We start from the raw sequence: 57,671 nt of genomic DNA on the forward strand, positions 1-57,671 counted from the left end.
ACGCCGACGCGAGCAGCACCAGCCCCAGGAAGAAGTACGGCTCGGAATCGCGGACGAAGAACATCGCCACCATCAGCGCGATCGTGCACGCAGTGAGAACGGCGAGCGAACGTTTGCGCCGCCCGCGGGCGTCGGCGCGCCCGCCCATGATCGGCGCCGTCACCGCCAGGACGAACCCGGCGACGCCCAGCCCCCACCCCAGCCAGGTACTCGACGAGATGCCGCCCGGCGAGCCTTCCCCCACCTGGTCGGTGAGGTACACCGAGAACACGAAGGTGAACACCACCGCGTTGAAGGCCGCCGCGCCCGCGTCCCACGACGACCACGCCAGTACGGCGCGCCTCCCCGTCGGTGCCGCCTCGCGCGAGGTCCCCGTCATGGGTGCAGCCTAAGGCGCGGCGGCGTGCCGCCGTCGACTGTTCCCCGGACCCCCCTCGCGCCGGGTCCGCTACGCGCGACCGGCCGGGTCCACCGCCTCGGTGTCGCGCACCGGCGGCGGCGGGGTGCCGTCGCCGAACGGCCGGCCGCCCAGCTCCTCGCGGCCGTGCGGGGTGAGCCAGACGGTGGTGTCGGGCCCCAGCGGCACGATCCCGGTGGGGTTCACGTCGCGGTGGACGATGTAGTAGTGCTGCTTGATCTGCCGGAAGTCGGTGGTGTCGCCGAAGCCGGGCGTCTGGAAAAGGTCGCGCGCATACGCCCACAGCACCGGCATCTCGGTGAGCTTCGTGCGGTTGCACTTGAAGTGCCCGTGGTAGACGGCGTCGAACCGGGCGAGCGTGGTGAACAGGCGCACGTCCGCCTCGGTGATGGTGTCGCCCATCAGGAACCGGCGCGTCGACAGCCGCTCGGACAGCGCGTCGAGCCGCGCGAACAACGCCTGGAACGCCTCGTCGTACGCCTCCTGGGATCCCGCGAAGCCGGCCTTGTACACCCCGTTGTTGACGTCCACGTGGATGACCTGCATGAGCTCGTCCATCTCGTCGCGCATGCTCTCGGGGTACAGCTCCGGCGCGCCGTCGCGGTGCAGCGCCGTCCACTCGGTGGAGAAGTCCAGCGTCATCTGCTTGAAGTCGTTGGTGACCACCTTGCCGCTGGACTCCTCGACGATCGCCGGCACCGTGATGCCGCGCGGATAGTCCGGGTAGCGGGCGAAGTACGCGTCCTGCAGCCGCGGGATCTTCAGCACCGGGTCGACGCCGCCCGGATCCAGGTCGAAGGTCCAGCTGCGCTGGTCGTGGGTGGGGCCGCAGAGCCCGAGCGACAGCGCGTCCTCGAGCCCCAGCAGCCGGCGGACGATCAAAGTCCGGTTGGCCCACGGGCAGGCGCGCGCGGCGACGAGGCGGTACCGGCCGGCCTCGACGGGCCACCCGGAAGCGCCGTCCGCGGTGATGCGGTCGGAAATGTAGTTCTCGTCGCGGTTGAACGCCGCGCCGGGCTCCACGTACGAGCCCTGTTCGCCGCCCTGCTCCTGCGCCATCGGCACTCCCTTCCTCGTATGCCGCCCGCGCGGGAACCGCGCCCCGGCCCTGTCCCCCAGGCTATGCGAATCGCGCCGGAGTGTCCGCCGCCTCACCAGCCCACCGCGGCGCAGACAGCAGTAGATTCGGCTGCATGGACGCGCGAGAGTGGGATGAGCGGTACACCGACGCCGGATATGTCTGGGGAGCTGCGGCGAACGAGGTGGTCGTGGAGCTGACCACGTCCCTGCCGGCGGGGCGTGCGGTGGACATCGGCTGCGGGGAGGGCCGCAATGCGGTGTTCCTGGCGACGCGCGGCTGGCTCGTGGAGGGCATCGACTTCTCGCAGGTGGCGCTGGACAAGGCCGCGGAGCTGGCGCGGCCTTCGCCACAGTCCGTGATCGAACGGCTGACGTGGACGTGCGCGGACCTGGCCACCGCAGATTTCGGCTCCGGGCTGGACCTGGCGCTGATCGTCTACATCCACTTGCCGCCGGAGCAGCGCCGGGGGCTTCTGCGGCGGGCCCAGGACGCGCTGGCGCCGGGCGGCGCGCTGCTCATGCTCGGCCACCACAGCCGCAACATCGCCGAAGGGGTGGGCGGCCCGCAGGATCCGTCGATCCTGTTCTCCCCGAAGGATATCGAGGCGGAGCTTGATCCGTCGATGACGGTGGATCTCGCCCGGGATCTGGGCCGCGAGACCGCCGACGGCACCGCCATCGACGCGCTCGTGTTCGCGCGCAAGCGGTAGACCCGCAAGAAGGAAGGCCCGCGAGAAGGAAGGCCCGCCTGACAGATCACCCGCACCGCACCCCCGAGCGGGCCCCGGCCGGATGGCCGGGGCCCGTTCGCGCGTCCGCACCCCGCACAGGCTCATTCTGTGTACAGACCACTTCATACAGTCTCGCTCATTGACATACACCCATCATCTGTCTAACTTGGTGACCACGACCACATCAACGTCAACCGGCCCCGCAGCGTTGACGACCCACACCGATGAAGGGTGATCACGATGAAGACACTCACCTACACGCGTGAGGACGGCACCGTCGCCACGTGGCGCGACCGCAAGCGGCTGCTGTGGATCCTGGCGCTGATCCCGTCGTCGGCCACGTTCATCGCCGTCGGGCTCGTCGCCGCCACCGGCTGGAACGCCTTCTGGTGGGCCGGGCCGATGATCGCGTTCGGGCTGCTGCCGCTGCTCGACGTGCTGGCCGGCGAGGACGGGAAGAACCCGCCCGACGAGGTGATCGACGCGCTGGAGAACGACCGGTTCTACCGCTACACCACCTACGCGTACATCCCGCTGCAGTACAGCTCGTTCTTCCTGGCCTGCTACATCTGGTCGGCCTGGGATCTGAGCGTGCTGTCGAACATCGGCCTCGCCATCACCGTGGGCGTCACCGCCGGGATCGGCATCAACACCGCCCACGAGCTGGGCCATAAGAAGGAGAACCTGGAGCGCCGGCTCTCGCGCCTGGTGCTGGCCCAGTCCGCGTACGGGCACTTCTACATCGAGCACAACCGCGGCCACCACGTCCGCGTCGCCACCCCGGAGGACCCGGCCAGCTCCCGCATCGGGGAGAGTTTCTACCGGTTCTGGCCGCGCTCGGTGGCCGGCGGCGTCCGGTCGGCGTGGCAGATCGAGAGCAAGCGCCTGCAGCGCGTCGGCTCCCCGGTGTGGGGCCCCAAGAACGACGTGCTCACCGCGTGGCTGATGACGGTGGCGCTGTTCGGCGCGTCGCTGGCGATCTTCGGGCTGTCCATCTGGCCCTACCTGCTGATCCAGGCGGTGTTCGGGTTCTCGCTGCTGGAAGCTGTCAACTATCTGGAGCACTATGGACTGCTGCGCCAGCGCACCCCACGCGGGCGGTACGAGCGGTGCAGGCCGTCGCACAGCTGGAACAGCAACCACATCTGCACCAACGTGTTCCTCTACCACCTGCAGCGCCACAGCGACCACCACGCCAACCCCACCCGCCGGTACCAGACCCTGCGCACCATGGACGAGGCCCCGCAGCTGCCCGCCGGCTATTCGACGATGATCCTGCTCGCGGTGGTCCCGCCGCTGTGGTACCGGCTCATGGACCCCAAGGTGGCCCGGCACTACGACGGTGACATGCGCCTGGCCAACATCCAGCCGGGCAAGCGCGCCAGGGTGCTCGCCGCGTACGGCATCACCGATGATGCGCCCGCCGCGGAGGCCTACGGGGAGCGTGCGGCATGAGCGTCTACAGCTGCCCCGGCTGCGACTACCGGTTCGACGAGGCGGCCGGCGACCCCCGCGAGGGCTTCCCCGCCGGCACCGCCTGGGCCGAGGTCCCCGAAGACTGGCCCTGCCCCGATTGCGGCGTCCGCGAGAAGGTCGACTTCCTCCCGGCCTGAGCCCGGCGATCCCGCATCCCCGCATCCCCGACTTCGAAGGAGCATGCCATGAACGCCACCGCGACCACCTACAAGCTGTACCGCTGCCTGCAGTGCGGATTCGAGTACGACGAAGCCGAAGGCTGGCCGGAGGACGGCATCGAGCCCGGCACGCGCTGGGACGACATCCCCGACGACTGGTCCTGCCCCGACTGCGGCGCCGCGAAGGCCGATTTCGAGATGGTGGAGGTCGAGCGGTGAGGCCGGGCCGGGTGGTCATCGTCGGCACCGGGATCGCCGGGGCGGCCGCCGCACAGACACTGCGCAAGGACGGGTTCGACGGCGAGGTCGTCATGATCGGCGCGGACCGACGGCCGCCCTACCGGCGCACGATGCTGACGAAGGACCTGCTCTCCGGCCGCGTGGACGCCGACCGCATCGCGCTCCGCTCCGCCGACGCCTGGCAGACGATGCCGGTGGAGATCCGCACAGGCACACGCGCCGCACACCTCGACCCCGTCGGCCGCAGCATCACCACGGAGGACGTCGGCACCGGCGCCCGGGCGACGCTCGGCTACGACGCGCTCCTGCTGGCCACCGGCGGCCGTGCACGGCGGCTCGGCCCGCCCGGCGGGCCCGCCTGGCCGGGCGTGCTGCACGTGCGGGACGCCGAGGACGCGCTGGCACTGCGCAGCCGCATCGGCGAGGCCGCCGGCGCGCCGGGTCCTCGCGGGCGTCTCGTGATCGTCGGCGCAGGCCTGATCGGGTGCGAGGTCGCCGCCGTGGCCGCGGCGGCGGGAGTCGCGGTGACCCTCCTCGAGGCCGGACCGCGGCCGCTGGCGGGCACCGTCCCGGACGCGGTGTCGACGATGCTCGCGGACCTGCACACCGGGCACGGCGTGACGATCGAGACCGGCGTGCAGGTCGTCGGCGTCGTCGGGGATCCCGACTCCGACACTCCGGGACGGGGCGTGTCCGTCGTCCACGCCGCGGACGGCCGGCGGTGGACCGCGGGCATCGTCGTCGGCGCGGTCGGCATGAGCCCGGCGACGGAGCTTGCGCAGTCCGCCGGGCTCGCCGTCGCCGACGGGATCCTCGTCGACGAGTACTGCGCCACCTCCGCGCCGGGCGTCCACGCGGCCGGCGACGCGGCCCGCTTCCCCGACCCGCTCACTGGCGGCACCCGCCGGATCGAGCACTGGAACCACGGGCAGGCGCACGGCGCCGCCGCCGCACGGGCGATCCTCGGCGCCGGACGGCCCTACCGCGAGGTGCCCTGGTGCTGGACCCACCAGTACGGCGTGAACCTGCAGATCGCGGGAACACCGCACGCCGCCCAGGAGTGGCGCGTGCAGGGGGACCTCGGCGCGCGTGACTTCCTGTCCACCGGGTTCGCGGACGGTCGGGAGGTGGCGGCCGTGGCGGCCGGCCGGCCCACGGAGCTGCGGGCGGCGCGGGCGCGCATCGGCGAGCACCTCACCCGGGCCGGCGCGCCGGCGGCCGCCCGATGAGTCCCGCCCGCCGCCGCGCTGCGCCGCGTCCCGCCGGTCACGCCCCGCGGCACCCGCCCGGGCAGGACGCGGACGGGCTCGGCGACAATGCAGACATGGCAGCCGGCCGGAGCGCACGCATCCCCTACCACCAGGCGACCCGTCGCCTCCTGCGGCAGTCCGTCTTCGACTCGGTCCTCGAGCTCCAGGCGGACAAGGCCTGGTCGGCGATCACCATGACCGACATCGCCCGCACCGCCGGCGTGAGCCGCCAAACCCTCTACAACGAGTTCGGATCGCGGCACGACGTGGCGCAGCAGTACATCCTCAGGCTCGTCGACGGCTACCTGGACCAGGTGGAGACCGACATCGCAGAGCATCCCGGCGACGCACGGGCGGCGCTCGAGACGGCGTTCCGCTCGTTCTTGACGATGGCGGCGGCGGACCCGATGGTGCGCTCTGCCATCGAGGGCACGGCGTCCGACGACGTCCTGCGGCTGATGACCAGCGAGGCGGGCACGCTGCTGGCCTCGGCGAGCGAGCGGCTGGCCCGGATCTTCGCCGACTCGTGGGCGCGGTTGTCGCCCGACGACGCCCACCGGCTGGGCCGGCACCTGGTGCGCCATGCGCTGAGCTACGTCACGATCGCCCCCGGCACCGAGGAGGACCCGGCCGCCGACATGAGCCTGCTGCTCGCCCCGGCCGTGCAGGCCCTCGCCGACGACGCTGCGCGGTAGGCCCCGGCCCGCGCCCCCGCCTTCCCGCGCACGCGCCCCCCGCACTCGCCCCTGACCACTCTCCACCTTCACCGCGCTGCGCTGTCGGACCGGTCGGCTCCGCACTCATCACGCTCCCGTCCGATCGGCGGGCCGGTTCTTCATGCCCGGGACGCCGGTCGCGGCCGGGCGCATTCATCCCACTGTTCCCCAGCACCCCGAGGGAGAGGTGTCCCCATGTCCCAGTTGATCGGCCTGTACGTGTTCATGCTCAGCCCCGCGCTCGTGCCCGTCGCCGTGCATGTGTGCGGCGCGATCTCCGACGCGGTCGCCGGCGCGCGACGACGAAAACGCACCCGTCCTGCGCCGCAGGCCGCCCCCGCCGAGGGGCGCGCGCACGGTCCGCAGCGTGGTGCGATGCCGCCGCCCCGCGCTGCGCTCCCGGCACCTCGGCCGCAGTGCCGGCGGCCCGCCGAGGACCCGGCCGCGTAGCGGCACCCCACCGGCCCCGGAATCGGTCCCACCGCGGGCACCCAGCGGTGTTCCTTCCGTCACCGAACCGCCCGGCCGGTGCCCTAGCAACGCTGCGACACCCTGACCCACCTGCAGTTTCGTAGAGATTCCGGACCTTATACACCAGATCTTCAATCCGAGCAATCCCTCATGTTTGCGCACCGGGCAAAAGGGCGTAACCTGATCAGTAAGTTACTCGTCGGTAGAGTGGCTCTGCGCGCACGCGGCACTGCGCCGCGCACGCCGGGCAGTGCCGTCTACGGCGCCGAACCTCCGGCTCGACGTCGACGCGTAGCACCGACACCCGCGGACCGCAGGCCGCGGCCTGCACAGCAGAAGTCCACAACTCGACAACGACGAACACCACGCAGGACGCCTCGCCACCGGGCACCATCGGATGGACCACCACCCGACGGCCGGGACGCCTGCCAGCCGAGTCAAGGCTTGTCACGAGGAAGCGAAGACATGGGCCATTTCAAGAGCAACACCCGCGATATCGAGTTCAACCTCTTCGAGGACCTCAAAGTCCAAGAGCCGATGTCCCAGGGCGCCTGGGGCGATTTCGACGAGGACACCGCGCGCACGATGATCTCCGAGGTCGCCAAGCTGGCCGAGGGGCCGCTGGGCGAGGCGTACGCGGACGCCGACCGCAACCCGCCCACCTTCGACCCCGAAACCCACGAGGTCACGCTGCCCGAGGGCTTCAAGAAGTCCTTCCGCACCATGTGGGACGCGGAGTACTACCGCATGGGCCTGCCGGAGGAGATCGGCGGCGTCCCCGCCCCGCGCGTGCTCGGGTGGAGCCTCAACGAGATGATGCTCGGCGCACAGCCCGCCGCCTTCATGTACGCCGCGGGCCCGTCGTTCGCCGGCGTGCTGTTCCAGAACGGCACCGACGAGCAGAAGAAGTGGGCGGAGACCTGCGTCGAGCGCGGCTGGGGCGCCACCATGGTGCTCACCGAGCCGGACGCCGGCTCCGACGTGGGCGCCGGCCGCACCAAGGCCGTCCAGCAGGACGACGGCACCTGGCACATCGAGGGCGTCAAGCGGTTCATCACCTCCGCCGACTCCGACGACCTGTTCGAGAACATCTTCCACCTGGTTCTCGCCCGCCCCGAGGGCGCCGGGCCCGGGACCAAGGGCCTGAGCCTGTTCTTCGTGCCCAAGTTCCACTTCGACTTCGACAGCAATGAGATGGGCGAGCGCAACGGCGTCTTCGTCACCGGCGTCGAGCACAAGATGGGCCTGAAGGCGTCCGCCACCTGCGAGGTCACCTTCGGCGGGAACGGCGTCCCGGCCGTGGGCTGGCTCGTCGGCGAGGTCCACAACGGCATCGCGCAGATGTTCGACGTGATCGAGCACGCCCGCATGATGGTGGGCACCAAGGCCATCGGCACCCTCTCCACCGGGTACCTCAACGCGCTCGAGTACGCCAAGGAGCGCGTCCAGGGCGCCGACCTCACGCAGATGACCGACAAGACCGCGCCGCGCGTGACCATCACGCATCACCCGGACGTGCGCCGGGCGCTGATGATGCAGAAGGCCTACGCCGAGGGCATGCGCGCCGTGTACCTGTACACCGCCGCCCACCAGGACCAGGCGATGGCCGAGTTCACCTCCGGCGCCGACCTCGAGACCGCGCACCGCGTGAACGACCTGCTGCTGCCCATCGTCAAGGGTGTCGGCTCCGAGCGTGCCTACCAGTACCTGACCGACAGCCTGCAGACGCTCGGCGGGTCCGGGTTCCTGCAGGATTACCCCATCGAGCAGTACATCCGCGACGCCAAGATCGACTCGCTCTACGAGGGCACCACCGCGATCCAGGCGCAGGACTTCTTCTTCCGCAAGATCGCCCGCGACCGCGGCACGGCCCTCGGGCACGTGGCCGGCCAGATCAAGGCCTTCGTCGACTCCCCGGACGCGGACGGGCGCCTCAAGGGCGAGCGCGTGCACCTGGCCACCGCCATGGAGGACGTGCAGGGCATGGTCACCACCATGACCGGCTGGCTCATGGGCGCCCAGGAGCAGCCCGCCGAGCTCTACAAGGTGGGCCTGGCGTCGGTGCGGTTCCTCATGTCGTTCGGCGACCTGCTCGTGGGCTGGCGGCTGCTGCACCAGGCGGAGATCGCCCTCGCCGCCCTCGACGGCGACGCCGCCGACAAGGACCGCGCGTTCTACGAGGGCAAGGTGGGCGTCGCCCAGTTCTTCGCCCGCAACGTGCTGCCGGAGCTCACGGCCAACCGCAAGATCGTCGAGAACATCGACGGCGAGATCATGGAGCTCGACGAGGCGGCGTTCTGACCCGCTGACCCCCTCCGTACTGCGGCCCGGCGACATCGTCGCCGGGCCGCAGTAAGGTCTGCCATCGGCATGCGAATCCGGCCGGCCGGTTTCCCGGTCGCACGGTCCGCCGGACGCAGTCGACGAAAGGACTTCGCCGTGCCCCAGCAGCAGCCGGACTCCCCCTCAGCGCCGGATGACCCGCAGGTCGGGGCCGACCCTGGCACCACGGACGACCCCGCCCCGCCGTCCCCCGCGGCCGTCACCGCGACGGGGCTGCACGCGGCCGGCCCCGACGGGCCGGTGTTCGGTCCGCTGGACCTGCGCATCACGCGGGGCGGGTTGCACATCCTCCAGGGCCCCTCCGGGTCCGGCCGCACCACACTGCTGCTGGCCCTCGCGGGCCGGTTCACGGTGGACGGCGGCGCGGTCGACGTGCTCGGCCGCACCCGGCCGGCCGCCGTCCGCGGACTCTGCGCCATCGCTGGCTTCCGGGGGATCGACGAGCTCGACGGTTCCGTGCGGGTGCGCACCGTCGTGCACGAACAGCTCGCCTGGAACACCCCGTGGTACCGGCGCACGCCCCGGATGGACGACGAGGCTTACGCGGGCACGCTGCGCCCCGTCTTCGGCGACCTGCCGCTGCCGCCGTCCGCCACCCGCGTCGAGGACCTGGGCGAGCTGGACCGGATGCTGCTGCGGATCGCGCTGGCCATGGCGCCGGCGGGACACGACGAGCACTCCGCGCCGCAGGTGCTGTTCGTCGACGACATCGAACAGGTGCGGGCCCGGGACGAGCAGGAGCTTCTCGTCCGCCGGCTCGCCGATCTCGGCCGCCGCGCCACCGTGGTCGCCTCGGCCATCAACCCCCTTCCCGATACCGCGCCGCCGCACAGCCTCTACCCGCTGCAGTCGACGGAGCCGGACTCCCCCGACCCCCTGAAAGGCGCCTGACCCATGCTCGCCGGATTCTCGATCGGCTCCGAGCTCAAGCGATTCGGCAAGGGCCGCATGCCCAAGATCGCGCTGCTGGCCATCGTCTTCATGCCGCTGCTCTACGGCGCGCTGTACCTGTGGGCCTTCTGGAACCCGTTCAACGAGGTGGATCGGCTGCCGGTGGCCCTGGTCGACAGCGACCGCGGGGCCGTCGTCGAAGGGCAGCCGCTCCACGCGGGCAAGCAGGTGGCCGACGAGCTGCTGAGCCGCAACGACCTGGACTGGCACCTGGTCTCGCCGCAGGAGGCCCGGCAGGGCGTGGAGGACGGCGACTACTACTTCTCCGTGACGCTGCCGGAGAACTTCAGCGCCGCCGTGGGATCGCCGATGTCCGACGACCCGCGGCAGGCGACGATCGACGTGCTCTACAACGACACCAACAACTACCTGAGCACGGTGATCGGGCAGAACGCCATGAACCAGCTGCAGCTGGCGGTGAGTCAGACCATCAGCAGCCAGGCCGTGGACAAGGTGCTGATCGGGCTGCAATCGGCCGGCGACGGCCTGCAGCAGGCCGCCGACGGCGCGGGGCGGCTCGCCGACGGCGCCGCGACCCTCGACGACGGCGCAGGCGAGCTCGACGCGGGCGCGCACACGCTGTCCGAGGGCATCGACGCGGCGCAAGCGGGATCCGGCGAACTCGCCGACGGCGCGTCGCGGCTCTCGGACGGCATCGACACGGCCACCGGCGGCGTGCTGGCGCTCACCGACGGGCTGGGGCGCCTCAGCGCGGGCACCGACCAGCTGGGGGCCGGCGCCGCGCAGATCAGCGGCGGCGTCGCTCAGGTGGTGGGGCTGCTCGACCCCGTCGGGCAGGTCCAGTCCGACGCCGCCCGGCAGGTGGCGCAGGTGGCCGACCTGCTGCGCGGCAACCCCGACCCGCTCTCGCAGCAGGCCGTCGCCGCGTTGGACGGGCTGCAGCACACCCTTGCCACCCAGGGGCTGGCCCCCGCCGCCCTGGACCGGCTGCATCAGCTTCGGGACGGCGCGGCACGGCTGTCCACCGAGCTCAACGACCCGTCGTCGCAGTACCGCAGCGGGATCACCGCGCTGGTCGACGGCGGCGGTGCGCTGCGCTCCGGCCTGCAGCAGCTCTCCGCCGGCGGGCATGAGCTCGACAGCGGCGCGGCCGCACTGCACAGCGGGCTCGGCGAGCTCTCCGCCGGCGGGCACCGGCTCACCGACGGGACCACCACGCTCGCCGAGGGCACCGAGCAGCTGCGCAGCGGGTCGGCCGAACTCGCGCAGCGGCTGGGCGAGGGCGCCGAGCAGGTGCCGGACTGGAACGAGCAGCAGCGCAAGGACGTCTCGTCCACCATCGGGGCTCCCGTCGGCGTGGACGAGGACAGCGTCACCCATGCGCCCACGTTCGGCATCGGGTTCGCGCCGTTCTTCCTGTCGTTGGCGCTGTATGTGGGCGGCATCATCGTCTGGATGCTGCTGCGGCCCATCCAGCAGCGCCCACTCGCGGGCAGGCTCGGCGCGCTGCGGGTGGTGTTCGCATCGTTCTGGCCGGCGCTGTGGATCGTCGTCGCGCAGGCGGTGGTGATGTACCTGGTGGTGCGCTTCGCCCTGGACCTGAACCCCGCCTACCCCGCGGCGACCTTCGGGATGCTGTTGCTGATCGGGGCGACGTTCCTGGCCCTGATCCAGATGTTCAACGTGGTGCTGGGCACCTCGGTGGGCAGGGTGGTCACGCTCGCGTTCCTCATGCTCCAGCTCGTGTCCTCGGGCGGGGTCTACCCGGTGGAGACCACCTCGAGGCCGTTCCAATGGCTGCATCCCTTCGATCCGATGACCTACACCGTCGACGGCCTGCGCCAGGTGACTCTGGGCCACGTCGACAGCCGGCTGTGGATCTCGCTGGCGGTCCTCGCCGGGGTGTTCGTCGGCTCGCTGGCCCTGAGCGCCCTGGCGGCGCGGCGCGACCGGCGCTGGACCGTCGAGCGCCTGCACCCGCCGATCGAGGTGTGAGGGGCCCGCCGCGGGTAGGGTCGGCGCCGAGTGCACCGCAGCCGAGCAGAAGGGTGTGATCGACATGGCGCGCGTCGTCGTCTTCGGTGGCCACGGCAAGGTGGCGATGCTGCTGCATCCGCTGCTGGTCGAGCGCGGCGACGAGGTCACCGCCGTCGTGCGCAACCCCAACCACGCGGAGGAGGTGATGGCGGCGGGCGCCCAGCCCCTGGTGGCCGACGTGGAGCAGCTCGATGCCGACGCGATCGCGGAGGAGATCGGCGCGTTCGACGCCGTGGTGTGGTCCGCGGGCGCGGGCGGCGGCAACCCGGAACGCACCTACGCCGTGGACCGGGATGCGGCCGTCCGCTCGATGGACGCGGCGGTCCGTGCCGGGCTGCGCCGCTATGTGATGGTCTCCTACTTCGGTGCGGGCCCGGGGCACGGCGTCCCGTCGGACAACGGCTTCTTCCCCTACGCCGAGGCCAAGGCCGCCGCCGACGCCCACCTGCGGAGCACCGACCTGGACTGGACGATCCTGGGACCCAGCCGTCTCACCCTCGAGCCCGGCTCGGGCCGGATCGAGGCGGACGAGGGGCCGCAGTCGCGGATGCCCAAGGGCGAGGTCCCCCGCGCCGACGTGGCCGCGGTGATCACCGAGGCGCTGCACCGCGACGACACCATCCGGCGCACCGTCGAGTTCAACACGGGCCCCACCCCGATCGCCGAGGCGCTGAACCGGAGCTGACCGCCGGGCACCGCGCAGCCCGTGCTTCCTACGCCGTGTCGCATTCGCTCCGCCGCCGCGGGACCGCCGCGGCAGCGGCGAGGGCCACGGCTGCGATCCCCGTCGCGATGACGAACAGCAGCGTGTTCGCCGAGGCCGCGGCGTCGGCGACGGCGTGCACTGCAGCGTCCGGCAGCGTGCCGAGCGTCGCGGGGTCGACCGACGACGGATCGAGCATCTCCGTGCCGGGCGCGCCAGAGTCGACGATCCCGTCGGCCAGACGTCCGGTGAAGATCGATCCGAGCGTGCCCACGCCCACCGCGCCGACGAGCATGCGCAGGAACGACACCGCTCCGGTGGCCGCGCCCACCTCGCGCGGCGGTGCCGCGTTCTGCACCAGCACCACCGGCGTCTGGAAGAGCATGCCGATGCCGGCGCCCAGCACGATCATGTAGAGCATCGTCTGCCACATCGCGGTGCCCGGCCCCATCGTCGCGATCAGCGCGCAGCCGGCGGTGAGGATCCCGGTTCCGGTGAGCATCGCAGGACGGAAGCGGGACGGCGCATCGGTCCAGCGACCCACGAGCAGGGAGACGACGATCGCCGGCAGCAGCATCGGCAGCAGGAGCAGTCCGCTGTTCGCCGCCGAGCGGCCCTGCACGAGCTGCAGGAACACCGGCAGGAAGTTGATCGCCGCCATCATCACCGCGCCCATGCTCAGTGCCAGGACCGCGGCGCTCATGAGAACGGATCGATCCCGGAACAGCGCGCGTGGCAGAAACGGCTGTGCGGCACGATGTTCGACGGCCCAGGTGGCGGCGATGCCGACGGCCCCGATCCCACCGGCGATCAGCACGTGCGGCGAAGTCCACCCGTACCGCCCCACCCAGCTGCCGGCGAGCACCCACCCGGTGCCGGTGACGGTGATGGCGGCCAGCCCCAGGCTGTCGATCCTGCCGCCGGTGCGCTCTCGCGGTGTCCGCAGGAGCAGCGCCACGCCCACCATCGCAAGCGCGACGACGGGGATGTTGAGCGCGAAGATCCAGCGCCAGCCCAGGTGGTCGGTGATGATGCCGCCGATCCACGGCCCGATGATCATCGACAGCGGGGCGACCGCGCCGAACATGCTCTGATACCGAGCCCGCTTCTCGGGAGGCGCGATGTCCGCGACGGTGGCCATGAGGCTGGTGAGGGTGATCCCCGCACCGAGGCCCTGCACCGCGCGCGCCAGCAGCAACCCCGTCATCCCGCCAGCGAGCGCCGCCCACAGCGAGCCTGCCACGAACACCGCTTGGGCGGCGAGCAGGACGGCCCTGCGCCCGTACTGGTCGCCGAACCGCCCGCCCACCGCGGTGCCGACCGCCATCGTCAGCAGGTAGAGGGTGGCGATCCAGGCGAGCCGGCCGAACCCGCCGAGGTCGCCCGCGATGGTCGGCAGTGCGGTGGCGGTCACCAGCGCGTCGAGTTGCACCGGGACGAGCGCGCACAACAACGCCGCCATGACGGGGACGACCCGCACCGGCGGCGCGGCGGGGCGCCGTTCTGTGAGTTCCTGTGCCTGTCCCATCACATACTCCCTTACTTGCCGACCGGCTAGTGATTACCTGCCGACAGGTAAGCACACCGCTAGCCGGTCGTCAAGTAAGATCGAGGGCCACGCAGGCACGCACGGAGTGCAACGGGACGGGAACGGAGGCCGAGGTGCCAGGCAGACGCACGGGAACGCGGCAACGGATCGTCGACACATCCATGCGGATGTTCGTCGAGCAGGGCTACGACGGGACGTCGCTACGGGAGATCGCCGAGGCCCTCGAGGTCACCAAGGCCGCGCTCTACTACCATTTCCGCACCAAGGAGGAGATCGTCGAGGAGGCCTTCGGTGCGCACGAGCACCGCCTCGACGAGCTGATGCGCTGGCTGGAGACGACCGGCCCGTCCGCCGACCGCGATGCGGAACTCCTCGACCGGATCGACGCGCTCTTCTCCGGCGAATCGGGACTGGTCATGCGGTTCGGTCAGGTGAACCGTGCGGTGATGTTCCGGGAGAGCTTCGGCGCCCGGCACCTGGAGCTGATGTCCCGACTGATCGGCACGCTCACCCGCGACGCCCCGGGAGTGGAGGGGCGGCTGCGTTCGATCCTCGCCTTCGGCGCGGTGGTGCTCGCCGCGACGGGGCCGTCGGACGACGAGGCCTTCGAGCTCGGCGGCACCGCCGACGAGCGGCGGGCCGCAGGGCGCCGGGTGGCCGGCGAACTGCTCGCCGGCCTCCGCTGACCGCTTCTGCCGGCTCCGCCGACTATGTGCAGGTGACGATGGGCGACGGGTCGTACACCGTCGTCTCCGTGCTGCGCGAGATCTCCGCGCCCGTTGCCGCGCTGCGGATGATGCGGGTGTCGGAGGTGGTGAAGCCGGGAGCACCGGACGACGGGGAGCAGTCCTCCCCGCTGAGCGTGATGCGCTCGGGGTCGGTGTAGTTCCAGCGCCCGCCGTTGACCGATTCGACCTCCACCGTCTTGGTGCCCCAGATGCGCACGGTCACCGAGTCCGAGTCGCCGGATGCCTGGATGAGCACGCCGGTGGACGACGGGTTGGTGAACTTGAGGTCGATGGCCCCCTCGTACACCGTGGCCTCGCGGCCCGCGGGGTAGCGCGAGATGTAGTAGCTGTGCTCCTGGTGGCCGGCGTCCTGCATGCCCGCGAAGTAGGCCGCGTTGAACAGCGTGGTGGCGAACTGGCTGATGCCGCCGCCCACGGCCTGATCGGCGTGCCCGTTGAGGATGATGCCCGACTCGACGTACCCCTGGGCGGTGCCGCGCGTGCCGGTGTAGCCGTTGAGGGAGAAGGTCTCGCCCGGCAGCACCACGGCGCCGTCGACCTCCTGGGCCACGCGCCGGATGTTCACCCCCGAGGCATAGCTGAAGCCGCTGGTCGTGAACTCGGCGATCACCTCGTCGATGCCCAGCCCCTCGGCCTCCTCGGTGGTCAGGTCCGGATGATCGTCCACGTAGACGGCGGCCAGTGCACGATCGTCGTCGAACAGCCCGCGCCAGTCGTGCAGCGTGGCGCCCCAGTCGATGTCGCGTCCGTCCTGCGAGGGCACCACCTCCGGCCCGGACGAGCCCAGGCGCACGGTGGCGTCTTGTGCGGGGGTGACCGTGCCGGCGAGCTGCTCGCCGAACACCCGCTGCGCCGCCTCCGCGTCGAACCGGGGCACCAGTGCGCCCTCGTCGTCCAGCTCGATGCGGACGATCTCGCCGATCCGCTCGGGCGGCAACACCGCCTCGGCACCCTCCCCGGTCACCGTGACGGGTCCGGCCACGGCCGAGCGGGCGAAGCCGTCGAGCACGGCCTGCACGTCGGACCGGCCGGTTTGCGGCTGCTCCACCTGCACAGGGAGCACCACCGCGCCGCCGTCCGCCCACTGCTCGACGAGCGTGTCGGCCGCCGCCGGGGCGTCGAGCCGCTGCCCCGTCTGCGGCCACGTCGGCACCGCCTCGCCACCCTCGAAGGCCACGGTGCCCTCGACGACGGGGCGGTCGACCTGCTCTGCGATCCCGGCGACCGCCGCCGCGAGCGCGTCCTGGTCCACCTGGCCGACGACGGGCACGTCGCGGGTGGTGAACAGCGACGTCAAGCGGGTCCACGGATTCAGCGATCCGGTGCCCGCGGCGGCGACGCTGGCCTCCGCGTCGATGCCGAGCCCCGCGTCGGCGGGGACGAGCTCGATGGTGGCGTCGCCCGCCTGCACGGTCACCGGGTGGGAGCCGCCCGCCTCAGCGCGGGCGCGCACGCGCTCGGCGGCCTCGTCCGGCGCGAGCCCGCCCACCTCCACCCCGGCGATCCGCACGCCGCGCGGCACCTCGCCGGAGGTCATCGCCACGTCGATCCCGAAGGCGACCGCGGCGAGGGCGACAAGGCCGCCGACCGCGGCGAGGGCGATGCGCAGGCGACTCCGTCCGCTGCCGGCAGGCCCGCCGCCGGAGGTATCGGAGTCGCCCGCGAGGGGCCCGGTAGCCGGATCCTGCTCGCCGGTCATCGTGCTCCTTCAGTCGGTCGTCGGCACGGATGGGGGTTTCCGGCCGGGGACGCCCCTCATCATGATCGAAGGTGAATACGGATGCTTCAACCGGCCCCGCGTGCGGAGCCCGTCACGATCGGGACGCCGGGCCTGGCCGCGGCCGTCCGCGGCGCCTGCGCCCAGGGTAACGGGGAGGCACGGCCCGGGTGCGCGAGTAGGCCGCGTGAGCCCGTCGGTCGGGGTTGACGGGATCACGCGGCCGTCCTGTGTGTCGGCCATGGGGCGTACCGCGTTACACGCCCGCGCGATGCGGGTGCGCCGATCGGGCCAAGTCCGCATAGGAGGTCGATCGTCCCAGTATCATGTGCGCATGGGGATCGAGGAGGACAGCCGCGCAGCCATCCTCGACGCGATCCTGAGCGGCATGACGGACGTTCTCTCAGGCGGAACGGAAGCGGGCCGCGGCCCCTCCGCATTCCTCGTCACCGGCAGCGGCGGTTCCGGCAAGACGCACCTGCTCCACGTTCTGGCAGGGCTCGCCGAGCAGCCGGAGGTGGACCTGCGCTTCGCATCCGGCGAACCGGCCTCCACCGGCCGCCCGGGGTCGGTGCTCGCGCAGTTGTTCCCCGAGCTGGAGGCGCCCGACGACCGCGCCTACGGCGGCCAGGCCGCGCACTCGGGCGCACCGCCAGGACCGATCCGGCACGCCCTCGCACTGGTCGCCGCGCTCGCACGCGAGCGTCCGCTGGCCGTGCTGCTGGACGACGCGCACCTGGCCGACAGCCTCTCGCTGTCCGTGCTCAACAGGCTCGCGGGCGCCTACGCCGACGTGCGCCCGGCCATGGTGATCGCCCGGCGCGGCATCCCCACGCGCGGAGCATTGACCATGCTGGCCGGGGCGCCGAGCGTCCGCGAGATCACCCTGGCGCCGCTCACGGACGACGAGGTCCTCGGGCTCGCGCGGGGCCGCCTCGGCGCGCCGCCCGGCCCCACGCTCGCCGCCGCGCTGCTGCAGACCGGCGGCAACCCCGCGCACGCACACCGGATCCTCGACTGGGCGCGGTTCCGTGAGCGCCTGCACCCCGTGCCCGGCAGCGACGCCGTCGACGCGCGGCTGGACCACGGCGAGATGGTCGAGATCCTCTCACGCAGCGTCGAAACCCAGCTCAGCCTGTTGGACCCGGACGCATTGCAGACCGTCCGCCTGGTCGCGGTGTGGAACAAGGCGGTCACCGCCGCGGAGATCGGCCGGGCCCGCCGCCAGCACCCCAGCGAGTTCGTCGGCGGCATCGACGCGGCCGTGGGCGCCGGGATCCTCGTGTGGGAGGGCGAACACATCCGATTCGGATCGCGGATCGCCGCGGAGGCCGTGCGGGCGGGGCTGGAACCGCCCATCCGCGCGCTCATGCTCGCCGCGGTGGGCGCGGCCGGCGACAGCCGCCCCGCCGCGGACGAGGCTTCCCCGATCCTGCAGGTCCAGACGAGTCTGCAGATCGGCGCCCAGCTGCCGCGGCCCCCGCGCCCGCAGCCCGGCACCGTCACCACGCCGACCGACCTTCCCACGGTGCTGGCCAGAGTCACCATGCTCTCGGACTCCGGGCGGCTGTACGAGGCCTACGAGCTGGCCGAACGGGCCCTTCCGGCGCATACCGAACCGACGGAACGGTTGACGCTGCTGTTCTCGATGCTGTCCTTCGCGACGCTCGGCGCCCGCGTCGAAAGGGCCCGCACCGTGCTGCGCGCGATGCACGAGGAGCCGCTGCCCCGGGAGTCGGCGATCTGGCTGGCCGAGATCGAGACGTGGCTGGGCGCCATGACCGGCTCCCCGCCACGGGGCGGCACGCTCACGGCGCTCGCGGAGATCGACGACGCCCCGCCGGGGCTCACCGGCTACCGCACCGCCCGCGCCATCGGGCTCACCCTGGCCGGCGACTGCGTGGGCGCGTTGGAGCTGCTCGACGCGGTACTCGACTCGAACGCCTCCAATCAGAGCTGGCTGGGCGCGGACAGCCCCGAATCCGCCGCATGGCCGCTGTGGGTGACGCGCTTCGCCTACGGGCCGTCCTACACGCTCACCCGCGCGCCGGTGGACAGTGTCCGCGACAACCGCCTGGTCAATCGGTGGCTGGGCCCGTTCCGCCAGAGCGTCATCGCCGAGGCGCACATGGCGTGCGGCGAGCTCGACATCGCCTCGATGCTCCTCGACGACGCCCTGGCCGAAGCCCAACGCATCGAGTCCGGGTGGATGTCGACGGCCGTGGCCGACAGGGCCCTGATCGACGTGCACCGCGGCGCCGCCCCCGCGGCCCTCGCCCTCCTCGCCCGGTGGCGCGAGGGCGGATTTCCCGACCGGTTCGGGCTGCGCGACGTCGACGTCGCCGACGCCGAGGCGCGCCTGGCCCTGGGCGAGCGTGCCGTCGCCGCCGACCTGGCCCGGCGGACCTGGGCCGCGGCGCAGGCCGACGGCCACGGTGCATGGATGGTGCGCCAGGCCCCGCTGCTGATCCGGCAGGCCCGGCTCGCCGGAGACGACGACCTGGTCGACGTCATCGCGGCCGGCACCGCCGCGCTCATGCCCGGATTCGACGCGCCCGCCCTGCGCGGGCCCGGCACGCTCGTCGCCGCCGTTGCGGCACGCGATCCGGTCGGCGCCGAGCGGGCGGCCGCCGAGTTCCAGTCGACGGGCGACCAGCTGGGCGAGCTCGCAGCGCTCGAGGAGGCCGCGTGCCTCGCCGCCACGCACGACGACGCCGCCACCCTCGCCCGCACCGAGCGGGCCGCGGCGCTGGCCGTCCGGATCGGGTCCGTCGCCACCGGGCACAGGCTCCACATGCGTCTGCGGAAGCACGGCGTGGAGTTCGAAGGGGCCGGCGGCTCCTGGGCGGGGCGGCCGGGAACGGACGATCCTGGGCGTGCCGCGGGAGCGCCCGCAGCACCGGGGACCGGCAGCCTCACCCGCGCCGAGAACCGCGTCTCCCGGCTGGTGGCGCAGGGCATGACCAGCCCCCAGATCGCCGAACGGCTCGGCATCTCACCGCGCACCGTCCAGACGCACATCTCGCATGTGCTCACCAAGCTGGGGCTCAGTACCCGCGCCGAGATCGCCGCGCTCATCTCCAGCGAGCGGCGCTGAAGCCGGTGGCCGGCCCGCGCCGCCGCCTCACCGCCGGAGGAGCCGCCGGAAGCCAGCCCGCCCGAGCCCGTGCCGCCGGCCTTCCCTGCCCGGCACCGCGGCCGAGAGCGACGCCACCGCGGAGGCTTCCGCCGGATCGACGATCTTGCTGCGCACGCGGCCTTCGCCGGCCCCACGGGTCCGCTCGGCGGCGTCGATGGCCTGCCAGCCGTCGCGGTCGATGACGTCGGGTCGGCGGCTGCGCACCACGGCGTCGAACCGCGCCGCGTCCATCCGCGGCCGGGGCAACCGCCCGGCGTTGTAGTCGTCCACGAGGCGCCCCACGGTTTCACGGGCGCACGACTTGTTGGTGCCGATGAACCCGCTGGGCCCGCGCTTCGCCCACCCCGTCACGTAGGTGCCGGGAACCGCGTCCGGCCGCGCGCCGGGGCCGGCGCCCGCGGTGCCGCCGGCGGGCACGTCGCCCGGCGGGGAGGTGAGCACCCGCCCCTCGTCGTTGGGGATCGTCCCGGTGGCGTCGTCGAACGGCACGCCGGGCACCGGAGTGCCGCGGTAGCCGATGGACGTCAGCACCAGCCCCGCCGCCAACGTGGTCGACTCGCCTGTCGGCTCCACGCGGTCGGTGTCGTCCCGGAATCTGTTGCGCGCGAACTCGATTCCACAGACGCGCCCGCCGTCGCCCGCGAGGATGCGGTCCGGCGAGAGCAGATACCGCATCGAGATGCGCCGGCGCGCACCGGCCGCCGCCAACCCCAGATTGTCCAGCAGTGCCAGTTTGTGCCGTACCGCGTGCGACAGCGTGTCGTCGTCCAACCCGGACCTGGTGGCGGCGTCGAGCGCACGGTCGTCGTGGCCGTCGGGCTCGGCCGGGCCCACGGCCACGTCGACGCCCGGCGTGCGGATGAGGCCGGCGAACTCCGGCACGGTGAACGCCGACTGTCCCGCACCGCGTCGGCCCACGATCACGACCTCTTCGATCCCGCTGCCGCGCAAGGCCTCCAGCGCTGCATCCGAGATGTCGGTGGCCGCGAGCGCGTCGGGGTCCGCGGTGAGGATGCGTGCCACGTCGAGGGCCACGTTGCCGTTGCCGATGATGACCGCGCGTCGCCCGCTGAGGTCGTAGGCGTCGTCGGCGTGATCGGGGTCGCCGTTGTACCAGGCGACGAAGTCGGTGGCGGATGCGACGCCGGGCAGGTCCTCTCCCGGCACGCCCAACCGTCGATCCGACGACGCCCCCACCGCGTAGATCACCGCGTGGTGCGACTGCAGCAGCTCGTCGTGGGTCACGTCCTCGCCGACCGACACCCCCAGGTAGTAGCGGAACCCGTCCTGCGCGGAGATCGCGTCGAACAGGCCCGTCACCCGCTTGGTGTTCTGGTGGTCGGGGGCGACGCCGCGGCGCACCAGGCCGTGCGGCACCGGCAGCCGGTCGAACACGTCCACCTGGACGCCCGGCTGGGTGAGCAGCTCGTCGGCCGCGTACATCGCCGACGGGCCGGAGCCGACGATCGCCACCCGCAGCGGGCCGTCGCCCCGCTGCACTGCCGACGCGGCGGGCATCACCGGCGCCAGCACCGGCCGCTCCCGCTGCTCCCGGTAGAAGTCGGCGTTGATCTGCGTGAACATCCGCTCGTCGTCGCCCAGCTTCGACTCCGGAACGATCGCGTCCACGGGGCAGGCGCTGACGCAGGCCCCGCAGTCGACGCACGCCTGCGGGTCGATGTGCAGCATCTCCGCTGTGAGGAAGTCCGGCTCGTCGGGAGTCGGGTGGATGCAGTTGACCGGGCAGGCGTACACGCACGACGCGTCGCTGCAACAGGGCTGCGTGATCACATGAGGCACGGCGATCGTTCCGTTCCGGCCAGGGTCGCTACGCTGCTCCGGCCATGGGATGAGGGTGGGCGGGCCCGCTCAGCGGTGCGGCTCGCTGCGGAAACGGGAAGCGCGGCCATCGATCCGGCAGGCCTTCCACAGCAGCTTCGACGCCGGGTTCATCAGACCCGCGTTGCGGGCGAGCATGCGCACATCGCCGAAGTAGCCGGACAACTCGGCGCGCGCCGCATCGCTGTCCCAGAACAGCTCCTTGCGCACCGACTTCGGCACGTCGAAGGTATCCCAGAACTCCTTGGGCGGCACCACGATCGCATCGCACAGGATCCGCATGATCACCGGCATGGCCAGCGACGCGGCGAACCTGCGGGCGCGGGACAGGCGCGGCGCGCGGCGCTCGATGAACTCGTGCGCGAAGGAGATGTGCCGGGCCTCCTCGGCCACGTGGATCGACATCACGGACTTCATCACCGGGTGGATGTCGCCGTCCTCGCGCAGGATCCGCTTCTGCAGGTGGTCGATGGGCTCCTCGCCGGCGAGCACGCCCATGAAGAAGATCAGCGGCAGCGCCGAGCCCGCCAGCGGCAGCAGCTGGCCGACGCCGCGGAGCAGTCGGTTCATGCCCGGGACGTCCATCCCGATGCGGTTGACCATCTCCTGGAACATCAGCGTGTGATTGCACTCCTCGATGCATTCGTGGGTGCAGTACCGCGCCTCCGCCGAGCCGTTGGGCTGCACGAAAACGTACTGGACCATGCCGCGGATGAGGATGTTCTCGAACTGCAGGCCCACCTTGGCCACGTTCGCCTGCCGCCACATGCCGATGGCGATCTGCTTCTCCTTCGGCTGCGCCAGGTACCACGGGTGGCTGCCGATCGGGTCCGTCTCGCGCTGCAGGATCCAGCGCTCGTCGCCCGGGACGACGGCGAACTCCGGCGAATCCCAGTCGATGTCCCGATACGGCTGGAAGTTCTTGTTGACCGATCCCTCCGAGAGCAGACGCAGGCGCTCATCGTAGGCGGCGTCCTGGGCGGCCACCGCATCGCCGGCGGCGTGCTCGAGAAGTGCGTGCTCGGCCGCGGCGTCGGTGCGCGAATCTGCCGTGATGGTCATGGTGGTGCCTCCCGCTCCGTCATGGGTGACGATGGTGTTGCAGTGTCGTTACTGTAACCAGGAGTTCTACCAATGCGCAATGGCACGGTGGGGGCGGCCGACGCCGCCGGTGCCAGGTTTCGTCGTCGTGCCGGCCCCCACCGACTGTCGGAGCGCCCCCGCCCGCCGCGCGCCGATCGGCACGACACGCCGGGTCGGCGCGCGGCGGGCGGGGGATCGGCGCGCCGCGGGCGGAGAGCCCTCGCAGACGGGCGGGGTCAGCCCTCCAGGATCATCGTCACGCCCTGGCCGCCGGCCGCGCAGATGGAGATGAGGCCGCGGGCGGGCCGCTCGTCCTGCCGGGACTTCTCGGCGAGCATCTTCGCCAGCGTCGCGACGATGCGCGCACCGGTGGCCGCGAACGGGTGCCCCGCCGCCAGCGACGAGCCGTTGACGTTGAGCTTCGACCGGTCGAGTGCGCCGAACGCTCCCGCCAGCCCCAGCCGCTGCGTGCAGTACTCCTCGGACTCCCAGGCGGCGAGGGTGCACAGCACCTGCGACGCGAACGCCTCGTGGATCTCGAAGAAGTCGAAGTCGTCGAGGGTGAGCCCGTTGCGCTCGAGCAGCCGCGGCACCGCGTAGGTGGGCGCCATGAGCAGTCCGTCGGGCGTGCGGCCGTCGTGGCCGTGCACGAAATCGACCGCGGCGGTCTCGGAGTCGACGATGTAGGCCAGCGGCTCGAGCCCCCGCTCCGCGGCCCAGTCCTCGCTGGCCAGCAGGGCGGTGGACGCGCCGTCGGTCAGGGGCGTCGAGTTGCCGGCGGTCATCGTCGCTTCGTCGGCGTGCGGGCCCTTGGCACCGAAGACCGGCGTGAGCTTGGCCAGCTTCTCCACGCTCGAGTCGGGCCGCAGGTTGTCGTCGCGGGTCAATCCCAGGAACGGGGTGACCAGGTCGTCGAAGAATCCGCGGTCGTAGGCCGCCGCCATGCGCTGGTGGCTCTGCGCTGCCAGCTCGTCCTGCGCCTCGCGGGTGATGCCGAACTCGCGGGCGGTGATGGCCTGGTGGTCGCCCATCGACAGGCCGGTGCGCGGCTCGCCGTTGCGCGGGATCTCCAGGCTCAGCATCCCGGGACGCGCGCTGCCCAGCAGCTTGATGCGGTCGGTCATGGACTTGGCCCTGTTGAGCTCCAGCAGGAACTCGCGCAGGTCGTCGCCCACGCCGATGGGCGCGTCGGAGGTGGTGTCCGTGCCGCCGCCGACGCCGGCCTCGATGCGGCCGGCCGCAATGGCGTCGCCCACCGCGATGAGCGCCTGGAGGCCGGTGCCGCACGCCTGCTGCAGGTCGAACGCCGGGGTGTAGGGGCTCAGGTGGCTGCCCAGCACGGATTCGCGGATCAGGTTGAAGTCGCGGCTGTGCTTGAGCACCGCGCCGCCCGCGACCATGCCCAGGCGCTCGCCCTGCAGGTTGTAGCGGCTGACCAGCCCCTCGAGCGCCGCGGTGAACATGTCCTGGTTGGACGCGTGCGCATACTTGCGGTCCGAGCGGGCGAACGGGATGCGGTTGCCGCCCAGGACCGCCACCCGGCGCGGCGCGCCTCCGCCGGAACGGCCCGGTCCGGACTTCGCCGCGGACTCGGCCTTCGCGGAGGTTCCGGATGCCTGATGCTTCGGGGCCGCCCCGGCGGCAGGCTTCGCGCCGGCCGGCGCGGCAGCGGCTTTGGCGGCGGCCTTGGCGGCGGGCTTGGCCTTGGCTGGCGCAGGCTTGGCCGCTGCGGGCCTGGCGGGACCGGGCTTCCTGCCCGTGGACGGGCCGCCCTTGCCGGGGGCAGACTGGGCGGGGGTGGAGTCGGGATTCGTAGGCACGCGGTTCTCCCAGCGGTCGGAAAGATGTTGTCGTTCTCTATGACGTATTCTTACCCAAGAGTAAGATGCTGTCGACACCGAGGCTCTGCCCGCCGGGTCCGGGAACGGGGCCGAGCGGCGCGCCTCACCGCCGGGGCGGGCATGCCCTGCACGGCGTACATGAACACAGGACCACCGGGCCCGCGGCGCACCGTCCGGGCGGCCGGCCGACATAGAAGGTGACTCGTGGCAAACACTGACCTGTACTCCACTCTGGTGAACTCCGGTCCCGGATCATTCCTGGCGGACAAGGTGGGGCTCCCGCAGCCGGAGGCCCTCCGCCGCTACCAGAAGGGTAAGCCCGCGCTGCCCGGGCCGGTGAAGATCGGCGGGGCCGGGCGCCTCGCGGACCCGCTGCGCGCGCTGCTCGGCGACTACGACCTGGCGCAGGACGCGCAGAAGTACGGCGCCCTCGTCTTCGACGCCACGGGTATCACTTCCGTCACCGAGCTGTCCCAGCTGTTCGAGTTCTTCCAGCCGGAGATGCGTCGCCTGCTGCCGTGCGCCCGCGTCGTCGTCGTCGGCACCACGCCGGAGCTCACCTCGGGTGACGAGCACATCGCGCAGCGCGCCCTCGAGGGCTTCACCCGGTCGGTGGCCAAGGAGCTGCGCCGCGGCGCCACCTGCCAGCTCGTCTACACCTCCCCCCAGGCCAAGGCCGCGCACTCCGGGCTCGAGTCCACCCTGCGCTTCCTGCTGTCCGGCAAGTCCGCGTACGTCGACGGCCAGGTCATCCGCGTCAACGACACCGACGCCGCCGCCCCGGCCGACTGGGACGCTCCCCTGGCGGGCACCGTCGCCGTGGTCACCGGCGCGGCGCGCGGCATCGGGGCCACCATCGCCGAGGTGCTCGCGCGCGACGGCGCACACGTGATCTGCGCGGACATCCCCGCCGCGGGCGAGGGCCTGTCCACGACCGCCAACAAGGTCGGCGGCACGGCCCTCGCGGTCGACGTCACCGCGGACGACGCCGCCGACACGATCGCCGAGGCCGTCACGAAGCAGGGCGGAAAGCTCGACATCCTCGTCAACAATGCCGGGATCACCCGCGACAAGCTGCTGGCCAACATGGACGCCGCCCGCTGGAACGCGGTGCTGAACGTCAACCTGCTCGCCCCGCAGAAGCTCACCGAGAAGCTCGTGGACCTCGGCGTGCTGGGCACCGGCGGCCGCGTCGTGGACGTCTCGTCCATCGCGGGCATCGCGGGCAACCGCGGCCAGACCAACTACGGCACCTCCAAGGCCGGCGTCATCGGCCTGGTCGACACGCACTCCGACGCATACGCCGGGCAGGGCATCACCATCAACGCCGTGGCCCCCGGCTTCATCGAAACCGACATGACCGCGGCCATCCCGTTCGCCACCCGCGAGGTGGGCCGCCGGATGAACGCCATGCAGCAGGGCGGGCAGACCGTCGACGTCGCCGAGGCCGTCGCCTACTTCGCCAGCCCCGCCTCCGCCGCGGTGACCGGCAACGTGGTGCGCGTGTGCGGCCAGAGCCTGCTGGGGGCGTGAGCCGTGGCCACCACTGAGCGTCTGGGCGGGCAGCCCGGCATGCTGGCCTCGTACGGCAAGGCGGCGCTGGGCATGCTGCCGTTGCCCGGCGGCGGGCACGGCGCGCTGCCCCAGCGCACCTACGAGCTGGCCGGCTACCGCGTGGACCCCGACCACCTGGCCGCCTACGCGCGGGTGTGCGGACTGCGGCTGACCGACACCCTGCCGCTCACCTACGGGTTCGTGCTCACGTTCCCCTCGGTGATGAAGCTGATGACGGCGCGGGACTTCCCGCTGCCGGCGGTCGGCATGGTGCATGTGGGCAACAGAATCGAGCAGCTGCGCCCGGTGTCGGTGTCCGAGCCGCTGGACCTGCGCGTCCACGCCGAGGGACTGGGCCCGCACCGCAAGGGCACCCAGGTGCAGCTGGTCAGCGAGATTAGCGCGGGCGGCGCCCCGGCGTGGCGGCAGACCAGCACGTTCCTCAAGGTCGGCGGCGGCTCCGGCGCAGGGTCCGGCGGCGACTCGTCCCGGCGCCCCGCGCAGCATGACGCCGAGCCGGAGGCCCCGGGCACGCCCACCACCACGCTGCACGCGGACCAGAAGACCATCAGCCGCTACGCCGCCGTGTCCGGCGACCGCAACCCCATCCACGTCTCGTCGCTGGGAGCCAAGGCCTTCGGGTTCCCGCGCACCATCGCGCACGGCATGTGGAGCGCGGCCGCGGCCCTCGGCGCGCTGGAGGGCCGCATTCCGGAGCACGCGGTGTACGACGTGCGCTTCGGCAAGCCGATGGTGTTGCCGGCCCGGGCCGCGGAGTACGTGCAGCGGACCGGTGAGGGCTGGGAGCTGGCGCTGCGTCACCCGAAGAAGCAGTACCCGTTCCTCACCGCCCCCCTCGGCGAAGGCTGACGAGGCACGGCCGGCCCGCTACGCAGAGCGCCCCGCCGCCGTGCACTGCACGGGGGCGGGGCGCTCTGCGTAGCGGCGTCCTACTCCTTCTTCCTGCCCGCCAGGCCGCGCCATGCCAGCCCGGTGACGATCGCGATCGCATTCTCCACGTCGATGTCCGACTCGACCAGGCGGTTGGCCACCGCCTCGCCCGCGCCGACGAGGGCCACGGCCATGAGCTCGAACTCGGCGTCGTCGTGCTCCTCGGTGGTACCGGCCTTGAGCAGGCCCGCCGTCAGCTCCACCAGCTTGGCGCGGTTCGCGTTGATCTCGTCGGCGAAGGTCCCCGACGACGCCGCCTCGCGCACCATCACCCGCCAGGCGTTGCGGTGCTCGCCGACGAACTCCAGCACCGCGCGCAGCGTGAACTCGAGCGTCTCGCGCGGGCCCTCCGCGGGCTCGGCCCGCTCGGCGATGGCGGCGATGAACCGCTTGCTCTCGCGGTCCAGGCACGCTTCGAACAGCTCCTCCTTGGAGCCGTAGTACAGGTACAGCATCGGCTTGGAGATCTGCGCGTCCTTGGCGATCGCGTCCATGGACGTGCCGTAGTAGCCGTGCTCCGCCAGCACCGCGATGGCCGAGTCCAGCATCTGCTGCTCACGCACGGCCCGCGGCAGTCGTTTCGCTCGCGTGCCCATCCCGCTCCTCACCACATCCGTCACAAAGGCCCCGATTCAACTTACTTCACGGTAGGAATCGGCACGGCGCTTTCCCGGCCATCGGGAACCCGCGGCCGCCGTCACCCGCACGCGAGAATCCCCTTCATCTTCGCAATGCGCACCACCGAGTCGTCCACGCGGTCGATCGGCAGCGCGCCCGAATCCACCTCCTGCTCCAGCCTGTCGAGCACCGCGGGCACCTGGTCCGTGGTGAGCCACAGGGCGACGTCGGCGCCGGCCCCCAGCGCGGCGGCCACGGCGTCCGGCACCGAGTACGTGTCGCTGATGGCGCCCATACCGGACAGGTCGTCGGTGAAGATCACCCCGTCGAACGGCGGCGCACCGTATCCGGTGCCGTCGCGCAGCAGCGCCATCGCCGCGGGGCTGAGGCTGGCGGGGACGCCGTCGGTGAGCCCGGGCACGTCCAGGTGTCCCACCATGACGCCCACGTCGGGCTGCTCGGCGATGAGCTGCCGGAACGGCTCCAGGTCACTGTTCTGAAGCTGCGCCAGCGGGGGCACCGACACGGCGCCGTTGTGCGAGTCGCCGCTGGACGACCCGTGCCCGGGGAAGTGCTTGATCACCGGGTGCACCCCGGCGTCGCGCAGCCCGCGCGCCACCGCGCCCGCGTAGACGGCGACGGTCTGCGGGTCGTCGCTGTAGGAGCGGTCGCCGATGACGGCGTCGTCAGGCTGGGCGCTGACGTCCGCGTCGGGCGCGAAGTCGACGGTGATGCCGAGCGCGCGCAGCTTCCTGCCCCGCTCGAGCGCCATCCGGTACGCTTCGTCGACGCTCATCGTGCGCGCCACCTCGCGCGCCGAGGGCGCGGGCCCGATGAGGTCGGCGACCCGCGAGACGCGTCCGCCCTCCTCGTCGATCGTGATCATCGGCGGCGGCGCGGCGATGTCCGCGTCGTGCACGGCGGCGACGCCCCCGCCGGTGAGCATCGACGGGTCGGTCCAGCTGCCCACGAACACGCCGCCCACCTGCTCGGAGGTGACGACGTCGAGCGCGTCCTGCGTGCCGGTGACGCCCACCACCAGCATCTGCGCCAGCTTCTGCCGGGTGCTCAGCGAGGCGAGAAGGTCGGAACCGTCGCACGCGTACGGGGCGCCGGCGGCCGGCGTCGCGGCGCCCCCGGCGGCGGTGGTGGCGCTCTGCGGCTGCGCGGACGGGCCGGTCTGCGACGTGCCGGTCGCCGCAGAGACGGCGGCCCCGTCGCCCGCACCACCGGAGCCGCAGGCCGCCGCGGTCACCGCGAACACCGCGACGAGCGCGGCGATGCCAGATCGCCGCACTCCCCCGCGCCTGTCACCGAACACCATTACCGTGTCTCCTTCACGTACCGCCACGTACCGTCGTGCCCCACGGCTCCGAGCACCGTACCGCGAACCGGAGAAACCCCCCGTCGTCCGCGGCGCCGGTAGTAGGTTCGTCGATGAACACACCGCAACCATTTCGACCGAAAGCGCAGGTGACAGCAAATGTCCACCGAACCGGCCGATCTCATCGTAATCGCGTACGACGGCACCGAGAACGCCCGGCGCGCCATCCGGTACGCGGGCCGGTTCCTCGCCGCCGAACGCGCGATCCTGGTGACGGTGTGGGAGCCGATGGTGCGGCAGGCGGCGCGGATGTCGGGGCTGTCCGGGATGATGCAGCCGGACTGGCTGCCCGACGACGACACCGAGGACATCGCGCACGTCGAGGCGCGGGAGGTGGCCGAGGAGGGGCTGCAATTGGCCGCCGAGGCCGGCCTCACAGCGGAGGCCCGGTGCATCGAATCCGGCACCACCGTGTGGACCACCATCGTGGAGATCGCCGACGAGCTCGACGCGGACGTCATCGTCACCGGCACCCGCGGCACCACTGGCCTGCGCTCGCTCATCCACTCCAGCACGGCCGACCAGGTGCTGCGCCACAGCCACCGGCCGGTGATGATCGTCCCCCCGGGCAAGTGAGCGGGCTTGCGCAGCGCCGGCGATAGCCCCGGCGGCGGGGTGGACTCCGGCCGCTCCGGCATCGCGGCGGGCTTCCTGCTCTCCGGCCCGGGCGGGACGGTGTCGGCCGCCGGCCGCGCCCGCGCGTTCGACGACGCCCGCGCCGCTGCGGCGGCGCTCCGTTCGGGCGCCGCCGCCATGGTGGTGGGCGCGCTGCCGTTCGACCCCGAGACCCCCGCCGCGCTCACCGTCCCCGAGTCCATCACCCGGTCGTCCGGCACGTGGGTGCCGCATCCCGACGCGCCGCGGCTGATCCCCGACGCCCTCGGCGTGCGCGTGACCGGGTACGTGCCCAGCGCCGAGGAGCACCTGGCACGCATCGGACGCCTGCTGCACCGCGTCGATAACGGCGAGCTGGACAAGGTCGTCGCCGCCCGCGCAGTGCTGCTGGAGGCCGACGGCCCCATCTCGCGCACCGCGCTGCTCGCCCGCCTGGTGGCCGGCGACCCCGCGGGCAACGGGTTCACCGTCGACCTGACCCCCGCCGGAGGACGCTACGCCGGGCGGGCGCTGGTCGGCGCCAGCCCGGAGACCCTCGTGCGGCGGCGCGGGCGGCGTGTCGAGTGCCGCCCGCTGGCGGGCACGGCCGCGCGGACGCGCGGAACAGCGCTGGCAGACGGTGCGCCGCAAGCCTGCGGCCCCGACGGCGACCCGGCCGCACGCGCGCTGCTGGACTCCGGGAAGAACCTGCGCGAGCACGCCTTCGTCGTCGACTGGATCCGCGGCGCCCTGGCGCCGCTGTGCAGCGAGCTCACCGTGCCGCCCACGCCGACGCTGCACTCGACGCCGCACCTGTGGCACCTGGGCACCGAGATCTCCGGCACCCTCGCCGACCCGTCCACCAGCGCCCTGGACCTGGCGCTGGCTCTGCATCCCACCCCCGCGGTGTGCGGGACGCCCACCGACCGCGCGCTGGCCGCGATCCGCGAGACCGAGGAACCCCGCGGCTTCTACGCGGGGGCGGCGGGCTGGTGCGACTCCGACGGCGACGGTGAATGGGTGGTGGCGATCCGCTGCGCCGAACTCGCGCCGGACCGGCGCAGCGCGCTGGCGCACGCGGGCGGCGGGATCGTGACCGGGTCGCGGGCCGACGACGAACTGGCCGAGACCGACGCCAAGCTGCGCACGCTCCGCCGGGCGTTGGGAGCGTGACGCCCGTCCGGGTGATAACTTTGGGACCAACGATCCCGAGGAGCCTTCATGAAGTTCACTGTGCCCGCAGTCGTCAGCGCGGTCATCGGCGTGGCGGTCGCTCTCGCGGTGGTCATCCCCGTGACCTCGGCCATCGAGGGCACTTCGCGTCCCGACACCGCCGCATCGGCCAACCCGTCGGACGCCCAGGTCCAGTACGGCACCCGCTGACCCGGGCGTCCTGAGCATCACCTTCCCGCGCGGGCGCCGCCCGCGCCCCGGTCCCCCGTCCCCTGCCGAGGATCCACCGTGCACGGAGGACGGCGTCGTCGTCGCCCCGGTCCCCCGCCGGTGGCTGCTGATCGTATCGGCGGTTCTCCTGGTGGCGGCGCTGTGCCAGTCTCCGGGCCGCATCGTCGCGGACACCAAGCTGGACCTCACCGCGAATCCGCTCGGTTTCCTGGCGCGCGCGGCACACCAGTGGTCGTCGATCGCCCCGCTCGGCCAGGTGCAGAACCAGGCCTACGGCTATTTCTTCCCGCACGGCGCGTTCTTCGCGCTCGGCGACCTGGCGCACATCCCCCCGTGGGTGACGCAGCGCCTGTGGTGGGGGCTGCTGCTCGCCGTGGGCTTCTGGGGCGTGGTCCGGGTCGCCGAGGCGCTGGGCATCGGCAGCCGGACGTCCCGCATGGTCGCGGCCGCGGCGTTCGTGTTCGCACCCCGCGTGCTCACCACCATCGGCCCGATCTCCTCGGAAACGCTGCCGGTGATGCTGGCGCCCTGGGTGCTGCTGCCGGTGATCCGGGCGCTCGACGGCGGGGATCCGGGCGGGACGGGCGACAGGGGCGGCCTCGGCGCTGCCGGGGCGCGGCCCGCGTCGATGCGCATGCTCGCCGCCCGGTCGGCGGCGGCGGTGGCGCTGATGGGCGCCGTCAACGCCGTGGCCACGGGCTTCGCCTGCCTCATCGCCGGGCTGTGGTGGGCCGCGCACCGGCCCGACGCCCGTTGGCGCCGCTTCACCGCCTGGTGGGTGCCCATGCTGGCGCTCGCCTGCCTGTGGTGGCTCGTGCCGCTGTGGCTGCTGGGACAGGTGAGCCCGCCGTTCCTCGACTTCATCGAATCCTCCTCCACCACCACCCGGTTCGCGTCACTGCCCGAGGTGCTCCGCGGCACCAGCTCGTGGACCCCCTTCATCTCCCCGTCCACCGCCACCGGGGTGCCGCTGGTCAGCGAGCCGATACTCGTGCTGGCCACCGGCCTGCTCGCCGCCGCCGGACTCGCGGGGCTGGCGATGCGGCGCATGCCCGCGCGCGGGCGCCTGCTGCTGATCCTGCTGGTGGGCCTGGCGGGGATGACCATCGGCTACGACGGGGCGCTGGGCTCCGCGGTGGCGGACCAGGTGCGCGCGTTCCTCGACGGCGCCGGCGCGCCGCTGCGCAACGTGCACAAGCTCGAACCGCTGCTGCGCCTGCCGCTGGTGCTGGGGCTGGCGCATCTGCTGGGTCGGGTGCCACTGCCCGGGGCGGTGCCGTGGCGCCGGGCCCGCAGCGCGCTGGCGCACCCCGAACACGAGCCGATGACGGCGGTGACCGCACTGGTGGCGGCCGCACTGATGCTGGCCTCCAGCCCGGCCTGGCTGGGCGACCTGGCACCGCCGGGCGGCTACTCCGCGATCCCCGACCACTGGCAGCAGGCGGCCGACTGGCTCACCGACCACGCGGATTCCACCGACGCCACCGCCGCGGGCATGCACCGCGCACTGGTGGTGCCGGGCGCGCCGTTCGCCATCCAGGAGTGGGGCATGACGCGCGACGAGCCGCTGCAGCCGCTGGCGGAGACGCCGTGGGCGGTGCGCGACGCCATCCCGCTCACCCCGCCGGGCGCGATCCGCGCGCTCGACGCGATCCAGCGTCAACTCGCCGACGGACGGCCGTCCGACACACTCGCCCCCACGCTACGGCGCATGGGCATCGGATACCTCGTGGTGCGCAACGACCTGGACCCCGAGCTGGCGCGGGCGCCGCGGCCGCTCGTCGTGCACGCCGCGATCGACGGCTCGCCCGGGTTGACCCGGGTCGCGGCCTTCGGCGAGCCGCCGCTGCCGTCGACGCGGCAGGTCCCGGCCCGGACGGACCCCGGTGGCCTGGACGCGGGACGCGGGGACGGCGCGGTACCGGCGGACGACGAGGTCACCGAGTTCCAGGATGCGGGCCTGCGCCAGGACTATCCCGCCATCGAGATCTACCGGGTCGGCGCCGACCCGGTCACCGTCGCGCCGTACACCGTGGGGCTCGACGAGGTCCCGGTGGTGGCCGGGGGGCCGGAGGTGCTGGCGCGCCCACGCGCCTTTCCGGCGGGCACCGTCCCCACGGGCCCGGCTCCCACTGATGCTGCGGACACACGCCCCGTCCCCGTCGTGCTCTACGCCGACGCGCGTGCCGCCGGTCTCGACCCGTCCGCCGTGGCCGTCACCGACACGCCCACCGCGCGCGAGCAGGACTACGGGCGGGTCACCGGCGGCACGTCGGGCATCCGCGCCGCCACCGACCCGCGCCGCACCCCCAACGCGGCGCCCGACTATCCCGTCCCCGGCGCCGGGCTGGTCGAGGGCCGCTGGGTGGGCGCCACCGTCACCGCGTCCGGCTCGGCGGCCGACGCCACGCAGCTGGGCGGGGTGAACCCGTCGAGCGGCACGGCGGCCGCGTTCGACGGCGACCCGACGACGAGTTGGGTCAGCGGCGGGGCGGACAGCGCCGTGGGGCAGTGGCTGCGGCTGGACCTGGACGCCCCGATCCGCTCGGGGACCCTCACCGTGCGCACCGACCGGATGGCGGTGGGCCCGCCCGTCACGGGGATCGAGGTGCAGACGGCCCGCGGCACCATGGGCGCGGCGGTGCCGGAGCCGGGCGCCGAGGTGACGGTGCCGATCCCGCCGGGCACCACGCGGTGGATCCGGATCGAGGCGGTGCGCACCGCGGACGGTACGGCCGGTCGCCAGTTCGGCCTGTCCGAGGTGTCTCTGACCACGCCCGACGGCCCCCTCGACGTGCACCGCGAGGTGGTGCTGCCGCCACCGCCGCCCCGCGCCCGGGTGACGCAGTGGAGCCTGGGCCAGGAGTTCCCGGGGCGCCGCCAATGCGCCGCCGCCGGCGGGCGGGTGCTCTGCGACACCACCCTCGGCGGCGCGGCCGAATCGCCGGGCGTGTTCACCCGCACCATCGACGCCCCGGCGGACACCCCGCTGGGTGCGGAGCTCACCGTGCGGGGACGGCCAGGGCAGGACCTCGACGCGCTGCTCACCCCGCCCGGCGGCGTGCGCGCCGAGGCCGATTCGGACATCGTCGACCCGCGCGGAAACGCGCACGCCGCCGTCGACGGCGACCCCGCCACCAGCTGGTACGCCGCGGACTCCGCCGCCCGCCACGCCACCTCGTCGCCCACCATCACCCTGCGCCTTCCCCGCGAAAGCGAGGTGGCGAGCCTGCGCGTGACCCCGCCGGCGCCCGCGCCCGGCGGACGGGACGGGCAGTCGATACCGGCCCGGCCCACCACCGTCACCGTCGACCTGGGCACCGGCCCCCAGCAGCGGACGGTGCCCGCCGACGGGATCATCGCGCTCACGCCCGCCCGCACCGACACCGTGACGGTGTCGGTGACCGACTGGCAGGAGGTCCCCGTGGACGGGGCGTTCGGGCGCCGGAAGGACCAGGCCCCCGGCATCGCCGAGCTCGCCGTCTTCGCCGGCCCGCACGGCACCGACCGCATCGGCACTGTTCCCGACCCTGACGCGCCCGTCACCGTCGGCTGCGGCGACGGCCCCGTCGTCACGCTGAACGGGCACGCGATCCGCACGTCCGTCACCGCGACGACGAGGGCGCTGCGGGACGGCGCGCCGGTCACCGCGACCGTGTGCGGCGGCGCGACCCTGCAGCCCGCCGTGGGCCCGGACCGGCTGACGGTGCAGCCCGGCGGGGCGTTCACGGTGTCCACCGTGACGCTCACGCCGCAGCCCACGGGAGGACCGACGGCCTCCGGCGGGGCCGCGGCATCGGCCCCGCAGCCCGCACACGTCGCAACCTGGGGCGACGATCACCGTGTGATGCGCGTGCCCGCGTCCGACGAGGACCGACTGCTGGTGGTGCCGGAATCGACCAACCCGGGCTGGGTGGCCGAGGACGCGTCCGGCACGGAGCTGCAGCCGATCGTCGTCGACGGATGGCAGCAGGGGTGGATCGTGCCCGCGGGCGCCGCGACCAGCGTCACGCTGACCTTTCCCAGCGACCACTGGTACCGGCTGGGTCTGTTCGGCGGGCTCGCGCTGCTGCCGCTGCTCTTCCTCGCCGCCGCGGTCCCGGCCCGGCGCCGTGAACGCACGGCGTTCGGCGCGGCGACCCGCACATGGTCGTCTACCACCGCCGGGGCGGCGGGCGTGCTGGCGGCGGGGTTCGCCGTGTCCGGGGCGGCCGGGGTGGCGGTGACGGCGGCGGGCCTCGCGGCCTCCGCCGCGGGACCCCTGTGGGCACGGCGGATCCGGGCCGGCGGCGGGCGCGGTGGTGTCGCGGCCCGGTGCGCCCGGGTGTTCGCGACGGGGCGCGCGTGGCCGGTGGTCGCCGGAGCGGGCCTCATGCTCTCCGTCGGCGTGCTGGCGACGGGGCCGTGGCTCTCGGGGATGCCCTATCAGGGGCACTCGCCGTGGGCTCAGGTCTTCGCGCTGATCGGCGTGGCGGCGGCCGGGGTGTCCGCGGTGCCCGTCTCCGGGCGGGTGCGCGCAGGGGCCCGGCGCATGGTGTCCCGGCGCGCCTCCCAGCGCACCAGGGCGCGGCGCGCCGGCTCCTCCACCAAGGCGTAGGACGCCGCCGAGACGAGGATGCTGAGCACCAGCGTCGCGACCCACACGAACAGCATGTGCCCACCGAACATCGGCAGGCCGAAGGCGGGGAACACCATGGCCAGGACGGCGACGTGCCACAGGAACAGCGCGTACGACCAGCGTCCCAGGGCCAGCGCCACGGGGCTCGACAGCCACCGGTGCGCGCCGCGGTCGCGCCCGCCGCCGGGCGCCGCGAGCGTCAACGGCGCCAGCAGCGCGAATCCGATGACCGCGCCGAGCCCGATCTTGCACGCGTACTGCCAGGGCGCGGGCTCCACCAGGCCCGGCGGCCCCGCCAGGTCGGTGCACGCCAGCGCGTAGGCGGCGAGGGCCACGCCCAGCATCGGCACGGGCCGCGCGAGGAGCCGGCGCAGCCGCCCGGGTCGCTGCGCGGCCGATGCCGGCATCATCGCCGCCGCGGCCAGTTCCGCCAGCACCATCCCCGCAGCGAACCAGGCGGCATGCCCCTGCAGCCACGTGTCCGTGTTGACCCCGTCCGGGACCGGAAGATCGACGTACCCCCAGAACAGCCCCGCCACGCCCACCGCGGCGAGAAGGGGCACGCGCAGCCGGGTCCGCCCGCCCCGCAGGCGGACCATCAGCCAGGCCACCAGCGGCAGCACCAGGTAGAACGTCATCTCCACCGACAGGCTCCACAGCTGCGTGAGCCCCGCCGTCAACGCGTACGGCACGTACACCTGCGTGAGCGTGAGGTTGGCGAACCAGGTGGAGACGGACGCCGTGGCGGAACCCGTCCCGCCGCCGACAGGCAACAGCCACAGCACCGCGACGACGAGCACCAGGTAGGCGGGCATGATGCGCACCAGCCGCGACCGGTAGTAGCGGGCCGTCGGGGGCCGCGGACGCAATCCGCGTGCGGCCTGGGCGTGCGGGCGCCACAGGAGGAAGCCGGAGAGCGCGAAGAACAGCGCCACCGCCAGGTCGAGCCGCCCGAAGACACGGCCCGCCACCGAATCCACCGCGTTGCCCGTCTGGAATGCGACGTGGGTGGTCATGACACCGACCGCGGCGAGCGCGCGCATCCCCTCCAGCGCGGGGATGAACCCGCCGCGGGCGGCCCCGCCGCGCGCCGCCGTTCCCGCCGCGCCCGTCCCGGCGCCCGCCCTCGCAGTCATCGCGCTCCAGTATGCCGCTCCGCGGTTCCCCGGGCCGGTCCGGCGACCCGGGGACTTCACCGGACGGACCGGCGGACGCCGCCGTGCTGTTAGTCTCACGTCCAACGTGTACTCATCCCGCGCAGCGCGTGCGCGGCGCGCCGTGTCGGGTTGCGCGCCGCGCCCGGTGCCAGGAGACACAATGTGAGGGGCCGCAAGGTGCGGGGCCAGAGCGTGAGGACACGACACCGGGCCCGCGCGGCACCAGGCCCAACGACGACAACCCGCCCGGGCCGGGCGGGACACGAGGAGCGGGGATGGCGAAGAAAAGGCTCGGCAGTGCGGGGATCGTCGCCTGCATTCTGATCGGCCTCGGCGTGTTCCTGGTGGTGGTGGCCATCATGCTGCCCACCTACACCAAGAGCAAGGCGCTCAAGACGCCGCTCGACCTGCACGTGGAGACGGTCGCCACCGGCAAGGGCGCGGTGCTCGACGCGTCGTCCCTGGTGGCGGGCGCGCCCGAGGTGGCGCACGACGTACCGCTCAAGGCCGTCCGCAACGTCACCGTGCAGGACCCGTCCAACGCGGACATCATCACCGTGCAGGCGGGCCAGCGGCTGCTGCGCACGGACAAGCCGGCCCCCAAGTCCGACGCGCCCACCGCCCGGGACCCGCGCCTGATCAACGCGACCGTCGACAAGGTCACGCTGGACCGCGTCACCTCCATGCCCATCAACAACCCGGAGAGCCCCAACGGCGTCTGGACGGACGCGGGCGGGCAGATGGACCCGGTCCCCCGCGAGGGACTGCAGTACAAGTTCCCGTTCGACGTGGAGAAGAAGTCGTACCCGTACTTCGACCTGACCTCGCGCACCACGCACCCGATCGACTTCGCCGGCGAGGAGGAGATCGACGGGATGACGGTCTACCACTTCACCCAGGACATCGCACCGGTCGACCTCAGCAAGACCGTGGGCGGCACCTCGGACAAGCTGACGATCCCGGCGGAGGCGCTGGGCGTCACCGGCGAGGGCGACGTCGAGGTGCACCGCTTCTACACCAACCAGCGCGACCTGTGGGTGGACCCGGTGACCGGCGTCATCGTCAAGGGCCGCGAGGTGATCAACCAGTACTTCGCCCGCAGCGCCGACGACGACGCCCGCATCACGGCGCTGTCGATCAGCCCCCAGACCGGGCTGACCTTCGACCAGAACACCATCGACTACCAGCTGCAGCAGGCACGTGACGGTCAGGACAAGATCGAGCTCGTGACCTTCACGATCCCGCTGATCGCCGGCATCGTCGGCGCGCTCGTCCTGCTGGCCGGCCTGATTCTGGGATTCCTCAAGACGGGCCGGTCCGGCCGACGCGACGACGACCGGCACGAGCCGCCCACCGAGCAGATCCCGACCTACTGACGGTGCGGGCCTCGCCCTCCGGGGGCCGCAGCGACAACAGCACCGCCACCGTGACCGCCGCGGTCGTGCCCAGCGCACACGCCGCGGCAGTCACGGCCATCCGCGTCACCGACGACGCGGCCGCCAGCGCCGCGCCCTCCACCGCCAGCCCCGCCCAGGCGAGCACCGCCAGACGCGTCGCGTCACGGGCGATCGCCGACAGCAACGCCCCCTGCAGCACCGCGAACGCGGCGCCAACGAGCGCGAACAGCCACACCAGCCCCACCACCGGCCGGTACTGCTCCCCCACCAGCACCGGAACCAACGGTGCCGCCGCGGCAGCGCAAGCCACCACCGCCACTCCCAGGCCTGCGAGCACGGCCAGCGTGACGCGCACCGCCCGCAGCGAATGCTCGGGGCGCGCCATCCGCGGGTAGAGCACCACCCCCACCGCGGCGGGCAGCCAGAACGCGGCCTTGGTGGCCACCGCCCCCATCGCGTACACGCCCGCGTCGGTCTCGGACAGCACCACGCGGGCCATCATCAAGTCGATGGACGTGAGCAGCATGAGCACCAGCTGCACCTGCGACGCGCGCAGCACCGACGCCGTCGCCCCGACCGTCGGGGAAGCGTTCTCCACACCGTCCGCCCCGGCGTCCGACGCTGGCCGCCCGTTGCGGGCCGGGCCGTCGCGGGCGACGACCGCGCGTGCCAGGACCACCGCCGCGGCCGTCCCCGCAGTGCCGGCCGCCAGCGCCGCCGTGGCCCCCGCGCCCGCGAGCAGCACGACGGCCGCCGGCAGCACCTTGCCCACGCCCGCGGCGCCGAGCACCACACCCAGCGCCGGGAAACGCTCGTGCCCCTGGAGCGTGCCCTGCTCGCCGGCGAGCAGCACCAGCATCGGGGCCATCGCCATCGCCGCGGCGGCCGCCGGCACCGGCGTGTCGAGCAGCGCGGCGGGCAGTGGCGTCGCCACCGCCGCGAGCACCGTGACGACCGCGGCGGTGCGATAGGTCAGCGCGCGCCCTGCCGCCGTGCCCGCCCGTGCTGTGCCCCGCTGCCCTGTGCCCCGCTGCCCTGTGCCCCGCTGCGCTATCTGGCGCGCGATGACCGCCTGCAACGCCAGTGCCGGAACCGCGAGCACCACCTGCGCCGTCACCAGGCTGGCGAACATCCCGTAGCCCGCGGGCATCAGCAGGCGCCCCGCCACCAGATAGAGCACGTAGGTCAATCCGTTGGCGGCCATGGCGCCCGCGGTCACCCACGTCATGCCGGCGATCGCGCCGTGGCCCGCGGCGCCCTCCCCCCGCGGCCGCCTGGCGCGGAGAGGGGACAACCACCCGTCCACCAGGGTCCGCCGGTTCGCCGTCACGCTCCCATGCTCCCAGGCGGGCCCCGCGGCGTCCGCCAGTAGTCTCTCGGTCATGCGCGCGCAGGCTCCGAAGACCGGCCCCAGCACGGGCGCCGCCCGCCGCCCGCGTCGCGCTGCGCGGGCGGCGCTGTGGCCGACCGCGCTGGCCCTCTGGCCGCTCGCGCTGGCGGTGCTCGTCGCCGGGCCGCTGCTGGGCCGCGGATACCTCCTGCTGCGCGACGCCGTGAGCACCCCCCGCTCGTTCCTCACCGACGCCGCGCTGGGCGTGTCCGACGCGGCACCTCGTGCAGTGCCGCAGGACGTCGTCGTGGCCGCCCTGTCGTCGGTCGTCGACGGCGGCATCGTCGTCAAGGCCGTATTGGTGCTGGCGTTGTGGGCCGCCGGCACGGGGGCGTCGGCGATGGTCGGCGCCCTGGTGCCCGCGCGCGGGCCCGGCCTGCGCGCGGCCGGCCTGGCCGGACAATGCACCGCGTCCACCCTGGCCGTGTGGAACCCGTACGTGGCCGAGCGCCTCCTGCAGGGGCACTGGAGCCTGCTCACCGGCTACGCCGCGCTGCCGTGGCTGGTGTGGGCGGGGGTGCGGATGCGCCGCGCCCCGGCGGTGGGGATCGGCGCCACGCTGCTCGCCCTGGCGCTCGCGGGCCTCACCCCCACCGGCGCGGTGCTGGGCGTCATCGTCGCCGTGGTCGTCGCGGGCATGCCCGGCGGGTGGCGGCGGGCCGCCCGCGTCGCCGTCGCCGTCGCCGGCTTCGCCGCGGTGGCGGCACCGTGGCTCATCACGGCGGCGGTGGCCGGGCCCGGCACCACGTCCGATCCGGCCGGAGTCGGCGCATTCGCGGCACGCGCCGAGCCGTACCTGGCCACGATCGGCAGCCTCGCCGGGCTCGGCGGCATCTGGAACGCACAAGCAGTGCCGCCGTCGCGCACCGGCGCGGGCGCGTTGCTCGGCACGCTGGCGCTCCTCGCGCTGGTCGCATGCGGCGTGCGCGGAGTGTGGCGGCGGCGCGCGCACCCGGTGATCGCGGCGGTCGCAGTGCTGGCGGTGCTGGCGGTGGCGCTGCCGGCGCTCTCGGCGACCGCGCCGGGCTCGCAGTCGCACGCTGGGCGGTGGACACCGTGCCGGGCGCGGGCCTGTTCCGCGACGCGCAAAAGTGGGTGGCGCTCGCCATGCCCGGCTACGCGCTCACCGCAGCATTGGGTGTGCGCGCGCTCGCGCGGCTGCCGCGGCGCCTGCCGGGACTCCGCGCACGCGTCGCACAGAATCGGCGCGGGAGCCGGCGCGCGGACGTGCTGTCGGCGCTCGGATCTGCGGGAGCGTGTGCGGGCGCCGCAGCCGTCTCGAGCGCGGTGCTCATCGCGGCGCTGCCGTCGCTGGCGTGGGGGGTCGGCGGCGCGCTGCGGCCCGTGCACTATCCGCCAGGCTGGGACGCGGTGCGGACGATCGTCGACGCGCCGCCCGACGACGGCGCGATGATGACCCTCCCCGCCGGGTCCTTCCGCGCGTTCCCGTGGACCCACGGCCCCGTGCTGGACCCGGCACCCCGCTACTTCCGGACCGACGTGCTCGTCACGGGCGACCTGCTCGTCGGTGACACCACGGTGGGCGGCGAGGGAGCCCGGGCACGCGCCGCCGAGCAGGCCCTGCTCGGCGGCGCGGCCCCCGCGGCGCTCGCCGAGGAGGGCGTGCGGTGGGTGCTGGTGCAGCACGGCACACCCGGCGAGTCGGGGGACAGCGCCGCCACCCTCATCCGCGCCGAGCTCGTCTACGCGGACCCGGACGTGAGCCTCTACCGGATCCCGGGGCCCGTGCCGGATCGGGGTGCCACCGCCGCGCAGCGCGGATGGGCGTGGGCCGGGCACGCGCTGTGGTTGGCCGCCGCGGCCACGGGGGCCGCGTTGCTGTGGGGTGCTGAACTGCGGAGGCGCGGGCGCGGGCGGCGATCCCGACGACGAGTTTGATCGCCCCGTGACGCTGCCGACTCATCAGCGCACGAACGCGTCCTACTGTTCGGCCGCCGCTCCCACGAGTCCGCTGACCCGGCCTCCGCCCGCCGCCTCCTCGAGGACCTTCAGAAACGCCGCGCCCGACCGTTCCCAGGCGAACTCCTGCACCCGGATGCGCGCCTTCTCACCCAGGTCGACGCGCAGGTTGGCGTCCCTCAGCAGCTCGGACACCGCGACGACGAGCTCCTCGCGGTCGTCGACGAGCAGCCCTGTCGCACCGTCGAGCACCGAATCGGTGAGCCCGCGCGATCCGCGGTAACCCACTGTGGGGACCGCGTGCTGGGCCGCCTCCACGACGGCCAGCCCCCAGCCCTCCTTACGGGACGGCATCACGTGCACCCATGACTGCGCCAGCAGCCGATGCTTGTGCTCCTCGGAGACGTGTCCGTGGAAGGTGACGGCGTCGGCCACACCCAGCTCGCGGGCGTGCCGGTGCAGCGGCTCCGACCACCAGCCGTCGCCGATCACGTCGAGCCGCACGTCCGGCATCAGAGGCCGCAGACGCGCCACCGCGTACATCGCGTCCTCGATCTGCTTGTGCGGCACCAGACGTGACAACACGACCAGGCCGGGGTGCGCCGTGCGGGTCGCGGAGCCGCCCGGGGCCACTGCGGCGGGCACCTGGTCGAGGCCCGCCCGCACCACGGCCACTCTGTCGCCGTCGACGCCGAGGGACTCCAGCTCCTCCGCGGACGGCAGTGACACCGTCAGGTACTGGCTGCGCCGATACAGCCGCGGCGAGACCACCGACTCGAGCCACCAGCCCAGGCGGCCCAGGGCGCGTCCGGCCACCGGCCACTGCTCACGGTGGCAATGGTGGACGAGCACCGCCACCGGTGCGCCCGCCACGAGCGCGGCGAAGAAGGGGATCCCGTTCTGGGTGTCCACGACGACGTCGGGCCGCAGTCCGCGCAGCGGGCCGACCCCGATGCGCCCCAGCGCGATCGCCGCGAGCGCCCGCGGATACACCGTGATCCGGCCGCCGCCGCGGCTGACGCCGACACTGCCCAGCCGGCCCCGCGCGGGCGCCCCCGCGTACCCGGCGGTGCGCAGTGTCACGCGCACTCCGCGCCGCGCGAGCTGCTCGCCGATTTGTTCGAGATACCGCTCGCTGCCGCCGCCCTGCGGGTGTCCGGAATCACGCCAGCACAACAGCAGGACCTCGCGGACCCGGCCGGGCCCCTCGGGCCGCGCAGTCGGGCCGTCGGCGCCGGTCACGGCACCAACGGCCGCCGCCCCTGGCGCAGGGTTTCCACCGGTCTCTCGCACGGACACGCATGCAGGATAACGGCTGTCCCGGCGCCGGGCCACGAGGCGCGGGCGCTGCCGCCGGGACAGCCTGTCACCCGAAGAGTTCGGCCAGGCTGCCGACGCTGCCGGTGTCGAGGCTGCCGAGCAGCTGGCCGACCACGCCGAACTCGTAGTTGACGGCCCGCAGGTAGACGGTCGCGTGCACGCTCGGATCCGTGGTGCCGGCCCCGTTCTCGCCGTCGTCAGCCCCCGTGCCGCTTCCCGGCACTGTGCCGCCGCTGATGCAGGTGCCCAGGGCCGTGTAGGCGCCGTCGCCGAGCGCGTACTCGACCGTGTTCTGCGCGCCCGGATCCACACGTGTCGCCGCATCGGGATCGACCGGGGACACCTTGCTGGCTGTGTCGTCGTCGGCGAGCGGGTCGTCCTCTGCCGCCTGCGTGTTTGCGAGCGCCGCAGCGGGTGCGGCGCCGTCGCCCGCGCCCGCGTCGCCCGCGCCGGTATCGCCCGCGCCGGTATCGCCCTCGGCCTGCTGCTTGCGCTCGATGAACCCCTGGACGATCTCCTTGACCTTCGAGTCCAGCTCGCCCACGTACACGTACGGGCCGTAGCAGGTGGTGTTCACCGGGCCGGCCGGTGGTGCGAACGTCACGGCGGTGTCCGCACCGGACGCGGCCGCCGTCAGCTCCGCGGTGTCCAGACGCATCTGCACATCCGGGAGCTTCTCCGCGATCGACGCGGACGCGATGCCCGGGCCCGCCGCAAGCACCGTCGCCACCGCCGCTCCCACAGCACCGACACTGGCAGCACGTCGCAACCTCATCCGTTCGGACTCCTCACCGCGGGCGTCCGCCCGCACCACAGCTTCATCGACCTGTCGAACGCTATGAACCGGGCCGATAGGACGACAAGCCCGACTGTGACAGTTCACCTGTTCGGAGTTCAGCGGTCACGACATGGCGGCGGCCCGGCCGATGATCTCGGCCGGGCCGCCTCGGGCGCAATCGCGCCGTCACTAGCTGCCGCTGAGGCTCCCGAACACGGTTCCGAGACTCCCACCGCCGGTGGTGTCGCCGCCGCCACCACCGGGTCCAGTGCCGTCATCGCCGTCGCCCGTGTCCGCAGCGGCACTGAGGGCACCCTGATCCGCCCCGCCCGCTGCCACCGTGTACTCGATCGAGGCCACCGTTCCGGTCCCGTCCTTCACGTAGAAGTGATGCACACCGGCCTCCAGCGCCGACGGAAGCGTGCACACGAAGGTCAGTTCGCCGTCAGCGTCGGCATGCACATCGTCGAGCGTGCAGAACGGCGTAGAGCCGCTTCCCCCGTTGTATGGACCACCGGGCACCAACCCTGTGAATTGGACCATCACAGTCGCGCCGGGCTTGAATTCCGTCACCTGATTGGCCGCACCGGAATCGAAGGCCGGCGCGTTGATGTACGTCCAGTAGGCCTTCTGATCGGTGAAGGAGTCGGGGCTCTCCAGGTCGCCGGTCGCGCACGATGCCATCGCCAGATACGTATGGTCGGGATTCAGCTCGTACCCGAAGGCATTGTGGTCCGAGGTGCGCTCCATAAAGCTCGACGCCTCAGCCTCGCCGAAAGGATTTCCGCTGTCCTGGCCGAGCACCTCGCCCACCGAGAGGAGAGGCCCCAGCATCGCCGCCGCGCCGAACTGTGCGAGCTCCTCCCTCGAAGGGCCGAAGTCCTCCCGATACGCCGCATCCACGTACTGATCGATCAAGGCCTGGTTGGCTGCGACGAACCCCTTCGGGATAGCGAACATGTCCGCGTTGTCCAGCCCCCACTCGATCTGCCCGACGACGGAGTCAGGCAGACCGCCTTCACCCGCCGCCTGAGCCACGGTCGCATCGGACACCTGCGGCCCCGTGCAGTGCCGGTCGCCGCCGACGTTGTCGGGGGCGAATGTGACGGTAGTGATGCCGTCCGCCTGTGTCGCAGTCAGCTCGGGGGCATTGACCTGCACCGCAAACCCGCCGGCCCCTGCATCACCACCGCTTGCAGGCGCGTCGTCTGCTGCGGCAATCCCAGGCACGGCAAGTGCCATGGCCATCGCGCCGACGGTCGCCGTCACTCCGGCCCTCGTGATGATCCTCATCCCGGTTCCTCCTCGATCGATCCGGTCCCACAGCGCGGTGCGGCAGATCATCCGAAGCTACGGCAATTGATGGGCATTGCATATCCTGCATTCACCCGTCAGCCATGCGAATGACAGCGCTTCTGAGACCTCCGGCCATTGGCTCCTCCATCTCGCGTCGCCGCCCACTACCCTCGACCCGTGCCCCGCTTCCCCCTGCGCACACGCGCTTCCGCCGCCACCACACTTTTCGCCCGCCGTGCCACGTTGCGGCGCTCTGTACGCCTGCTCGGCGCGTTCCGCTTCGAGCAGTCCGACCCCGACAGCTTCTACGTCCCCCTCGCGCAGGACTCCGTCGAGATGATCGACGACCTGTACCGCGGCGCCACCGGACGCGGCATCGACGGCCATACGGTCGTCGACGTCGGCGGCGGGCCCGGGTACTTCGCCGACGCCTTCCGCGCAGCCGGCGCCCGCTATGTGCCCGTCGAACCCGACCCGTCGGAGATGCACGCGCGCGACATCGACCTGACAGGGGTGGCCATCCGCGGCTCGGGCACCGCCCTGCCGCTACGCGACGGCGCCGTCGACGTCTGCTTCTCCTCCAACGTCGCCGAACACGTGGCGCAGCCCTGGCGGATGGCCGACGAGATGCTCCGCGTGACCAAGCCCGGAGGCATCGTCGTGCTGTCCTACACCCTCTGGTGGGGGCCGTTCGGCGGCCACGAAACGGGGATGTGGCACTACGTGCTCGGCGGAGAGGGCGCGGCACGGCGCTACCGCCGGCGCCACGGGCACGAGCCCAAGAACCGCTTCGGCGCCTCGCTGTTCGCCGTGCACTGCCGCGACGGTCTCGCGTGGGCCCGCTCCGCGCCGTCGGGCGAACTGCTCGCCGCATTCCCCCGCTACCACCCCCGCTGGGCCTGGTGGCTCGTACGTGTACCGATTCTGCGCGAACTGCTCGTGAGCAACCTCGTACTGGTACTACGAAAGCACTGACCGGGTCCGCAGTATGTCAATCAATTGATCGACAGTACTCATTGCGGCTGGCCCAATCCGATCGAACGCATTAGTCTCCTCCTGGATTCACTCAACGGATGGAGATCGGAATGCGTTTGACCCGCGTTGCCGAGCGGGCTCTGCCGCTCGCCGCCGCTACAATGTGCGGCCTCGCGATCGCACTGCCCGCCACAGCCGCAGCGGCACCCGGAGGCGTCGAGGGCGGTGGCCCCGCTTCCGGCGGGGACGGAGTTGAGGAGCCGTCCGAGCCCGGTACCAACATCGAGGAAATACTGAGCAACCTCACCTTTGCGGCAGTGGCGGACTCGGCGATGCTGACGGTGGAGACCACAGGGACCATTACGCGGGTCCACGTCGGCGCACCGATCGACAGCGATCCGACGGACAACCTCGGCCCATTCTGCTTCACGCCTCAGGTGTACTCCGGCCTACCCACGATTGATGCGGACGATGCGATGCGGGTGGCGAACGCTTATTTCGGTCAGACCAGAAACCCCGCCGATACATTACTGGACAATGCCGATGAACTGGCGTATCCGTCCCGTATCACTCCCGATCTCGGACGGTTGATATCGTATTCTCAGAATGCCAACCTGGGCATGCTGCCCTCCGGGACCTACACCGCTGCAGTCTTCTGCATCGAGGACAGAACTGCCCCCGGAGACTACACAGCCACGGCGTATACGCGAACGTTCGACGTCGTCGACCTGTCCGCAGCCTACGTCCCCGGCACACAGGTCGTCGTGACAGTGTCCGGCCTGAAGCCCGACCGGGAATACTCGGTGGCCGGGCACTCCACCGTGTTCTGCGAGAGCACCGCGACATCGGACAGCACCGGAACCCTCAGCTTCTCGTGCACGCTCCCTGAGGATCTCGAGCCCGGAATCCACCATTTCACCGTCGACGAACTCGACGGCACCGAAGCCGCCTCGATCGAGTTCGCAGTGGACCCCGAGGGCACGAACACCTCAGGCGCGATCGACGGAATAGCCGACGCCGAATCGGCCCCACCTGCGTCGCCCGGCCCGTTCGCGTCACTGGATGTCTTCGGTAGCCTCGGAATCACCGGCAGCTGAACACCCACGGTGGCGGCCCGGATCCACATACCGGGCCGCCGCCGTTCGCCGACGTCTTCGGCACGGTCGGGGCCTGATACGTGCCCGTCGAGCCGGACCCGCCGGAGATGCACGCGCCGGACATCGACCTGGCCGGGGTGGCGATCCACGGCTCGGGCACTGCCATACCGGCACGCAACGGCGCGGCGCGGCGCTACCGCCGGATCCATAGGCACGAACCCAAGAACCGCTTCGGCACCTCACTGTTCGCCGTGCACTGCCGCGACGGGCTCGCGTGGGCCCGCTCCGCGCCGTAGGGCTAACTGCTCGCCGCATTCCCCCGCTACCACCCCCGCTGGGCCTGGCGGCTCGTACACGTACCGATTCTGCGCGAACTGCTCGTGAGCAACCTCGTACTGGTACTACGAAAGCACTGACCGGATCCGCATGGCGCCGTCCCGGGGCGGTTGCGCGGAACCGCCCCGGGACGGGCCGTCACAGCCCGCCGACGACGGCGTTGAAGTCGGCGACCGCCTGCTCCACCGGGGCGAGGAGCGCCGCGACGTCGACGACGGCATACAGGTTGAGCGCATCGGCGAAGTCGTAGAGCGACCCGATGCCGATCGTCTGCGCGCCGGCACCCGGATCGTCGATCACGCGCACCCAGCCGGTCGCAGTGCCGACGCCCGACGCCGCGTCCGACCAGCACGCCCCGACCGCCGTGTACTGCCCGCCGCCCAACGCGTAGGGGGCGTCGTGCGTGGTGCCAGGGCGCAACACGTACAGGTGCGCCGGAATGGGCCCGCCGTCGGGAGATACCACTACGCCGAGCTGCGTCAGGTCCGTCCCGCCGGACTCCAGGTACTGCTGCACCCTGGCATGGTGCACCTCGCCGGTGAACACGACCGGTCCCATGCAGACCGTGCTGGGCCGCCAGGCGGGGCGTGGAAGGCGACGGCCGTGACCGCGCCCGCCGGGGCCGCGGTGAGCGCAGGCCCATTCAGCACCGTGTTCACGCTTCTGGGCGCCGCCGATGCCGCCGCCGGCACCGCCACCGCCCATGCCGCGGCACCGACCGCGGCCACTGCCGCCGCCCTGGTGGTCCTTCTCGTGGTCATCGTTCTCCACTCCTCTCCGGCCACCCGCGCGCACCGGTGCGGGACAGTCCCCGATTCGCGCGGCAGGCGGCGCGAGCATGTGACGCGCACCGTAGGAATCGGCGCTCACAGAGCGCTCACAGATGGAGAAGTCCCTGTTCAGCACGCGCCTCTAGCCAGAGTCTGTAACACGTTCTACCCTGTGTGACAGGGCTCTCCCCGACCCGCGAGTCCGGGGCCGCATCGCACTGCAGACACAAGGAGATCGGATGACCGACTACGACACCCTGTTCATCGGCGGAAAGTGGGTGGCACCGCGCGGCCCGGAGCGCATCGACGTCACCTCGCCCGCCACGCTCGAGCACGTGGGCAGCGTGCCCGTCGCCGGCAACGCCGACATCGACGCCGCTGTCGCCGCGGCCCGCGCCGTGGTCGACAACGGCACGTGGGGCCGCACCTCGCCCACCGAGCGCGCCGCGATCCTCACCAAGGCCGCCGAGCTGATCACCGAGCGCAAGGACGCACTGATCGCTCTCACGTCGTCGGAAATGGGCGCCACGCATGCCGGCGTCGACATGATGCATATCACCCCGTCGCTGGCCACGCTCAGTGCGTATGCGGCGCTGGCGGAGTCGTTCCCCTGGGAGGAAACGCGCCACGGGATGTTCGGCGAGTCCCGCGTGATCCGCGAGCCGGTCGGCGTCGTCGCCGCCGTCACCGCGTGGAACGTGCCGATCTTCCTCGCCGTCAACAAGTTGGCGCCCGCGATCATGGCCGGCTGCGCGGTGGTGCTCAAGCCGGCGCCGGACGCGCCGCTGTCCACCAACGCCATCGCCGAGATCTTCGCCGACGCCGGCCTGCCCGAGGGCGTGCTCTCCGTCGTGCAGGGCGGCGCCACGACCGGCGAGTACCTGGTCAACCACCCGGACGTGGACAAGGTGACCTTCACCGGCTCCACCGCCGTGGGACGCAAGATCGGGCAGTCCGCCGCCGACCAGCTCAAGCGCTGCTCGCTGGAGCTCGGCGGCAAGTCGGCCGCGATCGTCCTCGAGGACGCCGACCTGGCCGCGTCGGCGCCCATGCTGGCGATGAGCGGGCTGATGAACTCCGGGCAGGCGTGTGTGGCGCAGACCCGCATCCTGGCCCCGCGCTCGCGGTACGACGAGGTGGTCGAAGCGCTCAAGGGGATCGTCGAGGCGATGATGAAGGTGGGCGACCCCACCGACCCGGCCACGCAGATCGGGCCCGTGATCAATGAGGCCCAGCGCGACAAGATCGAGGGCTACATCGCCAAGGGCAAGGAGGAGGGCGCCCGCGTGGTGCTCGGCGGGGAGCGCCCAGAGGGCCTCGGCGACGGGTACTACGTGGCGCCCACGATCTTCGCCGACGTCGACAACACGATGACGATCGCCCGCGAGGAGATCTTCGGGCCCGTCCTGTCGGTGATCCCCTACGACACCGAGGACGACGCCGTGGCCATCGCCAACGACTCCGACTACGGCCTGGCCGGCTCGGTGTGGACCGCCGACGTAGAGCACGGCCTGCAGGTGGCGCGCAAGATCCGCACCGGCACCTACGGCATCAACTGGTACGCCTTCGACCCGGGCTCGCCGTTCGGCGGGTACAAGAGCTCCGGCATCGGCCGCGAGTGCGGGCCCGAGGGCATCGACGCGTTCTGCGAGATCAAGTCGGTGCTCATGCCCGCCGGGTACACCAGCTCCTGATCCGTGCGAGCGGCGCTCTACACGCCGCTCGCACGCCGACCGTATGCGGAAACCGCCGGAGTTCTGCATGATCCGGCGGTTTCCGCATACGTACGCCCGGCCGGCGAGCGCGAGGGCGCCGGCGGGTCACCAGGCGGCACCGGCCCGCGCGAACATGCTGTCGACGTAGCCCAGCAGCGTCGCCTGCATGGCCAGCAGATGCTTGTCCACGCGCAGCACATCCCACCCGATGTCGCGGTACTCCGCATACCGCGCGATATCCGATGAGTGCTTGTCCTCAGAGCGCCGGTGCCAGTCGCCGTCGTACTCGATGCCCGCCTTCCACTGCGGCCAGGCGAGATCGATGTGGGCGTGCAGCTGGCCGTACTCGTTGAGGACCGGAAACTGCGTGCACGGCCGGGGGTATCCGCGCCTGTGGAGCAGCAGCCGCAGGCGCGTCTCGGGTGGCGAGGCCGCACCGCTATCGACCAGGGGCAGGACCGCGCGCAGCCTGTCGCCGCCCGCCGCCCGTGGATGGGCCCCTGCCACGTCCAGGATCGCGGCGGGGTCGATGCGGGTGGCGTTGCACAAGGCGTCGAGCATGATCAGCCGACGCGTGAAGTCCTCGTCGGAGCCCGGATCCCAGCGTCCGGTCGCCGAAGCCGGGTGCCGCGCCAGGTCGAACCCGGTGCGCGCCGGCGTCGTCACGCGCATGCCCCGCACAACAGCGACCTCACGCTCGGGCAGATCGGCGGTCCACACCGTGACCCCCGGTGTGCGGCGAGTGCTGCCGGAACGCGGCCGGATGAGGACCGGCGGCTCCGGATCGAAGTACTCGTAGTCTTCCCACTCGTGCTCGCGATAGCGGTAGGGCCCCGCGGTCGGCGCCGGGCGCTCCCGTCGCCGGCGATCGTCGAGGTACTTGGCACCGAGCACCGCGGCGGCCGACCGCCCGCCGAGCACGCTCCGGCCTCGGCCGTACAGCCATGCGGCCTCGGCCATGATGCGCGCTGTCTTCTGCGTGCCCGGCTCGGCGTACACCCCGCGGAGCAACCGAACCTGGTGCTCACGCAGCCGCCGATCGCTCAACCCGCTCCCGGCCCGCGTGCGGACCCTCCCCCTGCTCTCCCCCACTCGCCCCATGCTGCCGGACCGTCCGTCCGCCGCCCGCGGCCGCCCCGCCCTTTGGCATCCCGACTCCGCCACCGTATGCGGAAACCGCCGGGATCGGGCCGGATCCGGAGTTTTCCGCATACGGATCCGCACAGTAGTCCGGTCCTACGCAGAAAACTCTGCCCCGCACCTTGCGGTCGCGGGGCAGAGTTGCGGCTGAGCGACCCGGTCAGCTGCCGGTGCCGGCGCCCAGCAGCCCGGTGAGCAGGCCGTCGGAGCTCAGGGCGGAGAGGGCGTCACCGGACTTGAGCAGCAGGCTGCCGAAGTCGAGCGCCGGGGAGATGCTGCCGATTCCGTTGGGCACGATCAGCGGGCGGACGGTGATGTCGTCGGTAACGAGGCCGAGGACAGTTCCGAGAACACTTTGCCCGCTGAATACCGCCCCGAAGATGTCGCCGATCTGGGCCAGCGTCGGATTCGCGCACGCGCCGACCAGGATGTAGACGCCGTCGTTCACGTCGGTCCAGTTCGTGGTCGACGGGTTGGGAAACGCCCTGTACTCGCCGACCACGGGGATGTCGACCGCGTTGTGCGATGCGATCTCGCCGTACTGCACGTCCTGACCGCCGTTGACGAGCATGTCCGCGATGGCCCCGTAGTCACCGGCCTGATACGCGACGAGGGCCTTCAGAGCCGTCTCACCGCTGACGAGCACCGGCAGGCACACCGCCAGACCCGCATTCTCATCCGTCGTCGTCACCGTGACGTCGTTGCCGTCCTGCTCGACGGCGATCGTCGGCGCGTCCGCCATCGCCACCGCGGGCGCGGCCAGCGCGGCCCCTCCCGCCATCGTCGCGGCCGCGACCACGCCGATCCCGAGCTTCTTGACCCTTCCGAACCCCATGCCGTCCCCTTGCCGTCGGACTGCCCCGAGCCCCCGACCGGCCGCGTTGCAGTGATCCCAGTTACTTCTTCGCGGATATCATCGCCCATGAAATCCGTTTCGGCAACCGGGTCGGGCGCCCCGAACGACGCGGGTCAGCCCTGGAACTTGGGCGAGCGCTTCTCGAGGAACGCGGCGACGCCTTCGCGCCCCTCGGGGGAACCGGCGCTGACGCCGATGGCGGTCGCCTCGGCGAACAGCTGGGAGCGCAGGTCACGCTGCTCGCCGTCGCGCACCAGCTTTTTGAGCCGGCCGAACGACGCCGTCGGCCCGCCTGCCAGCTGGGCGGCGAGGCGCGACGCCTCACCGACCACCTCGTCGTCGTCCACGACCCGGCTGACCACGCCCATCGACAGCGCGTCGGTGGCGCGCAGGACGGATCCGGTCATCGCCAGGTCCATGAAGCGGACGCGGCCCATGGTGCGCGGCAGCGTCCAGCTCATACCGCCGTCCGGGGTGAGCCCCACGGCCAGGTAGGCGGGGCGGAGCTTGGCGGAACGGCCGCACACCACCACGTCGCCTATGCCCGCCAGGCTCATGCCCGCGCCGCCGACGCCTCCGTGCAGGCCGATGACGACCGGCACGTCGAGCTCTGCGAGCACGGCCACCGACTCGTGCAGCCGGGTGGCGAGCGCGTCGAGGAACGGCCCCGGCTCCTCGGCCGCCCCGAACTCCTCGAGGTCGCCGCCGACGCAGAAGTGCTTGCCCGCCCCGAGGAGCAGCACGGCGCCGGTCTCGTCGTCCACCTGGCGCACCGCCTCGGCCAGCGCGTCGGCCAGCGGGAAGTCGATGGCGTTGCCGTTGCCGGGCCGGTTGAGGGTGATGGCGAGGACTCGCCCTTCGCGCTCGACCAGCACAGGCGGCGCGGGGGTCGGCGCCTCGGACCGGTCGGCGGTGTCGGTGCTGTCTGCCATCGTCTGCGGCCTTTCACTCGGGTGTCGGGACTGTCCGTACTCGCCGCGACGCGCGCCGCGGGATGCCGTCGTCCCCAGTGCAGCATTTCATCCCCCTGACGGCGAACCGCCATCCCGGCCGGGAATAGCGCCGTCGCTCACATGTTGCACCGGACAGCAGGTAGTTGCGTAATCAACTACATTGGAGTCAGGCGCACGCGCCGGACCGCGACCCGAGGAGACCCCCATGCCCGCCATCACCGTCGACGACCCGTTGACCCTGCCCCGCATCCGCGAGATCCCCGACGGCGCGCCCGGCCCCGGCAACACCCCGCGCCCGGTACTGGGCGTGGCCACCGCGCCCCAGGGCCACGAGGGGGAAGGGTTCCCCGTGAGGCGCGCGTTCGCCGGCGTGGACCAGCGCTTCCTGGACCCGTTCATCCACATGGACCAGATGGGCGAGGTCAACTACGCGCCCGGCGAGCCCAAGGGCACCGACTGGCATCCGCACCGCGGCTTCGAGACCGTCACCTACATGATCGACGGCGTCTTCGAGCACCAGGATTCCAACGGCGGGGGCGGCACGATCACCAACGGCGACACCCAGTGGATGACCGCGGGCGGCGGCATCCTGCACATCGAGCGCCCGCCGGAGCACCTGGTGCTCTCCGGCGGCCTGTTCCACGGCGTGCAGCTGTGGGTGAACCTTCCGCGCGACAACAAGCGCGCGCACCCGCGCTACCAGGACATCGGCTCCGAGCACGTCACGCTCCTGTCCACGCCCGACGGCGGCGCGCTGCTGCGCGTGATCGCCGGCGACCTGGACGGACACGCGGGCCCCGGCAGCACCTACACGCCCATCACGCTCATCCACGCGACCGTCGCGCCGGGCGCCGAGGTGCGGCTGCCGTGGGACAAGCGCTTCAACGCGCTGGCCTACGTGCTGGCCGGCGACGGCTCGGCGGGCTCGGACCGAGCGGGCGGCGGCAGCCATCCCGTCACCACCGGGCAGCTCGCAGTGTTCGGCGAGGGCGACCACCTCACGCTGCGCGCCGACGACACGCAGGATTCGCGCACCGAGGCGCTCGAGGTGTTCATCCTGGGCGGCGCGCCCATCCGGGAGCCCATCGCGGTGTACGGGCCGTTCGTCATGAACACCAAGGCCGAGGTGCTCGAGGCGTTCGAGGACTTCCAGGCCGGCCGGCTCGGCTCGATCCCCGCCTCCTACGAGCGGCGCTGACCGGCGCGGCCCATACGACGAAGGCCGGCCCCGGGCGGATGCGATTCCGTCCGGGGCCGGCCCTCGTGGTCTGCGGGGCTCAGCCCAGCCGCTGCTTGAGCGCCTCCAGCTCGTCACGCACCGACGAGGGCACGTCGCCGAGCTTGTCGAACCACTCCTCGATCAGCGGGATCTCGCTCTTCCACTCGTCCACGTCCACCTTGAGCGACGCGTCGACGTCGCCCATGTCCGCATCGAGCCCGTCCAGGTGGAGCTGCTCGGCGGTGGGCACGTAGCCGATGGCGGTCTTCTCGGCGTCGGCCTTGCCCTCGATGCGCTCGATGATCCACTTGAGCACGCGCGAGTTCTCGCCGAACCCGGGCCACAGGAACCGCTTGTCGTCGCCGCGGCGGAACCAGTTGACGTAGAAGATCTCCGGCAGCTTGGCCGCGTCGGCCTGCTTGCCCACGTTCACCCAGTGCGCCAGGTAGTCGTTGGCGCTGTAGCCGATGAACGGCAGCATCGCCATCGGGTCGCGACGCACGTTGCCGACCTTGCCCTCGGCGGCGGCGGTCTGCTCGGACGAGAGCGTGGCGCCCATGAAGGTGCCGTGCTGCCAGTCGAACGACTGCGTCACCAGCGGCACGGTGTCCTTGCGGCGGCCGCCGAACAGGATCGCGGAGATCGGCACGCCCTGCGGGTCGTCCCACTCGGGCGCGAGGATCGGGCACTGCGACATGGGCGTGCAGTACCGCGAGTTCGGGTGGGCCGCCTTCTCGCCCGACTCCGGCGTCCAGTCGTTGCCGTGCCAGTCGGTGAGGTGCGCGGGCTTGTCGCCGCCGATGCCCTCCCACCAGATGTCGCCGTCATCCGTGCGCGCGACGTTGGTGTAGATGGTGTTGCCGCCCTCGACCGTCTTCATGGCGTTGGGGTTGGACGCCATGCTGGTGCCCGGCGCGACGCCGAAGAACCCGGCCTCCGGGTTGACCGCGTACAGCCGCCCGTCCTCGCCGAAGCGCAGCCAGGCGATGTCGTCGCCCAGGGTCTCCGCGCGCCAGCCGGGGATGGTGGGCTCGATCATCGCCAGGTTGGTCTTGCCGCAGGCGCTGGGGAACGCGGCCACCACGTAGTAGGCCTTGTTCTCCGGGGAGATGAGCTTGAGGATGAGCATGTGCTCGGCCAGCCAGCCCTCGTCGTGGGCCATGGCCGAGGCGATGCGCAGCGCGTAGCACTTCTTGCCCAGCAGCGCGTTGCCGCCGTAGCCGGAGCCGTAGCTCCAGATCTCACGGGACTCCGGGAAGTGCGTGATGTACTTGGTCTCGTTGCACGGCCAGGGCACGTCGGCCTGGCCGGACTCCAGCGGCGCACCCACCGAGTGCAGGCCCTTGACGTACTCGCCGTCGGTGCCGATCTTCTCCAGCGCGGCCGTGCCCATGCGGGTCATGATGCGCATGGACACCACCACGTACGGCGAGTCCGTGATCTCGATGCCCAGCTTCGGCTTGTCCGCGCCGAGCGGGCCCATGCAGAACGGCACGACGTACATGGTGCGCCCGCGCATGCTGCCCGCGTAGAGGCCGCGCATCAACGTGCGCATCTCCTCCGGATCCATCCAGTTGTTCGTGGGGCCGGCGCCCTCCTCCGTCTGCGTGCAGATGAAGGTGCGGGACTCCACCCGGGCGACGTCGGCGGGGTCCGACAGCGCGAGGAAGGAGTTGGGCTTCTTCTCGTCATTCAGCTTGGTGAACGTCCCGGCGTCGACCAGCTGCGCGGTGAGGCGCTCCCACTCCTCGTCGGAGCCGTCGGCGAAGACGACCCGGTCCGGCTGCGTGAGCTCGGCAACCTCGGTCACCCAGGCGAGCATCTCGGCGTGCCGGGTGGGCGGGTTGTCGTCCGCTGAGTTCAAACCTGGAATCGTCGCTGCGGTCATCAGCCTCTCCTGGAGTGGGGCCGGAGCTTCGCCCGCGCCCGCCGGGTACGCCGAGGCCGGGAGTCCCGGCCGGTCGGTGCAATTCAGGTGGCGCGAACTCGGCTGCGCCCCGTCGGTTGGGGTGCTACCCGAATGCTCGTCTGCCGCGTGCCACCGCCCCCTCCCCAGGGGCCGCCGGCACGTGGCCCGAGGGACACGGGCGCCGGGAGTCCTGACACGAGGTTAACGCCGTTCGCAAATATTCTCCGAATCGGGTCCCGCACCGAACCCCGGCCGGGCGGAACCGGCCGCCGGCGGCGCGCGTCGCCGCAGGTCGGCCGCCCCGCCTCCGCACTGCGGCTACGGGCGGTCCCAGTCGGCGAGCACGCGGGTGAGGATCTCCTCCGCGACGCCCATCCCACCCAGGTGGCTCTCGCCGTGCAGCACGGTCATGTCCGCCTGCGGCAGCATCCGCACGCAGTGCTCGCCGTGGGTCTCCGGCACGATGTGGTCGGCGTCGCCGTGGTACCAGTGCACCGGCTTGTCCACGTCGGCCAGGCGGAAGTCCCATTCCTTGGAGAACAGCATGATGTCCGAGAACGGCGCCGAGAACTGCTTGCGGCTGCCGTTGAGCAGGTCGTCGATGAACATCGCCTTGAACTCCGGGCGCGCCAGCAGGTTGCGGTCGCCCTCCGGCGAGAGGAACCCGTAGGCGTCGATGATCTGCGAGGCGAACGGCTTGACCACGCGCACCAGCGAGGTCAGCGCCATGCCGATGGGCACGCGGCCCAGCGAGACCAGCGGCGCCACCATCGCGCCGAACCCGACGAGCCCGCCGTCCACCGCGTCCTCGCCGCGCGTGGGCGCCACGCCGCCGAGCACCGCGCACGAGCGGACCCGGTCCGGCAGGTACCGCGCCGCGGCCAGCGTGTACGGCCCGCCCCCGGACAGGCCCACCACGGACATCTCTTCCAGGCCCAGGTTGTCGGCGACGACGGCCAGGTCATCGGTGAACTCGTGGAACGACTTGTACACGTGCGCCGTGGACGAGCCGATGCCCGGGCGGTCGATGCCGATGATGCGGATGTTCTCCCGCTCCGCGAACTCGCGCGCCTCCACGGGAACCTGCCGGCGGCTGCCCGGCGTGCCGTGCAGCCACACCACGGGCGGCGCATGGGGCACGCCGAACTCCGAGAAGCTCAGCACGCGGTCGCGCTCCGGCCCCACAAGGACTTTGCCCTCGATCCGGGGGCTGGTGATATCCGTCATGCATACATGATGCCGCGCGCGTGTATGCCCACGCAGCCCGGGACCCGCCGCCGCGGGCGGCCGCCCGCCGCCGGAGCCCATCCCTGTTCCGGGACGCCCGCTCACCCCGAGACGCGCCGCCAATGCCACGTCCCGTCCGGATCCTGCCGGTCCTGCCACGACACGGCGTGCCCCTCGCCGTCGAAAACGGTCTCGTAGTCGGTGTGGCCGTCACCGTCCAGGTCGTAGGAGACGGTGATCTGCTCGCCGTCGTGGACGATCATCGTCTCCAGCACGCCGTCGCCGTCCATGTCCACCGCGGTGATGGTGTCGAACGGCAGGGGCTCGTGCTCCAGCACGTCCCCTTCCGGCCCGCCCTGCGCCGCGGGCCACGTCGAGATCCCGTCGGCGTCGGAATGCGCGGCCGGGAACTCCCCGCCGCCGTCCATTCCGTCCTCGGGCAGATCATTGCCCAGCCACATCCCGTGCTCCTCTCCCCTGGATCCCTCGGTTTCCCCGGATCCCCTGGCTTCACCGGCTCCCCCGGCGCGCCGTGCCCCTCGTTTGCCCGGCTGCCACGGTACTGCCCCGGCCCGCGCCCTGCGCGGGTTCATCCACAGGCGCCGGGAGCCGGCCGCGCACCCGGGCCAGGCGGCCGTCGA

The 57,671-nt window shown here is 72.4% G+C and carries 45 protein-coding genes and 3 pseudogenes (2 of these 48 only partly in view); 26 read left to right on the top strand and 22 right to left on the bottom strand.

Annotated elements, in window-relative coordinates; genetic code table 11:
- Window positions 1-379, bottom strand: partial view of an MFS transporter gene (locus H4F70_RS17815; protein ID WP_182358181.1) — the 5' end (the start) only. It extends 980 nt beyond the left edge of the window; only the first 379 of its 1,359 coding nucleotides appear in the window; its start codon is at window positions 377-379; its stop codon lies beyond the left edge, outside the window.
- Window positions 380-448: 69 nt separating this feature from the next.
- Complete coding sequence (locus H4F70_RS17820; RefSeq protein WP_182358182.1) at window positions 449-1,477, bottom strand: glutathione S-transferase family protein; 1,029 nt, start codon at window positions 1,475-1,477, stop codon at window positions 449-451.
- A 134-nt stretch (window positions 1,478-1,611) separates the two neighbouring features.
- Here H4F70_RS17820 and H4F70_RS17825 point away from each other — a divergent pair, with 134 nt between their 5' ends.
- The 11 genes from H4F70_RS17825 to H4F70_RS17875 all read left to right on the top strand — a co-directional run bounded on the left by H4F70_RS17825 (window position 1,612) and on the right by H4F70_RS17875 (window position 12,517).
- Window positions 1,612-2,208 (top strand): class I SAM-dependent methyltransferase, encoded by a 597-nt coding sequence (locus H4F70_RS17825; RefSeq protein WP_182358183.1) that lies wholly within the window; start codon window positions 1,612-1,614, stop codon window positions 2,206-2,208.
- A 261-nt stretch (window positions 2,209-2,469) separates the two neighbouring features.
- On the top strand, window positions 2,470-3,684 hold the full coding sequence (locus H4F70_RS17830; RefSeq protein ID WP_182358184.1) for an alkane 1-monooxygenase: 1,215 nt from the start codon (window positions 2,470-2,472) through the stop codon (window positions 3,682-3,684).
- The gene (locus H4F70_RS17835; RefSeq protein WP_182358185.1) at window positions 3,681-3,842 is read left to right on the top strand and encodes a rubredoxin; all 162 of its coding nucleotides are present in this window, start codon (window positions 3,681-3,683) and stop codon (window positions 3,840-3,842) included. Before H4F70_RS17830 ends, H4F70_RS17835 begins: the two co-directional genes overlap by 4 nt.
- 48 nt (window positions 3,843-3,890) lie before the next feature.
- A complete protein-coding gene (locus H4F70_RS17840) occupies window positions 3,891-4,082 on the top strand; it encodes a rubredoxin (protein ID WP_182346461.1) in 192 nt (63 codons plus the stop codon).
- On the top strand, window positions 4,079-5,332 hold the full coding sequence (locus H4F70_RS17845; protein WP_182358186.1) for an NAD(P)/FAD-dependent oxidoreductase: 1,254 nt from the start codon (window positions 4,079-4,081) through the stop codon (window positions 5,330-5,332). Before H4F70_RS17840 ends, H4F70_RS17845 begins: the two co-directional genes overlap by 4 nt.
- Before the next feature lie 95 nt (window positions 5,333-5,427).
- Window positions 5,428-6,048 carry a TetR/AcrR family transcriptional regulator gene (locus H4F70_RS17850; protein ID WP_182358187.1) on the top strand — a complete coding sequence of 207 codons (621 nt, stop codon included), beginning with the start codon at window positions 5,428-5,430 and terminating at the stop codon, window positions 6,046-6,048.
- A 216-nt stretch (window positions 6,049-6,264) separates the two neighbouring features.
- Entirely contained in the window at window positions 6,265-6,519 is a 255-nt protein-coding gene (locus H4F70_RS17855) for a hypothetical protein (protein ID WP_182358188.1), read from the top strand.
- Between the two features lie 486 nt (window positions 6,520-7,005).
- Window positions 7,006-8,841 carry an acyl-CoA dehydrogenase family protein gene (locus tag H4F70_RS17860; protein WP_182346458.1) on the top strand — a complete coding sequence of 612 codons (1,836 nt, stop codon included), beginning with the start codon at window positions 7,006-7,008 and terminating at the stop codon, window positions 8,839-8,841.
- 138 nt (window positions 8,842-8,979) lie between these two features.
- On the top strand, window positions 8,980-9,774 hold the full coding sequence (locus tag H4F70_RS17865; RefSeq protein ID WP_182358189.1) for an ATP-binding cassette domain-containing protein: 795 nt from the start codon (window positions 8,980-8,982) through the stop codon (window positions 9,772-9,774).
- A gap of 3 nt (window positions 9,775-9,777) precedes the next feature.
- Window positions 9,778-11,790, top strand: a complete 2,013-nt coding sequence (locus H4F70_RS17870) for a YhgE/Pip domain-containing protein (protein ID WP_182358190.1) — start codon at window positions 9,778-9,780, stop codon at window positions 11,788-11,790.
- 64 nt (window positions 11,791-11,854) lie between these two features.
- The gene (locus tag H4F70_RS17875) at window positions 11,855-12,517 is read left to right on the top strand and encodes an SDR family oxidoreductase (protein WP_182360506.1); all 663 of its coding nucleotides are present in this window, start codon (window positions 11,855-11,857) and stop codon (window positions 12,515-12,517) included.
- A gap of 28 nt (window positions 12,518-12,545) precedes the next feature.
- Here the strand turns inward: H4F70_RS17875 and H4F70_RS17880 are convergent, their stop codons facing one another.
- Complete coding sequence (locus tag H4F70_RS17880) at window positions 12,546-14,063, bottom strand: MFS transporter (protein ID WP_182358191.1); 1,518 nt, start codon at window positions 14,061-14,063, stop codon at window positions 12,546-12,548.
- Between the two features lie 134 nt (window positions 14,064-14,197).
- Here H4F70_RS17880 and H4F70_RS17885 point away from each other — a divergent pair, with 134 nt between their 5' ends.
- Window positions 14,198-14,770, top strand: coding sequence for a TetR/AcrR family transcriptional regulator (locus H4F70_RS17885; protein WP_220471732.1), 573 nt, complete (start codon window positions 14,198-14,200; stop codon window positions 14,768-14,770).
- Window positions 14,771-14,792: 22 nt separating this feature from the next.
- On the opposite strand, the gene H4F70_RS17890 is transcribed toward H4F70_RS17885, so the two are convergent.
- Window positions 14,793-16,532, bottom strand: coding sequence for a VanW family protein (locus H4F70_RS17890; protein ID WP_182358192.1), 1,740 nt, complete (start codon window positions 16,530-16,532; stop codon window positions 14,793-14,795).
- 352 nt (window positions 16,533-16,884) lie between these two features.
- Here H4F70_RS17890 and H4F70_RS17895 point away from each other — a divergent pair, with 352 nt between their 5' ends.
- Window positions 16,885-19,647, top strand: a complete 2,763-nt coding sequence (locus H4F70_RS17895) for a helix-turn-helix transcriptional regulator (RefSeq protein WP_182358193.1) — start codon at window positions 16,885-16,887, stop codon at window positions 19,645-19,647.
- Between the two features lie 27 nt (window positions 19,648-19,674).
- On the opposite strand, the gene H4F70_RS17900 is transcribed toward H4F70_RS17895, so the two are convergent.
- The 3 genes from H4F70_RS17900 to H4F70_RS17910 form a co-directional block, all read right to left on the bottom strand.
- Window positions 19,675-21,489: an FAD-dependent oxidoreductase gene (locus H4F70_RS17900; RefSeq protein WP_182358194.1), complete on the bottom strand. Its 1,815-nt coding sequence runs from the start codon at window positions 21,487-21,489 to the stop codon at window positions 19,675-19,677.
- Between the two features lie 69 nt (window positions 21,490-21,558).
- A complete protein-coding gene (locus tag H4F70_RS17905) occupies window positions 21,559-22,590 on the bottom strand; it encodes an AurF N-oxygenase family protein (protein ID WP_182346451.1) in 1,032 nt (343 codons plus the stop codon).
- A 257-nt stretch (window positions 22,591-22,847) separates the two neighbouring features.
- Window positions 22,848-24,149, bottom strand: coding sequence for an acetyl-CoA C-acetyltransferase (locus H4F70_RS17910; protein WP_182360507.1), 1,302 nt, complete (start codon window positions 24,147-24,149; stop codon window positions 22,848-22,850).
- Window positions 24,150-24,656: 507 nt separating this feature from the next.
- Here H4F70_RS17910 and H4F70_RS17915 point away from each other — a divergent pair.
- Together H4F70_RS17915 and H4F70_RS17920 are read left to right on the top strand one after the other, a co-directional pair.
- Window positions 24,657-25,985 carry a 3-oxoacyl-ACP reductase gene (locus H4F70_RS17915; RefSeq protein ID WP_182358195.1) on the top strand — a complete coding sequence of 443 codons (1,329 nt, stop codon included), beginning with the start codon at window positions 24,657-24,659 and terminating at the stop codon, window positions 25,983-25,985.
- Window positions 25,986-26,024: 39 nt separating this feature from the next.
- Window positions 26,025-26,876, top strand: a complete 852-nt coding sequence (locus H4F70_RS17920; RefSeq protein WP_182360508.1) for a MaoC family dehydratase — start codon at window positions 26,025-26,027, stop codon at window positions 26,874-26,876.
- A gap of 80 nt (window positions 26,877-26,956) precedes the next feature.
- Here H4F70_RS17920 and H4F70_RS17925 read toward each other — a convergent pair whose 3' ends face one another.
- Complete coding sequence (locus H4F70_RS17925) at window positions 26,957-27,553, bottom strand: TetR/AcrR family transcriptional regulator (RefSeq protein ID WP_182346449.1); 597 nt, start codon at window positions 27,551-27,553, stop codon at window positions 26,957-26,959.
- Between the two features lie 101 nt (window positions 27,554-27,654).
- Entirely contained in the window at window positions 27,655-28,899 is a 1,245-nt protein-coding gene (locus H4F70_RS17930; protein ID WP_182358196.1) for a glycoside hydrolase family 3 N-terminal domain-containing protein, read from the bottom strand.
- A 159-nt stretch (window positions 28,900-29,058) separates the two neighbouring features.
- On the opposite strand from H4F70_RS17930, the gene H4F70_RS17935 reads away from it, so the two are divergent.
- From H4F70_RS17935 to H4F70_RS17950, 4 genes are all read left to right on the top strand, one after another.
- On the top strand, window positions 29,059-29,535 hold the full coding sequence (locus H4F70_RS17935; RefSeq protein WP_182346447.1) for a universal stress protein: 477 nt from the start codon (window positions 29,059-29,061) through the stop codon (window positions 29,533-29,535).
- Between the two features lie 60 nt (window positions 29,536-29,595).
- On the top strand, window positions 29,596-30,726 hold the full coding sequence (locus tag H4F70_RS17940) for an isochorismate synthase (protein WP_372497570.1): 1,131 nt from the start codon (window positions 29,596-29,598) through the stop codon (window positions 30,724-30,726).
- A gap of 48 nt (window positions 30,727-30,774) precedes the next feature.
- The gene (locus tag H4F70_RS17945; RefSeq protein WP_182346446.1) at window positions 30,775-30,936 is read left to right on the top strand and encodes a DUF2613 domain-containing protein; all 162 of its coding nucleotides are present in this window, start codon (window positions 30,775-30,777) and stop codon (window positions 30,934-30,936) included.
- A gap of 151 nt (window positions 30,937-31,087) precedes the next feature.
- Window positions 31,088-35,554, top strand: coding sequence for a DUF3367 domain-containing protein (locus tag H4F70_RS17950; protein WP_235681203.1), 4,467 nt, complete (start codon window positions 31,088-31,090; stop codon window positions 35,552-35,554).
- Window positions 35,555-35,568: 14 nt separating this feature from the next.
- Here the strand turns inward: H4F70_RS17950 and H4F70_RS17955 are convergent.
- A pseudogene (locus H4F70_RS17955) lies at window positions 35,569-36,711 on the bottom strand (acyltransferase family protein); the annotation flags it as partial.
- 296 nt (window positions 36,712-37,007) lie between these two features.
- Between H4F70_RS17955 and pgfA the strand changes: the two are divergent.
- Window positions 37,008-38,108 carry a cell envelope lipid trafficking protein PgfA gene (gene pgfA / locus H4F70_RS17960; protein ID WP_182358197.1) on the top strand — a complete coding sequence of 367 codons (1,101 nt, stop codon included), beginning with the start codon at window positions 37,008-37,010 and terminating at the stop codon, window positions 38,106-38,108.
- Here pgfA and H4F70_RS17965 read toward each other — a convergent pair.
- Window positions 38,035-39,357 (bottom strand): polysaccharide biosynthesis protein, encoded by a 1,323-nt coding sequence (locus H4F70_RS17965; protein WP_235681598.1) that lies wholly within the window; start codon window positions 39,355-39,357, stop codon window positions 38,035-38,037. The genes pgfA and H4F70_RS17965 overlap by 74 nt on opposite strands.
- A 229-nt stretch (window positions 39,358-39,586) precedes the next feature.
- Between H4F70_RS17965 and H4F70_RS21240 the strand changes: the two are divergent.
- Window positions 39,587-41,418, top strand: a pseudogene (locus H4F70_RS21240) (MmpA family trehalose lipid delivery protein).
- A 42-nt stretch (window positions 41,419-41,460) separates the two neighbouring features.
- On the opposite strand, the gene H4F70_RS17975 reads toward H4F70_RS21240, so the two are convergent.
- The 3 genes from H4F70_RS17975 to H4F70_RS17980 form a co-directional block, all read right to left on the bottom strand.
- Window positions 41,461-42,681: a glycosyltransferase family 4 protein gene (locus H4F70_RS17975; RefSeq protein ID WP_235681204.1), complete on the bottom strand. Its 1,221-nt coding sequence runs from the start codon at window positions 42,679-42,681 to the stop codon at window positions 41,461-41,463.
- A gap of 124 nt (window positions 42,682-42,805) precedes the next feature.
- A complete protein-coding gene (locus H4F70_RS20725) occupies window positions 42,806-43,534 on the bottom strand; it encodes a hypothetical protein (RefSeq protein ID WP_235681205.1) in 729 nt (242 codons plus the stop codon).
- A gap of 192 nt (window positions 43,535-43,726) precedes the next feature.
- Window positions 43,727-44,830 (bottom strand): hypothetical protein, encoded by a 1,104-nt coding sequence (locus H4F70_RS17980; protein ID WP_182360571.1) that lies wholly within the window; start codon window positions 44,828-44,830, stop codon window positions 43,727-43,729.
- 180 nt (window positions 44,831-45,010) lie between these two features.
- Between H4F70_RS17980 and H4F70_RS17985 the strand changes: the two genes are divergently transcribed.
- The 3 genes and pseudogenes from H4F70_RS17985 to H4F70_RS20730 form a co-directional block, all read left to right on the top strand.
- Window positions 45,011-45,808, top strand: coding sequence for a class I SAM-dependent methyltransferase (locus tag H4F70_RS17985; protein ID WP_235681206.1), 798 nt, complete (start codon window positions 45,011-45,013; stop codon window positions 45,806-45,808).
- 98 nt (window positions 45,809-45,906) lie between these two features.
- Window positions 45,907-46,905, top strand: coding sequence for a hypothetical protein (locus tag H4F70_RS17990; RefSeq protein WP_182358199.1), 999 nt, complete (start codon window positions 45,907-45,909; stop codon window positions 46,903-46,905).
- Window positions 46,906-46,937: 32 nt separating this feature from the next.
- Window positions 46,938-47,321 (top strand): annotated as a pseudogene (locus H4F70_RS20730) (SAM-dependent methyltransferase); the annotation flags it as partial.
- Between the two features lie 58 nt (window positions 47,322-47,379).
- Here the strand turns inward: H4F70_RS20730 and H4F70_RS18000 are convergent.
- Window positions 47,380-47,799 carry a hypothetical protein gene (locus tag H4F70_RS18000; protein WP_182358201.1) on the bottom strand — a complete coding sequence of 140 codons (420 nt, stop codon included), beginning with the start codon at window positions 47,797-47,799 and terminating at the stop codon, window positions 47,380-47,382.
- Window positions 47,800-48,250: 451 nt separating this feature from the next.
- Here H4F70_RS18000 and H4F70_RS18005 point away from each other — a divergent pair, with 451 nt between their 5' ends.
- Entirely contained in the window at window positions 48,251-49,705 is a 1,455-nt protein-coding gene (locus H4F70_RS18005) for an aldehyde dehydrogenase (RefSeq protein ID WP_182358202.1), read from the top strand.
- Window positions 49,706-49,831: 126 nt separating this feature from the next.
- On the opposite strand, the gene H4F70_RS18010 is transcribed toward H4F70_RS18005, so the two are convergent.
- The 3 genes from H4F70_RS18010 to H4F70_RS18020 form a co-directional block, all read right to left on the bottom strand.
- Window positions 49,832-50,773 carry a hypothetical protein gene (locus H4F70_RS18010; RefSeq protein ID WP_182358203.1) on the bottom strand — a complete coding sequence of 314 codons (942 nt, stop codon included), beginning with the start codon at window positions 50,771-50,773 and terminating at the stop codon, window positions 49,832-49,834.
- Between the two features lie 253 nt (window positions 50,774-51,026).
- The gene (locus H4F70_RS18015; RefSeq protein WP_182358204.1) at window positions 51,027-51,701 is read right to left on the bottom strand and encodes a hypothetical protein; all 675 of its coding nucleotides are present in this window, start codon (window positions 51,699-51,701) and stop codon (window positions 51,027-51,029) included.
- A 134-nt stretch (window positions 51,702-51,835) separates the two neighbouring features.
- Entirely contained in the window at window positions 51,836-52,654 is an 819-nt protein-coding gene (locus tag H4F70_RS18020; protein ID WP_182358205.1) for an enoyl-CoA hydratase/isomerase family protein, read from the bottom strand.
- Window positions 52,655-52,880: 226 nt separating this feature from the next.
- Here H4F70_RS18020 and H4F70_RS18025 point away from each other — a divergent pair, with 226 nt between their 5' ends.
- The gene (locus H4F70_RS18025) at window positions 52,881-53,873 is read left to right on the top strand and encodes a pirin family protein (protein WP_182358206.1); all 993 of its coding nucleotides are present in this window, start codon (window positions 52,881-52,883) and stop codon (window positions 53,871-53,873) included.
- Between the two features lie 79 nt (window positions 53,874-53,952).
- On the opposite strand, the gene H4F70_RS18030 is transcribed toward H4F70_RS18025, so the two are convergent.
- The 4 genes from H4F70_RS18030 to H4F70_RS18045 all read right to left on the bottom strand — a co-directional run.
- Complete coding sequence (locus tag H4F70_RS18030; protein WP_182358207.1) at window positions 53,953-55,782, bottom strand: phosphoenolpyruvate carboxykinase (GTP); 1,830 nt, start codon at window positions 55,780-55,782, stop codon at window positions 53,953-53,955.
- Between the two features lie 339 nt (window positions 55,783-56,121).
- A complete protein-coding gene (locus tag H4F70_RS18035) occupies window positions 56,122-57,030 on the bottom strand; it encodes an alpha/beta fold hydrolase (protein WP_182358208.1) in 909 nt (302 codons plus the stop codon).
- Between the two features lie 101 nt (window positions 57,031-57,131).
- Window positions 57,132-57,491, bottom strand: coding sequence for a DUF6802 family protein (locus H4F70_RS18040; protein ID WP_182358209.1), 360 nt, complete (start codon window positions 57,489-57,491; stop codon window positions 57,132-57,134).
- A 49-nt stretch (window positions 57,492-57,540) separates the two neighbouring features.
- Window positions 57,541-57,671, bottom strand: partial view of a hypothetical protein gene (locus H4F70_RS18045; protein WP_182358210.1) — the 3' end only. The gene runs 1,237 nt beyond the window's last position; 131 of the gene's 1,368 nt are visible here — the last part of the coding sequence; its start codon lies beyond the right edge, outside the window; its stop codon occupies window positions 57,541-57,543.

The sequence above is a fragment of the Tomitella gaofuii genome (genome assembly GCF_014126825.1).
Lineage (GTDB): Bacteria > Actinomycetota > Actinomycetes > Mycobacteriales > Mycobacteriaceae > Tomitella > Tomitella gaofuii.

Bases quoted from the DNA above. Each gene is read 5' to 3' on its own strand.
- H4F70_RS17925 (WP_182346449.1), bottom strand. From the start codon at position 27,553: ATGGGCACGCGAGCGAAACGACTGCCGCGGGCCGTGCGTGAGCAGCAG.
- H4F70_RS20725 (WP_235681205.1), bottom strand. From the start codon at position 43,534: ATGAGGTTGCGACGTGCTGCCAGTGTCGGTGCTGTGGGAGCGGCGGTG.
- H4F70_RS17860 (WP_182346458.1), top strand. From the start codon at position 7,006: ATGGGCCATTTCAAGAGCAACACCCGCGATATCGAGTTCAACCTCTTC.
- H4F70_RS17875 (WP_182360506.1), top strand. From the start codon at position 11,855: ATGGCGCGCGTCGTCGTCTTCGGTGGCCACGGCAAGGTGGCGATGCTG.
- H4F70_RS18015 (WP_182358204.1), bottom strand. From the start codon at position 51,701: ATGGGGTTCGGAAGGGTCAAGAAGCTCGGGATCGGCGTGGTCGCGGCC.
- H4F70_RS18020 (WP_182358205.1), bottom strand. From the start codon at position 52,654: ATGGCAGACAGCACCGACACCGCCGACCGGTCCGAGGCGCCGACCCCC.
- H4F70_RS18025 (WP_182358206.1), top strand. From the start codon at position 52,881: ATGCCCGCCATCACCGTCGACGACCCGTTGACCCTGCCCCGCATCCGC.
- H4F70_RS17880 (WP_182358191.1), bottom strand. From the start codon at position 14,063: ATGGGACAGGCACAGGAACTCACAGAACGGCGCCCCGCCGCGCCGCCG.
- H4F70_RS17870 (WP_182358190.1), top strand. From the start codon at position 9,778: ATGCTCGCCGGATTCTCGATCGGCTCCGAGCTCAAGCGATTCGGCAAG.
- H4F70_RS17930 (WP_182358196.1), bottom strand. From the start codon at position 28,899: ATGGTGTTCGGTGACAGGCGCGGGGGAGTGCGGCGATCTGGCATCGCC.
- H4F70_RS17990 (WP_182358199.1), top strand. From the start codon at position 45,907: ATGGAGATCGGAATGCGTTTGACCCGCGTTGCCGAGCGGGCTCTGCCG.
- H4F70_RS17895 (WP_182358193.1), top strand. From the start codon at position 16,885: ATGGGGATCGAGGAGGACAGCCGCGCAGCCATCCTCGACGCGATCCTG.
- H4F70_RS18040 (WP_182358209.1), bottom strand. From the start codon at position 57,491: ATGTGGCTGGGCAATGATCTGCCCGAGGACGGAATGGACGGCGGCGGG.
- H4F70_RS17855 (WP_182358188.1), top strand. From the start codon at position 6,265: ATGTCCCAGTTGATCGGCCTGTACGTGTTCATGCTCAGCCCCGCGCTC.
- H4F70_RS18000 (WP_182358201.1), bottom strand. From the start codon at position 47,799: ATGGGACCGGTCGTGTTCACCGGCGAGGTGCACCATGCCAGGGTGCAG.
- H4F70_RS17820 (WP_182358182.1), bottom strand. From the start codon at position 1,477: ATGGCGCAGGAGCAGGGCGGCGAACAGGGCTCGTACGTGGAGCCCGGC.
- H4F70_RS17920 (WP_182360508.1), top strand. From the start codon at position 26,025: ATGCTGGCCTCGTACGGCAAGGCGGCGCTGGGCATGCTGCCGTTGCCC.
- H4F70_RS17835 (WP_182358185.1), top strand. From the start codon at position 3,681: ATGAGCGTCTACAGCTGCCCCGGCTGCGACTACCGGTTCGACGAGGCG.
- H4F70_RS17825 (WP_182358183.1), top strand. From the start codon at position 1,612: ATGGACGCGCGAGAGTGGGATGAGCGGTACACCGACGCCGGATATGTC.
- H4F70_RS17935 (WP_182346447.1), top strand. From the start codon at position 29,059: ATGTCCACCGAACCGGCCGATCTCATCGTAATCGCGTACGACGGCACC.
- H4F70_RS18005 (WP_182358202.1), top strand. From the start codon at position 48,251: ATGACCGACTACGACACCCTGTTCATCGGCGGAAAGTGGGTGGCACCG.
- H4F70_RS17840 (WP_182346461.1), top strand. From the start codon at position 3,891: ATGAACGCCACCGCGACCACCTACAAGCTGTACCGCTGCCTGCAGTGC.
- H4F70_RS18030 (WP_182358207.1), bottom strand. From the start codon at position 55,782: ATGACCGCAGCGACGATTCCAGGTTTGAACTCAGCGGACGACAACCCG.
- H4F70_RS17905 (WP_182346451.1), bottom strand. From the start codon at position 22,590: ATGACCATCACGGCAGATTCGCGCACCGACGCCGCGGCCGAGCACGCA.
- H4F70_RS17945 (WP_182346446.1), top strand. From the start codon at position 30,775: ATGAAGTTCACTGTGCCCGCAGTCGTCAGCGCGGTCATCGGCGTGGCG.
- H4F70_RS18035 (WP_182358208.1), bottom strand. From the start codon at position 57,030: ATGACGGATATCACCAGCCCCCGGATCGAGGGCAAAGTCCTTGTGGGG.
- pgfA (WP_182358197.1), top strand. From the start codon at position 37,008: ATGGCGAAGAAAAGGCTCGGCAGTGCGGGGATCGTCGCCTGCATTCTG.
- H4F70_RS17850 (WP_182358187.1), top strand. From the start codon at position 5,428: ATGGCAGCCGGCCGGAGCGCACGCATCCCCTACCACCAGGCGACCCGT.
- H4F70_RS17830 (WP_182358184.1), top strand. From the start codon at position 2,470: ATGAAGACACTCACCTACACGCGTGAGGACGGCACCGTCGCCACGTGG.
- H4F70_RS17980 (WP_182360571.1), bottom strand. From the start codon at position 44,830: ATGAGGATCATCACGAGGGCCGGAGTGACGGCGACCGTCGGCGCGATG.
- H4F70_RS17890 (WP_182358192.1), bottom strand. From the start codon at position 16,532: ATGACCGGCGAGCAGGATCCGGCTACCGGGCCCCTCGCGGGCGACTCC.
- H4F70_RS17965 (WP_235681598.1), bottom strand. From the start codon at position 39,357: ATGACGTGGGTGACCGCGGGCGCCATGGCCGCCAACGGATTGACCTAC.